This window comes from Nonomuraea sp. NPDC050451, assembly GCF_044458585.1.
In genome coordinates, this window is the sequence record NZ_JBITHZ010000043.1 from 1 (window position 1) to 56,547 (window position 56,547).

Annotated in this window: 49 protein-coding genes and 2 pseudogenes (1 of these 51 only partly in view); 27 read left to right on the plus strand and 24 right to left on the minus strand. The window is 70.4% G+C overall.

What is annotated here, in order from left to right; all coding sequences use genetic code 11:
• Nucleotides 1–113: 113 nt before the first annotated feature.
• Complete coding sequence (locus tag ACIBI9_RS57835; RefSeq protein WP_397235997.1) at nucleotides 114–428, plus strand: hypothetical protein; 315 nt, start codon at nucleotides 114–116, stop codon at nucleotides 426–428.
• 38 nt (nucleotides 429–466) lie between these two features.
• On the opposite strand, the pseudogene ACIBI9_RS57840 reads toward ACIBI9_RS57835, so the two are convergent.
• Nucleotides 467–723: pseudogene (locus ACIBI9_RS57840) on the minus strand (IS630 family transposase); the annotation flags it as partial.
• Between the two features lie 542 nt (nucleotides 724–1,265).
• Here ACIBI9_RS57840 and ACIBI9_RS57845 point away from each other — a divergent pair.
• The gene (locus ACIBI9_RS57845) at nucleotides 1,266–1,757 is read left to right on the plus strand and encodes a carboxymuconolactone decarboxylase family protein (RefSeq protein ID WP_397235999.1); all 492 of its coding nucleotides are present in this window, start codon (nucleotides 1,266–1,268) and stop codon (nucleotides 1,755–1,757) included.
• Nucleotides 1,758–1,961: 204 nt separating this feature from the next.
• Here the strand turns inward: ACIBI9_RS57845 and ACIBI9_RS57850 are convergent, their stop codons facing one another.
• On the minus strand, nucleotides 1,962–2,126 hold the full coding sequence (locus tag ACIBI9_RS57850) for a hypothetical protein (RefSeq protein ID WP_397236001.1): 165 nt from the start codon (nucleotides 2,124–2,126) through the stop codon (nucleotides 1,962–1,964).
• A 579-nt stretch (nucleotides 2,127–2,705) separates the two neighbouring features.
• Here ACIBI9_RS57850 and ACIBI9_RS57855 point away from each other — a divergent pair.
• The 3 genes from ACIBI9_RS57855 to ACIBI9_RS57865 all read left to right on the plus strand — a co-directional run bounded on the left by ACIBI9_RS57855 (nucleotide 2,706) and on the right by ACIBI9_RS57865 (nucleotide 5,729).
• Complete coding sequence (locus ACIBI9_RS57855) at nucleotides 2,706–3,185, plus strand: LysR family transcriptional regulator (RefSeq protein ID WP_397236151.1); 480 nt, start codon at nucleotides 2,706–2,708, stop codon at nucleotides 3,183–3,185.
• 152 nt (nucleotides 3,186–3,337) lie between these two features.
• Nucleotides 3,338–3,583 carry a hypothetical protein gene (locus tag ACIBI9_RS57860; protein ID WP_397236003.1) on the plus strand — a complete coding sequence of 82 codons (246 nt, stop codon included), beginning with the start codon at nucleotides 3,338–3,340 and terminating at the stop codon, nucleotides 3,581–3,583.
• Between the two features lie 178 nt (nucleotides 3,584–3,761).
• The gene (locus ACIBI9_RS57865; protein ID WP_397236005.1) at nucleotides 3,762–5,729 is read left to right on the plus strand and encodes a hypothetical protein; all 1,968 of its coding nucleotides are present in this window, start codon (nucleotides 3,762–3,764) and stop codon (nucleotides 5,727–5,729) included.
• A 50-nt stretch (nucleotides 5,730–5,779) separates the two neighbouring features.
• Here the strand turns inward: ACIBI9_RS57865 and ACIBI9_RS57870 are convergent, their stop codons facing one another.
• On the minus strand, nucleotides 5,780–8,635 hold the full coding sequence (locus ACIBI9_RS57870) for an ATP-binding protein (RefSeq protein ID WP_397236007.1): 2,856 nt from the start codon (nucleotides 8,633–8,635) through the stop codon (nucleotides 5,780–5,782).
• A gap of 155 nt (nucleotides 8,636–8,790) precedes the next feature.
• The gene (locus tag ACIBI9_RS57875; protein WP_397236008.1) at nucleotides 8,791–9,264 is read right to left on the minus strand and encodes a hypothetical protein; all 474 of its coding nucleotides are present in this window, start codon (nucleotides 9,262–9,264) and stop codon (nucleotides 8,791–8,793) included.
• 365 nt (nucleotides 9,265–9,629) lie between these two features.
• Here ACIBI9_RS57875 and ACIBI9_RS57880 point away from each other — a divergent pair, with 365 nt between their 5' ends.
• Nucleotides 9,630–12,110 (plus strand): SCO7613 C-terminal domain-containing membrane protein, encoded by a 2,481-nt coding sequence (locus ACIBI9_RS57880; RefSeq protein WP_397236011.1) that lies wholly within the window; start codon nucleotides 9,630–9,632, stop codon nucleotides 12,108–12,110.
• A gap of 170 nt (nucleotides 12,111–12,280) precedes the next feature.
• Here the strand turns inward: ACIBI9_RS57880 and ACIBI9_RS57885 are convergent.
• The 3 genes and pseudogenes from ACIBI9_RS57885 to ACIBI9_RS57895 form a co-directional block, all read right to left on the minus strand.
• Nucleotides 12,281–12,886 (minus strand): annotated as a pseudogene (locus tag ACIBI9_RS57885) (sigma-70 family RNA polymerase sigma factor); the annotation flags it as partial.
• 286 nt (nucleotides 12,887–13,172) lie between these two features.
• A complete protein-coding gene (locus ACIBI9_RS57890) occupies nucleotides 13,173–15,890 on the minus strand; it encodes a helix-turn-helix transcriptional regulator (protein ID WP_397236013.1) in 2,718 nt (905 codons plus the stop codon).
• Between the two features lie 317 nt (nucleotides 15,891–16,207).
• Nucleotides 16,208–16,456, minus strand: a complete 249-nt coding sequence (locus tag ACIBI9_RS57895; protein WP_397236015.1) for a helix-turn-helix domain-containing protein — start codon at nucleotides 16,454–16,456, stop codon at nucleotides 16,208–16,210.
• Nucleotides 16,457–16,688: 232 nt separating this feature from the next.
• Here ACIBI9_RS57895 and ACIBI9_RS57900 point away from each other — a divergent pair, with 232 nt between their 5' ends.
• A complete protein-coding gene (locus tag ACIBI9_RS57900) occupies nucleotides 16,689–17,408 on the plus strand; it encodes an alpha/beta fold hydrolase (RefSeq protein WP_397236017.1) in 720 nt (239 codons plus the stop codon).
• A 330-nt stretch (nucleotides 17,409–17,738) separates the two neighbouring features.
• Here the strand turns inward: ACIBI9_RS57900 and ACIBI9_RS57905 are convergent, their stop codons facing one another.
• On the minus strand, nucleotides 17,739–18,635 hold the full coding sequence (locus ACIBI9_RS57905; RefSeq protein WP_397236019.1) for an ADP-ribosylglycohydrolase family protein: 897 nt from the start codon (nucleotides 18,633–18,635) through the stop codon (nucleotides 17,739–17,741).
• A gap of 391 nt (nucleotides 18,636–19,026) precedes the next feature.
• Here ACIBI9_RS57905 and ACIBI9_RS57910 point away from each other — a divergent pair, with 391 nt between their 5' ends.
• The gene (locus ACIBI9_RS57910; protein ID WP_397236021.1) at nucleotides 19,027–19,575 is read left to right on the plus strand and encodes a hypothetical protein; all 549 of its coding nucleotides are present in this window, start codon (nucleotides 19,027–19,029) and stop codon (nucleotides 19,573–19,575) included.
• Here the strand turns inward: ACIBI9_RS57910 and ACIBI9_RS57915 are convergent.
• On the minus strand, nucleotides 19,559–20,947 hold the full coding sequence (locus tag ACIBI9_RS57915; protein WP_397236023.1) for a hypothetical protein: 1,389 nt from the start codon (nucleotides 20,945–20,947) through the stop codon (nucleotides 19,559–19,561). The two genes, ACIBI9_RS57910 and ACIBI9_RS57915, sit on opposite strands and share 17 nt — an antisense overlap.
• Before the next feature lie 837 nt (nucleotides 20,948–21,784).
• On the opposite strand from ACIBI9_RS57915, the gene ACIBI9_RS57920 reads away from it, so the two are divergent.
• From ACIBI9_RS57920 to ACIBI9_RS57970, 11 genes are all read left to right on the plus strand, one after another.
• Nucleotides 21,785–22,612, plus strand: a complete 828-nt coding sequence (locus ACIBI9_RS57920) for an SGNH/GDSL hydrolase family protein (RefSeq protein ID WP_397236025.1) — start codon at nucleotides 21,785–21,787, stop codon at nucleotides 22,610–22,612.
• Between the two features lie 69 nt (nucleotides 22,613–22,681).
• Nucleotides 22,682–23,794: a cellulose-binding domain-containing protein gene (locus ACIBI9_RS57925; protein WP_397236027.1), complete on the plus strand. Its 1,113-nt coding sequence runs from the start codon at nucleotides 22,682–22,684 to the stop codon at nucleotides 23,792–23,794.
• A 29-nt stretch (nucleotides 23,795–23,823) separates the two neighbouring features.
• Nucleotides 23,824–24,807: a LacI family DNA-binding transcriptional regulator gene (locus tag ACIBI9_RS57930; protein WP_397236029.1), complete on the plus strand. Its 984-nt coding sequence runs from the start codon at nucleotides 23,824–23,826 to the stop codon at nucleotides 24,805–24,807.
• Nucleotides 24,804–25,823, plus strand: a complete 1,020-nt coding sequence (locus ACIBI9_RS57935) for a LacI family DNA-binding transcriptional regulator (protein WP_397236031.1) — start codon at nucleotides 24,804–24,806, stop codon at nucleotides 25,821–25,823. Before ACIBI9_RS57930 ends, ACIBI9_RS57935 begins: the two co-directional genes overlap by 4 nt.
• A 139-nt stretch (nucleotides 25,824–25,962) precedes the next feature.
• Nucleotides 25,963–27,561, plus strand: a complete 1,599-nt coding sequence (locus ACIBI9_RS57940; protein WP_397236033.1) for a hypothetical protein — start codon at nucleotides 25,963–25,965, stop codon at nucleotides 27,559–27,561.
• Nucleotides 27,561–28,526 (plus strand): ABC transporter permease, encoded by a 966-nt coding sequence (locus ACIBI9_RS57945; RefSeq protein ID WP_397236035.1) that lies wholly within the window; start codon nucleotides 27,561–27,563, stop codon nucleotides 28,524–28,526. Before ACIBI9_RS57940 ends, ACIBI9_RS57945 begins: the two co-directional genes overlap by 1 nt.
• Nucleotides 28,523–29,446: a carbohydrate ABC transporter permease gene (locus ACIBI9_RS57950; protein WP_397236037.1), complete on the plus strand. Its 924-nt coding sequence runs from the start codon at nucleotides 28,523–28,525 to the stop codon at nucleotides 29,444–29,446. Before ACIBI9_RS57945 ends, ACIBI9_RS57950 begins: the two co-directional genes overlap by 4 nt.
• Nucleotides 29,446–30,054, plus strand: coding sequence for a YesL family protein (locus tag ACIBI9_RS57955; protein ID WP_397236039.1), 609 nt, complete (start codon nucleotides 29,446–29,448; stop codon nucleotides 30,052–30,054). Before ACIBI9_RS57950 ends, ACIBI9_RS57955 begins: the two co-directional genes overlap by 1 nt.
• A 31-nt stretch (nucleotides 30,055–30,085) precedes the next feature.
• The gene (locus tag ACIBI9_RS57960) at nucleotides 30,086–32,008 is read left to right on the plus strand and encodes a glycoside hydrolase family 127 protein (protein ID WP_397236041.1); all 1,923 of its coding nucleotides are present in this window, start codon (nucleotides 30,086–30,088) and stop codon (nucleotides 32,006–32,008) included.
• A 41-nt stretch (nucleotides 32,009–32,049) separates the two neighbouring features.
• Nucleotides 32,050–32,271 carry a hypothetical protein gene (locus ACIBI9_RS57965; RefSeq protein ID WP_397236043.1) on the plus strand — a complete coding sequence of 74 codons (222 nt, stop codon included), beginning with the start codon at nucleotides 32,050–32,052 and terminating at the stop codon, nucleotides 32,269–32,271.
• A gap of 77 nt (nucleotides 32,272–32,348) precedes the next feature.
• Nucleotides 32,349–35,447: an AfsR/SARP family transcriptional regulator gene (locus ACIBI9_RS57970; protein ID WP_397236045.1), complete on the plus strand. Its 3,099-nt coding sequence runs from the start codon at nucleotides 32,349–32,351 to the stop codon at nucleotides 35,445–35,447.
• Nucleotides 35,448–35,534: 87 nt separating this feature from the next.
• Here ACIBI9_RS57970 and ACIBI9_RS57975 read toward each other — a convergent pair whose 3' ends face one another.
• From ACIBI9_RS57975 to ACIBI9_RS57985, 3 genes are all read right to left on the minus strand, one after another.
• Complete coding sequence (locus ACIBI9_RS57975) at nucleotides 35,535–36,440, minus strand: alpha/beta fold hydrolase (protein ID WP_397236047.1); 906 nt, start codon at nucleotides 36,438–36,440, stop codon at nucleotides 35,535–35,537.
• Nucleotides 36,441–36,527: 87 nt separating this feature from the next.
• Nucleotides 36,528–37,499 carry an RNA polymerase sigma factor gene (locus ACIBI9_RS57980; protein ID WP_397236049.1) on the minus strand — a complete coding sequence of 324 codons (972 nt, stop codon included), beginning with the start codon at nucleotides 37,497–37,499 and terminating at the stop codon, nucleotides 36,528–36,530.
• Nucleotides 37,500–37,630: 131 nt separating this feature from the next.
• Nucleotides 37,631–38,305, minus strand: a complete 675-nt coding sequence (locus ACIBI9_RS57985; protein WP_397236051.1) for a cytochrome P450 — start codon at nucleotides 38,303–38,305, stop codon at nucleotides 37,631–37,633.
• Between ACIBI9_RS57985 and ACIBI9_RS57990 the strand changes: the two genes are divergently transcribed.
• Complete coding sequence (locus ACIBI9_RS57990; RefSeq protein WP_397236053.1) at nucleotides 38,288–38,500, plus strand: hypothetical protein; 213 nt, start codon at nucleotides 38,288–38,290, stop codon at nucleotides 38,498–38,500. The two genes, ACIBI9_RS57985 and ACIBI9_RS57990, sit on opposite strands and share 18 nt — an antisense overlap.
• Before the next feature lie 70 nt (nucleotides 38,501–38,570).
• Here ACIBI9_RS57990 and ACIBI9_RS57995 read toward each other — a convergent pair whose 3' ends face one another.
• Entirely contained in the window at nucleotides 38,571–38,975 is a 405-nt protein-coding gene (locus ACIBI9_RS57995) for a hypothetical protein (RefSeq protein WP_397236055.1), read from the minus strand.
• A 33-nt stretch (nucleotides 38,976–39,008) separates the two neighbouring features.
• Complete coding sequence (locus tag ACIBI9_RS58000) at nucleotides 39,009–40,238, minus strand: DUF6745 domain-containing protein (protein WP_397236057.1); 1,230 nt, start codon at nucleotides 40,236–40,238, stop codon at nucleotides 39,009–39,011.
• 197 nt (nucleotides 40,239–40,435) lie between these two features.
• On the opposite strand from ACIBI9_RS58000, the gene ACIBI9_RS58005 reads away from it, so the two are divergent.
• Complete coding sequence (locus ACIBI9_RS58005; RefSeq protein WP_397236059.1) at nucleotides 40,436–41,362, plus strand: TIGR02996 domain-containing protein; 927 nt, start codon at nucleotides 40,436–40,438, stop codon at nucleotides 41,360–41,362.
• Nucleotides 41,359–43,242 carry a hypothetical protein gene (locus ACIBI9_RS58010; protein ID WP_397236061.1) on the plus strand — a complete coding sequence of 628 codons (1,884 nt, stop codon included), beginning with the start codon at nucleotides 41,359–41,361 and terminating at the stop codon, nucleotides 43,240–43,242. The genes ACIBI9_RS58005 and ACIBI9_RS58010 overlap by 4 nt, the downstream gene beginning before the upstream one ends.
• 12 nt (nucleotides 43,243–43,254) lie before the next feature.
• Here ACIBI9_RS58010 and ACIBI9_RS58015 read toward each other — a convergent pair whose 3' ends face one another.
• Complete coding sequence (locus ACIBI9_RS58015; RefSeq protein ID WP_397236063.1) at nucleotides 43,255–44,319, minus strand: class I SAM-dependent methyltransferase; 1,065 nt, start codon at nucleotides 44,317–44,319, stop codon at nucleotides 43,255–43,257.
• A gap of 180 nt (nucleotides 44,320–44,499) precedes the next feature.
• Between ACIBI9_RS58015 and ACIBI9_RS58020 the strand changes: the two genes are divergently transcribed.
• Both ACIBI9_RS58020 and ACIBI9_RS58025 read left to right on the plus strand, forming a co-directional pair.
• Nucleotides 44,500–45,072 (plus strand): RNA polymerase sigma factor, encoded by a 573-nt coding sequence (locus ACIBI9_RS58020; protein WP_397236065.1) that lies wholly within the window; start codon nucleotides 44,500–44,502, stop codon nucleotides 45,070–45,072.
• Nucleotides 45,073–45,074: 2 nt separating this feature from the next.
• Complete coding sequence (locus ACIBI9_RS58025; RefSeq protein WP_397236067.1) at nucleotides 45,075–45,689, plus strand: hypothetical protein; 615 nt, start codon at nucleotides 45,075–45,077, stop codon at nucleotides 45,687–45,689.
• Between the two features lie 152 nt (nucleotides 45,690–45,841).
• On the opposite strand, the gene ACIBI9_RS58030 is transcribed toward ACIBI9_RS58025, so the two are convergent.
• The gene (locus ACIBI9_RS58030; protein WP_397236069.1) at nucleotides 45,842–46,282 is read right to left on the minus strand and encodes a cupin domain-containing protein; all 441 of its coding nucleotides are present in this window, start codon (nucleotides 46,280–46,282) and stop codon (nucleotides 45,842–45,844) included.
• A gap of 94 nt (nucleotides 46,283–46,376) precedes the next feature.
• Nucleotides 46,377–46,847, minus strand: coding sequence for a hypothetical protein (locus ACIBI9_RS58035; RefSeq protein WP_397236071.1), 471 nt, complete (start codon nucleotides 46,845–46,847; stop codon nucleotides 46,377–46,379).
• 3 nt (nucleotides 46,848–46,850) lie between these two features.
• Between ACIBI9_RS58035 and ACIBI9_RS58040 the strand changes: the two genes are divergently transcribed.
• Nucleotides 46,851–47,003 (plus strand): hypothetical protein, encoded by a 153-nt coding sequence (locus tag ACIBI9_RS58040; protein ID WP_397236073.1) that lies wholly within the window; start codon nucleotides 46,851–46,853, stop codon nucleotides 47,001–47,003.
• A gap of 125 nt (nucleotides 47,004–47,128) precedes the next feature.
• A complete protein-coding gene (locus tag ACIBI9_RS58045) occupies nucleotides 47,129–47,569 on the plus strand; it encodes an ester cyclase (RefSeq protein ID WP_397236075.1) in 441 nt (146 codons plus the stop codon).
• 85 nt (nucleotides 47,570–47,654) lie between these two features.
• On the opposite strand, the gene ACIBI9_RS58050 is transcribed toward ACIBI9_RS58045, so the two are convergent.
• The 5 genes from ACIBI9_RS58050 to ACIBI9_RS58070 all read right to left on the minus strand — a co-directional run bounded on the left by ACIBI9_RS58050 (nucleotide 47,655) and on the right by ACIBI9_RS58070 (nucleotide 51,632).
• Complete coding sequence (locus tag ACIBI9_RS58050) at nucleotides 47,655–48,632, minus strand: alpha/beta fold hydrolase (protein WP_397236078.1); 978 nt, start codon at nucleotides 48,630–48,632, stop codon at nucleotides 47,655–47,657.
• Nucleotides 48,633–48,911: 279 nt separating this feature from the next.
• Nucleotides 48,912–49,589: a carboxymuconolactone decarboxylase family protein gene (locus ACIBI9_RS58055; RefSeq protein ID WP_397236080.1), complete on the minus strand. Its 678-nt coding sequence runs from the start codon at nucleotides 49,587–49,589 to the stop codon at nucleotides 48,912–48,914.
• Between the two features lie 12 nt (nucleotides 49,590–49,601).
• Nucleotides 49,602–50,420, minus strand: coding sequence for an SDR family oxidoreductase (locus ACIBI9_RS58060; RefSeq protein ID WP_397236083.1), 819 nt, complete (start codon nucleotides 50,418–50,420; stop codon nucleotides 49,602–49,604).
• A 17-nt stretch (nucleotides 50,421–50,437) separates the two neighbouring features.
• Entirely contained in the window at nucleotides 50,438–50,902 is a 465-nt protein-coding gene (locus ACIBI9_RS58065) for an SAM-dependent methyltransferase (protein WP_397236085.1), read from the minus strand.
• Between the two features lie 133 nt (nucleotides 50,903–51,035).
• On the minus strand, nucleotides 51,036–51,632 hold the full coding sequence (locus tag ACIBI9_RS58070; RefSeq protein WP_397236088.1) for an HXXEE domain-containing protein: 597 nt from the start codon (nucleotides 51,630–51,632) through the stop codon (nucleotides 51,036–51,038).
• Between the two features lie 520 nt (nucleotides 51,633–52,152).
• On the opposite strand from ACIBI9_RS58070, the gene ACIBI9_RS58075 reads away from it, so the two are divergent.
• Nucleotides 52,153–52,869 (plus strand): hypothetical protein, encoded by a 717-nt coding sequence (locus tag ACIBI9_RS58075; RefSeq protein WP_397236090.1) that lies wholly within the window; start codon nucleotides 52,153–52,155, stop codon nucleotides 52,867–52,869.
• Here ACIBI9_RS58075 and ACIBI9_RS58080 read toward each other — a convergent pair.
• Nucleotides 52,850–55,561, minus strand: coding sequence for a LuxR C-terminal-related transcriptional regulator (locus tag ACIBI9_RS58080; RefSeq protein ID WP_397236092.1), 2,712 nt, complete (start codon nucleotides 55,559–55,561; stop codon nucleotides 52,850–52,852). The genes ACIBI9_RS58075 and ACIBI9_RS58080 overlap by 20 nt on opposite strands.
• 103 nt (nucleotides 55,562–55,664) lie before the next feature.
• Nucleotides 55,665–56,547, minus strand: the 3' portion of a protein-coding gene (locus tag ACIBI9_RS58085; protein ID WP_397236094.1) for an alpha/beta hydrolase. 17 nt of this gene lie beyond the right edge of the window; 883 of the gene's 900 nt are visible here — the last part of the coding sequence; its start codon lies off the right edge, out of view; the stop codon is at nucleotides 55,665–55,667.

The window sequence follows — 56,547 nt, forward strand, 5'->3', positions numbered from 1 at the left end:
GGGTACTTCCTGGGGGCTGGCATCGCGTGTGAATCTCCCTTCCGCCAGCACGATCATGCTGGCTTCAGGGCCTCCAACCAACCCGGACTGGTTCATGCTGGAACTCTGGCCAGGTGGTGCGGACCGGCACGCTCGTACGACATCACGGCCACTCCGCTGCCGGGCGGATCCATCTCTGGTGGTCTCCTCGATGCAAGACCAACTGGGTCGAGATCAAGACCGACTCCAAGGCGAGCGGCACTATCTACCTGTACACGGCGGATCGCAAGAGGGACGCATACGACTACAAGCCGGGCAACAACGGCCGTCACTGGGGCAACATGCTCCGAGCCAACAAAACCTGCGCCTGGGGTGAAGTCACGGTGCAGTGGAACGGCGGCCGCAACGGCCAGACCGGCTCCGGCGGTACCGCGAAGGCGTGCGGCTGAGCGGCATTCCAGAAGTTTCGCTTGTAACCGGCGGTGAGCTAGTGGCCGGCCCACGGAGCTGCGGTGACCAGCAGGTGGTCCGGTGAGCGGGGGCGGAAGGAGGCGCGGATCTGCCTGAGGCTGCCGGGCCAGGTGGCGGGGGCGTTGGCGCTGAACGCTGCAGTGCGGGCCAGGCGCGTTCGATCGGGTTGTCATGCGGGCTGTAGCGCGCCCCGTACAGCAGTTCCAGGCGAGGGGGCTTGGTCAGGTAGGCGGTGATGATTTTGGTGTGGCGGCCGTGGAATCGTTCGCGGTCCTGGCTGGGCTGGCAGCGCGGCGATGCGGTTCACCAGGCGTTGGCCGTTCAGGGTCTTAATCAGCCCTGCACGCCCTGATCGGGATGCGCCATCCACAAGGCGCTGGTCACGAGCGCGGCGGTGTGTCGAGTCAATGGACCAGCCGACCGCGCGCGGTACACCCCGCCCTCTCGGGCCGAATGTTCGGTGATTCACAGGCGGTCGGGGCGGTTCAATCTGTTCTTCGACGCCGGCCATTTCAAGATGCACGAGGCCGGGCCGAGCCGGTCCTGGCCGTCGGAGGCGTCGCCACCGTCGGCAAGCCGGTCTTCATCCGGGCTAGTGCCTGCTTCGTGCTTCCCGATCGAGCGCGCCCTCGGCGAGAGCTGTGGTGCGAACCGGGGCGGGCGATCTCGCGTATCCCATGCCGTACGGAGGGCGCGCAGGGCTCGATCCCGGCGGCGCGCTCTCGAGGGGAACGGAGAGGGGGACATATCGCCACGTCGTCGCTGCGCCCGTCCTTGTTTCAAAGAGCTTCAACGAGCGAGATGAGAGCCACGACATGTCTGTAGCCACGATTGCCCCGCGGATTGCGATCAAGAACGTGACCCCTGAAGTCTCCAGCGCGATGAGCGCCCTGCACGAGGCCGCTTTGGCTGCGGCGCAGGCGGCGGACATCGCGCCGGGATTGCTCCAGCTGATCAAGATCCGCGCGTCCCAGATCAACGGCTGTTCTCTCTCGCTCGACCGGTACACCCAGGAGGCGCGGGCCATGGGGGAAGGTGAGCAGCGCATCCGCGAGGTGCGGGCATGGCGGAACAGCAAGCTCTTCACCTGCGGGGAGCGGGCCGCGCTGTCGCTGACCGAGGCGATCACACTCGTTTTCGCCGGGCAGGTCCCGAACGAGGTGTACGCCGAGGCGGCGAGGCAGTTCGAGGAAACACAGCTTGCGGCGCTGATCTGGGCTGCGACAGTGATCAACGCGCACAATCGCATCGCGGTCACAACTCGCCTGGAAGGCAGTGGCGCGCCGCCCAACGCGGTCGCCCGCTGAGCGACGTCCGGAGTTCAGCGTCCCCACCTCGTACCGGCGGCTGGCCGTTCCTGTACTGCTTCCCGGTCACGCCTCCAGGCTCGTTACCTGCCCGGCGACGCACAGCCACACACCGCGCGGAACGCCCGTGATCGCTCGAAGTGACGATGCTTCGGACCCCATAAGGGTCCGAGGCCTCATCCAAGACAGACGTGCTCGATGAAATCACAGATCAATCAGCAGGGCGTCGGCTTGCGAGCCTCGGGCGGGCCGTGTGGTGGACGTCCGCTCGGGTGTCGGATCAAGACTTTCCTGCTTGAGGATCTCCCAGAGGGTGGAGGGCATGGCTGTGACGAAGTCCGGGAGCACCACGTGAGCGCGAGTGAGCACGGATCATCCTGTTGGCACGAGTACGGAGTGTGAGCCGCGTGATGGAGCCGTGCGGTGTGAGGTGATTTCGGGGCGCGGCGGCGCCGGCAAAGCCGTCCTGCCCAGACGCCTCAGTGAGGTGACCGGTGTGCCCCGTGGTCGAGCTGGATGGGCTGTTCTGGCAGCCTGGGCTGGTCGCAGCGGACCCGTCCCGGGGGGCGGAATGTCAACGGCAACTGGTCCAGCGTGACGCCTGGACTTCGATGGCGGTCCCGCCTTTGGGCCGCCAACACCGTCATCGTGATTGATTTCGCCTTCCCGCGGTGCGCGACGGCTGGCGCTGGGTCCGGGCTTGTTGACGGCGAAGCCTTCCGACGGTGATGCAAACGATCATCACGGCCGCTCCGTACGCCGAGCTCCATATGCTGCGCAGTCCCGCATGGTCCAGCACTTTGTCACAGCGCCGCGCAGAACAGCCCATACCGACGAGGCCAGTGGGCGGCTCCCCTGGAGGGTGTGCAGTACCAACTCTCCCTTGTAGTGAACAATGACGACTTCGGCAACAGATCGTTGAGCGCTAGATCAACGGCCGGAAGGGTGATGGAGCTTCGAGACATCGAGCTCTTCTTGACGCCGGCCGAAGAGCTTCATTTCGGTCAGACCGCTGAGCGGCTGCACGTGACACCGTCCCGGGTCACCCAGGCGATCAAGAAGCAGGAACGCCGGATCGGCGGCGCCCTGTTCGAACGCAGCAGCCGGAGCTCGCTACTTCGCCCGACCCGACGTCGCGTACGTGCCCATCCACGATGCCCCACCGGCACGATGGGCACTGATCTGGCGCACAGCCACCCAGCCCGACCTCATCCAGGACTTCGCGCGAACCGCTCGCGACCTCGGTCCTCTCGCCCACCGAGAGCCCGAAGACGCTGTCCCCGGCATTCATGGATGATCTGCCGAATCGCAAGACCAGGTCCAGTCCGGCACGTTGACGATCGCAGGGTTGGCCTGCCGGGGGCCTGTCCGGTTAACGGCTTTGTCGCTCTTCCGATTGTGACGTATCGTGCCGTAACGTCACGCTGAGTTGTGCTTGCGGATCCGACGCGAGGTCTGCCCGAACTCGGCTGTTGCCAGACCTTCCGTGAGCCTGGCGTGCTGGAACGCTGCCAATGCCACACCCCTCGCCTGACCACTCAGATCGGCGTGATGGTCCGCGAACTCCCCGCGTCCTGGGGGTGGACGGCTTCGGCCTGTGCCGGCGTCACTGCTACGCCACCGTGCTGATCGACGCCGAGACCCGCGAGCGCATTGACGTCCTGCCCGGTCGCAGCGCCGACGCACTGGAGACCTGCTGCGGTTCATCCCGGCGTGCGGGGCTCGAGTGTCCAGGCGGCAAGGGCGTAGGCCTGCTGGAGTGCGCCCAGCGGCTGTACCTGGCCCTCAAACACGGTCAAACGCTACGCGCGCGTGCCCGAACCTGAACGCCTGCAAGGTGCTCCGCTGTTCCGGCCCGCCCTCGTTGTCGGCTCGGTGGGGGTGGGCGCGAGATGTCGGGGTGGTCGCGCGTACATCACCTGATGTTAGCGCTCGCGCGACAGCGGATGATGCGTGGAGCAATGCCCGTCCCTTTTCGATCCCACGAAACAGGAAGGCATGTCCATGCGACCTCCGCGCCGGTTACGGCGATGGCTCACGCCGTACCTGCTGGGCCTGATCGCGCTCGTCACCGCGCTCGCCGCGGCCGTGTTCACCAGCACCCCGGCGAACGCCGGGATGCCGACCGTGACCACGCCCCCGACCAAGCCGACGTTCAAACCCGTCCCGACGCTCCCTCCCATCACCATCGCCCCCACCCCGCCGCCGACGACGACGCCCACGCCGCTCGTCATAGCGGGGCTCGGTGACAGCTACACGAGTGGTGAAGGCGCGAGCAAGAGCAGCGTCTACAAGGGGAAGTCGAACGGCACCGAGGACTTTCGGCATCAGTCCGGGCTCGCGCCGATACATGTGGCGTGGAGTCTCCTGGAAGCGGGCCGCCATCCGGGCAGCCCGTACACGGTGCTGCCGTGGGAGATCCGCTCCACCTGGGCCCAGGACCGGTTCATCTTCAACGCCTCGTCGGGAGCCGAGACCAAGCACCTCAGGAACCCACAGCGGGAAGATGACGACGACCCCAACAGCGAGATCAGGAACCCGCGCCAGCTCGACGGAGTCTCGGACGCCGACATCGTCTACTTCGGCTTCGGCGGCAACGACGCCGGCTTCGGCCCGCTGGTGGCCACCGCGCTGGAGATGTTCGTCCGTGGGAGGAACATCTTTCCTTTCGAGTGGAAGGAGTCGCAGGAGTGGGCCGTCAAGCTTGAGCTGAAGCGGTTGGAGAAGCGCCTGGGGCAGGTCTCGGCGAACGTCGAACAGGCCCTGGTGAACACCCACGCGGAGGCGGGCAAGGCGGCGATCGTCGTGGCGCTCTACCCGCTGGGCGTCAAGCCGTCAGGCAACACCGACGCGGGGCAGATCGCCGGCAAGACCATGGACAGGATGTATCCGTTCGCCGCCAGGGTGAACCAGTCGATCAAGGACGCGGTCGCGCGGTTCCGTACCAGGTTCCCCGCCGTCAAGGTCGTCGTGTTCGACCCGAACACGGCGGGGCCGAACGGCACCAGCGTGGTGGCCGGTCACGAACTCGGCACGGCGGAGCCGTACTTCAACGGCGCGAAGTTCCGGGGGAAGCGCTTCACGGCGGCGAACGGCGCGTTCAGGGCGCTCCAGGAGAGTTTCCACCCGAACGAGCCGGGCTCCGTGGCCATCGGCAGGGCGCTGGCGACGTTCATGGCCGGCCAGTTCCCCGAGTGGTTCCCGAACGGGCCCAACCTCTCCGAGGTCACGATCGACGCGCAGGCCTCCGCCGCGGATCCGGACGCCGACCGGGAGCTTGAGGAATGGGCGAACGAGCACCCCGGCCAACTGTGCGAGGGCACCCACATCGACAGCATCTGTCACTTCATCGGGCCGGACGGCGCGATCAAGTTCCCGGTCGACGTGGTGACGGATCCGCTCCCGCTGCCACCGATCGATGAGGCCCCGGTGGTCGGCGGCGGCGGAGTCAACGGCAGCCCTCCGTCACCGGGGACCTGGATTCCGGCCTCGTACCCGTATCCGTCGGGTGGCTCGGTCGGCGGTGGCACCGGTGGCGGCACCGGCGGCGGTGGCGGTACCGGCGGCTCCGGTGGTACGGGCGGCTCAGGTGGCGGTGGTGGCGGTGGCGGCACCGGCGGGTCCGGCGGCTCCGGTGATGGCGGCGGCTCAGGCGACGGCGGCTCCGGCGGCACCGGCGGGACCGGTGGCTCAGGTGGTACCGGCGGCACCGGCGGCACCGGGGGCGGTGGCGGGGTGACGAACACCCCCACCGGCGATCCCTGCCAGCCCACCGCCGTGGACCCGGGCATCTCGGGCGGCTGGGCCATGCAGGTCCAGACCTCCGTCATGCGCGGCGGCGGCCTGCAACTACCCGTCAACCTCGTCTGGGTGCAGTTCTCCGTGCCGTCTCAACCGGCCAACCCATGCAAAGACCCCAGCATCGATGACAACGACGACATCACCGAGATAACCGACGAGGAGTGGGCGTAACGATCAGAGGCCGCCGGGCGGGCTCGTACCGCCCGGCGCGCCAGGTCAGCTCACCCGGCCACCGGGTTGTCGCCCAGGCCGGTGAGCCGTCTGGCCAGCGCCACCCGCGAACGTACGCCGAACTTGCTGAAGATACGCGCGACATGCGTCTCCACGGTCTTCTGGCTGACCTGGAGACGCTCGGCCACCTCCCGGTTGGTCAGCCCTTGCCCGACGAGCTCGGCCACCTGACGTTCCCGCGAGGTCAGCTCCGGCGGCCCGCCGCCCCTCCGCCCCGCGCGCCGGGGCCCCCGCGCCGCGAGTTGCCGCTCCACCCGGGCGAGCTGACCGGCGAGCCAGTCGGCTCCCGACTCCTTGTAGGCGGCCTTGGCCAGGCCGATCTCGGCGCGGCACGGCGCCACCTCTCCCATGCGCCCGAGGACGGTGGCGAGCAGTTGATGGGCCAGGCCCCGTTCGACGACGGCGCCACTCTCGCCGAACCGCTCGGCGGCGACCCGGGCGGCCGCCACGGCCCCGGCCAGGTCGTCGTGGACGTACAACGCGCGGGCGCGGGCGTCGTAGGCCGTACCGAGCTGGTAGGCGAGGCCGTCCGCGGCGGCGACCGCCGCCGCCGACCGGGCGAGCGCGGTGCCGACGTCGCCGTCGGCTGCCGCGCGGATCGACTGCGTCGCCAGCCGTTCCACCTCGGTGTCGCGGGAGAGGACCGAGGGGAACGGCGGCGCGTGACCCGCCTCGGCGCGGCCCGCGGCGAGGCGGACCCTGGCCACGGACACGTGCGCCATCGCCAGCCACCACGGCGAACCCGGACCGGCTTGCGCGATCTGCCCGGCGAGCGTCATGGCGGGACGTACGCCGTGCCGCCACAACACCGGCAGCAACATGACGCTCCGGGCCATCGCCAGGGTCTCGCTGCTGCGGATGTACTCGGACGCCGCGACGGCGTGCTCGGCGATGTCGATGGCCTCCCGCAGGCGTCCGGTCCTGGCCCTGTGGTGGGCCTGGCTGATCAGCAGGTACGGCATCGCGTAGCTGCTGCCGGACATGGTCGCCAGATCGATGCCCCGGCTCAGGTGGCGCGCGGCGTCCGCCGGACGCCCGAGACACGTCTCGCCCCAGGAGAGCGGGGCGACGAGTTCCACGTGGCGCAGCAGGGCGGTGTCCGGCGTGCTGTCCATCAGCCATCCGGCTCGCCCGCTGTGCGATCGCGCGGCGGCGACGTCGCCGTCCTCCAGGCAGGCCAGCGCCAGCAGGGCGTACGCCGCGGCGCCGAGCGCGGGATCGTTCGTCTCCGAGATGTACCCGATGGCTTCGAGCGCGTGCCGGCGCGCGCCCTCGGCGTCCGCGCGCAGCGTTGCCACGGCGGCCAGCTCCACCAGGAACTGGACCAGTACCCGCGGATCCTGTCCGGCCGGCGGGAACTGCGCGCTCAGCAGGGCCCGCGCCTCGTCCAGCCGGCCGAGCAACCGCGAGATCGTCGAGGAGAAGGCCACCGCTCTCGTAGCCACCTCGTGCGGCAGGCCGATGACCTCGTGCAGGATCCGCCGGCTCTCGGTCAGCGAGCCCATCACCCCGGTGGCCTTCGCCAGCCCGGTGAGCAGGTGGCCGCGGTACGGCACGAGGTCGTCGCGTTCCGGAAGCACCCGCAGGGCGTCGCGGAGCAGCCGCACCGCGGTCGCGGGCGCCGAGTCGATGTAGGCGTGGCCCGCGTCGCCCAATGTCCTGGCGGCCTCCTCGTCACCCTGCTCGGCGCACCGCTCGGTGTGCTGGGCGAGCAGCGCCAGGGACCCGCCGTTGCGGCGCACGTACCCGGCGACCCGGGCGTGGGCCGCGACGCGCCAGCTGGGGCCGCAGGTGTCGTACGCGGCTGCGCGTACCAGGGGGTGGCGGAAGGCGAACCGCGGGCCCGCCAGCGTTCCGAGGCCCTGCCCGCAGAGCTCGTCGACGGCGGCCGCCGCGGTGGCGGCGTCGAGCTCCGCGACCTGGGCGATCACGACGGGCGAGGCCAGCTCGCCGGCGACCGCCGCCGCGTACGCCGCCAGGCGGCCCGCCGGGGTGAGCCGGTCGAGTTCCGTACGCAGCATCGTCAGCAGCGTCTCCTCCAGGGCGAGCGCCGCGCCCGGCCGGCCGTCGGCCAGCTTCGCCAGGGCGTTGTCGTCGGCGTCGTGCAACGCCCGCAGGAACAGCGGGTTGCCGCCGCTGATCCGATACATCAACCGCCGTCGCCGGGGGTCGGCGTCGGACGGCATGAGCGCGGCCGCCGTCTCCTCATCCAGCGGGGACAGGCTCAGCCTGGTGATGTACGCATCCTGGCGGGCGACCGCGTCGGCCACCGCCGGCGGGATCATGGTGGAGCGACAGGCGATGGCCAGCAGGAATCCGGTGGCAGGCGGGTGGCGAAGCAGGAACTCGGTCAGTTCGAGCGACGGGGCGTCCGCCCAGTGCAGGTCGTCGAGCGCCAGTACGGCGCCGCGGCCGGTCGCCAGATGGGTCAGGAGTGCACGAATGCCCCGATAGGCATGGAAGCGATCCAGCCTGCCCCGTACGGTGTCGCTCGTCTCGCCCGCCGACAACAGCGTGTGCAGGGCGGACTCCGCGAGGTCACTGCCGTCGGCGTGCCGCGAGGCCGGAGCGCCCTGCTCGTCAGCCAGCCGGGTGAAGGCGTCCACGTACATGCCGAACGGGACCAGCCGCTCGAACTCGGTGGCGCTGCCGGCGAGCACGGTCCGCCCGGCCTCGTGCGCCCGCTCGACCAGGTGCTCGAGCAGGCGGGTCTTGCCCACCCCCGGCTCGCCGTCGATGAGGACCAGCCCGCGTCCGTCGACGACGGCCTCCTGGATCCTGGCCAGTTCGCCGGCCCGCCCGACCAGCTCGGGGCGAAGCGTCCGAGCCCACCTGTCATCGGTCATGGCATCCTCCGGATCATCCAGGCGATCAGGTCAGGATCAGGCACACGGTCGACTCCGCGTTGATCATAGATCCGGGTCGGCGTCGTCCGGGAGCGTGCGTGACGGTCTGCCCTGGCTTCAGATTTCGCCGGAATCGACGGTGCCTGGTTCGGACCTCAATGCCGACGGAGACGGCCGGCAGGGGGTTCGAGGAGGGCCGCCGCGAGTATCGAGGCGAGCCACTCCTCGTACTCGGCCTCACTCCATCCGCACACCTCGGTCAGCTTCTCGAAGTTCTCCGTCGAGGCGAGGACATAGATCTGCTCGGCGGCCTTGGCCGGAGGGAGGTCCGGGCGCAACGCTCCGAGAGCGTGCAGATGTTCGGCGGGCTTGATGCGCCGGAGGATCGCGGCGATGATCGTTGTTTCGGCCCTGTCGTGGCGGCGCGGAGGGCTCGTCTTCGGCGTCAGCTCGGCTGGTCGGGTCTGGAACCTCTCAACCGGATCGCGGACGCCTGGGATCCCGATCAGCTGCCCGCCGGCTGGCACGAGAGCCGCCGGCGGTGGCCCAACCTGCACCTCATCCGAACGGCGCTCGCCCTTGCGGCGTTCGCGTGCCTGATCACCGCCCAAGCCCTCGATCAGCGGCACGTCCGGCCGCTGGTCAGCCGGCGTCCCGGTCCGCGCCTGCTCAGAGCCTGATGAACTGCACACCGGAGCTCACCCTGGACGTGGGCGCCACGATGGCGCTCTTGACCGCAGCGCACGAGCGGGGGAGGTGCGCTCGCCGTCTACTGCACGCATCTGACGCATGGCCTGCTCCAGGAGCGCCGCCTGGTGGCATCCTGTTCGGTGGCCGCGCCCCGACGTTGCTCCCTTACATTGGCCGGCTGTCACTCTTGGTTCCCGGTGACAGTGGTTCGCAAGGACGTCGCGGTGAAATATGGGTCATCTCGACAGGCTCAAACGGAGTATCGGTGCGTGGAAGTATGAAATGTCCGGACTGCGGTGCGGTGTTGTCCGGAACCGGGTCCCTGGAGCCGGTGACCAGGTGCCCCAGGTGTGCGCTGCCTCTGCACGGGCCCGCCGCGCACGAGCTCTGGCAGGTGGACCAGGCTCTCGCCGGGCTGAGGGATCAGCAGGCCAGGCTGCAGGCCCGCCGTTCGGAACTGCTCGGCATCCTGCGCGCCGGCGCAGGGGGTCAGGGGGCCGCGGGAGCGGTGCCTCCCTATGCAGGGGCGTTGCCGCCGTACCCGGGGCCCGCGGCCGGGCCCGGTGTTCCGGTGCGGGAGGTCTCCCAGGGGGCCGCGAAGAATGTCCTGCTCATCCTCGGCGGGCTGCTGCTGACGGTGGCGGCGGTGGTGTTCACCGTGGTGAGCTGGGGGCAGATGAGCATGGGCGGGCGCGCGGCCGTGCTGGCCGGGTTCACCGCGCTGGTCATGCTGGCGCCGGTCGTGCTGATCCGGCGCGGGCTCACCGCGACGGCCGAGACCGTGGCCGGGCTCGCGGTCGTGTTGCTGCTGCTCGACGGGTACGCCGCCAGGCGGGTGGGACTCCTCGGGGTCGATGCACTCGACGCGCTGCACTACACGGCGGGGGTGTTCGGGCTCACCGCGCTCATCCTGGTGGCTTATGCCCGGGTCACCCGGCTTCGCGGGCCCGCTCCGGTCGCCGTGGTCCTGGCGCAGCCGGTCCTGCCGCTGCTGACCGGCGAGCTGTCGGAGACCTGGCTGGTGGCCATGCTGGTGGCCATGGCGGCGCTGGACGTCGTGTTGGTCCGCTACGGGCGCGGAGCGGTGCGGGTGACGGCCGCCCTGGTCGGCAGCGGGGTCGCGACCCTCGCCCTGCTGGTCGGAGCGCCGTACGCGCTGGGGTCCCTTTCCGTCGGCCAGGCCCTGGGCAGGTCGGTGCCGCTGGTGGCGCTGGCTCTGCTCGGCGGGTTCGTGACCTGGCTGCTGGCCAGGCCGGGCAAGCCTCAGGGGGAGATCTGGGCTGCCGTGGTCACCGTCGGAACCGCGCTCACGGTGATCGTCGTGCCGGCCGCGCCGGCGCAACCGGTGCTGGCCGCGCTGGCGCAGCCGGTGCTGTACGGCCCGGTCACGGACTGGCGTCCCCTGGCCTACGTCGTTCCCGCACTCGTGGTGGCGCTCGCCGCCGCCTGGCTGCCCTGGCGGAGGGTACGGGTGGCGGGCATGGCCACCGGCGGGCTGGTGGCGCTGCTGACCACGCTGGTGGTGCTGCCTCGGCTCGTCGTCACGCTGGTGGCGCCGCTCGCCTGGCTGGACGTGCTCTGGACCGGCACATGGAACGGCCGGCAGTGGCAGCCGTTCGAGACGGCGACGCCGGCGGACGTGGCGGTGCTGGGCGTGCTGGCGGCCGGCCTCCTGGCCGCGGCCACGTCCGGCACCCGCGGGCGGCTGATGAAGGCGACCGCGGCCGGCACCGACGAGCAGCCGATGAAGGCGGCGGTGTCCGGCACCGACGGGCCGCCGATGAAGGCGGCTGTGCACGGCATCGGTGGGTGGCCGATGAAGGCGGCGGTGTCCGGCGCGTTGGTGGCCGGGGCGCTCATGGTCGCGGTCGTTCCCCAGGCCTTCGCGATGCCCTACCCGGCCGCGGTGGCGGTGCAGGCGGTGCTGGCCGTCGCCCTGGCGGTCGCCGCCGCACTGGGCCGGGCGCCCTGGTGGGCGGTGGCATGCGCGCTCGTCGCCGGTCCCGCCTCGGTACGGGCGGCGGCGTACGCGTTCGGCAGCGAGCCGGCGACGCTGATCGTGCTGCCGATCCTGGCCGTGGCGGCCGCCGCCATGGCGTCGGCGGCCAGGGTGAAGGAGCTCCGGGTCTGGGGACTGGGCTTCGCCGCGCTGTTCCTCGGGCTGGAGGCGGTGGCGGTGGGGTTCTCGCTCGGCCTGCGCGTCCTGGTCGCGGCGAGCGTGGGATTCGCCGTGGCCGGGGTGCTGGTGCTGCTCATGTCGCTGCGGGCAGGCGGTGTGAAGGGCCTCCGGTACGCCGGCACCGTCCTGCTGTTGGTGGCCTCGTGGCTGCGGCTGGGGGCGGACGAGGTCACCGTCGTCGAGGCGTACACGGTGCCGTGCTCGCTGGTCCTGCTGGGATCCGGCTGGTGGCGGCGGCGCGGCGCACCGGGTTCGTCGTGGGCGGCCTATGGCGCCGGCCTCTCCTTCACGATGCTGCCCAGCCTGGTGGCGGTCTACTCGGACACGGAATGGCGGCGGTCGCTGGCGCTCGGCGTGCTGGCGCTGGCCATCCTGTTCGCCGGAGCCCGGTTCCGGCTCCAGGCGCCCACGGTGATCGGCGGCGTCGTGCTCGCCGGGGTCGTGGTGCGGGAACTGGCGCCGTACGTGTCGGAGATGTTCCTCGCGGTGCCGCGCTGGGTGCCGATCGCCGTGGGCGGGGTGCTGCTCGTGGTGGTCGGGGCGACGTACGAGGCCCGCATGCGGGACCTGCGCCGGGTGCGTGACGTCCTGAAGGCGATGGGGTGAACGGAGAACTCCGCCGTCCCTCTTGCGCCGGGGGAGCTGACGACGTCCGCGGCGAAGAGGTCTTCCAGGGCGGTCAGGTTCCCCTCCTGGGCGGCGTCGAGGAAGGCTGACAGGAGGCGCCGGTGCTCGTCGGCGTCGATCGAGCCGCGCCGGGTGGCGTTCAGGTGCTTGCGGGCGCGGCTCACCAACTGGCGGACGTTGGCCGGGCTGAGCTGGATGATCTCGGCGATCTCCTCGTACGGATAGACGAAGGCCTCACGGAGGATGTACGCGGCCCGCTGGGCCGAGGTGAGCTTCTCGAGCATCAGCAGCAGAGCGAGTTCGAGCGCCTCGCCCCGCTCGGCTCCGGCGGCGGGGTCGGCGCTGGTGTCGACGGGCTCGGGCAGCCAGGGGCCGATATAGGTCTCGCGGCGGGCCCGGGCGGACTGCACGGCGTTGATGGACAGCCGCGTCGTGATCAGGGTCAGGAACGCCGCCGGGTTGGCGACGGCCGAGCGTTCGGTGTTCTGCCAGCGCAGCCAGGTCTCCTGGACGATGTCCTCGGCCTCCGCCGAGCCGGCGAGCATCCGGTAGGCGATGCCGAAGAGGCGCGGACGTACCTCGACGAAGGTGGCGGCGGCCTGGTCGAGGGAGCTCGTGTGGTCTTGTTCTGCAAGATGCATGCTCACGCGCGCCTCCGTGGTGGTGCTCATGAGTTGTCCTTTCCGAAGAACCGCGATCGCCTGGGCGACGGCGGCCCGCGCGGCGTGGGGGCCGACGGCGGGTTCGAGCAGCATGAAGTCGTGCAGCGTGCCGTCAGAGCGGACGCTGGTGGTGGGGGAGGCACGCCTCGTTAGGGGCGGCGGTGAGCTCGGCGCGCCGGGTTTCTTGCGACCCGCCGGCGGGCGCCTGTCGCCGACACCACACACTGTGGCCGGGCAGGTGCCCCGGTCGCATCAGGGAGATGCCTGGCCAGGGTCCCCGGTGAGGAGCCGATCCGCGCGGGAGTCACCGGGCGGCCGGGGCGCTCGGGAAGCGGTTATACCCCGTCGAGCGACGAATCTCCGTGTTCGGAGGGGCAGGTCAGAAGATGTCGTCGAGCTGGTGACGCGAGGTGACGCCGAGTTTCGTGAAGACCTTGCGCAGGTGGTACTCGACGGTGCGGGGGCTGACGTACAGGCGCTCCGCGATCTCCTTGTTGGTCAGGCCGGCGCGGGCCAGCCTGGCGATCTGCGCCTCCTGCGGGGTGAGCTGCTCCGTGGTCTCGACGTTCCGCTTGCGGGCGGTCTCCCCGGTGGCCTGGAGCTCGCGTGCGGCCCGGTCGGCGAAGGCCTTCATGCCGATCTCGGTGAACAGGTCGAAGGCGGTGCGGAGGTTCTCGCGGGCCTCGACGCGGCGGCGTTCGCGGCGGAGCCATTCGCCGTACAGCAGGTGGGCGCGGGCGAGGTCGACGCGCATCCGGGTACGGCCGAGCCGGTCGATCGCCTCGCGGTAGAGGCGGTCGGCCTCCTCTCCTTCGCAGAGCAGCGCCCGGCAGCGGGCCTCGAGGCCGAGGCCCCACTCGGTGCCGCCCGCCCGGGTGGAGCGGGAGAGCCGTTCCAGCGTACGGGAGGCCAGGTCGTGCCGGCCGGTGCGCGCGGCGGCCTCGACGAGTTCGAGGGGCGCCCATTGGACCCCGCAACCGCCCGGCGCCCGATGGTCCACGCCGGCCTGCAGTACCGCTTCCAGAGCCTTCTCGTACTGGCCGAGCCCGTTGTAGAGGACGGACCGGACCCAATGGCTGATCTCCAGCGTCCGCCCCTCCCCGCGGATCGCTCCTTCCTTCGCGATGATCTCCGCGAGCTGCTCGGTCTCCTCCTCATCCCCCCGCCACGCCGCGAGGCCGAGGTCGCCGCCCGTCTGCACCATCGCTCCCGAGGTGGTCCAGACGTCGGCGGCGACCGCGTTCGCCTTCGCCTCCTCGTTCTGGGTCTCGGCCTCCGCCAGGTCGCCCTCGAAAAGGAAGAGCATCGTGGACAGGCTGAGCGCCAGGGGCAGCAGCGCGAGCGCGCCGGAGCCGCGGATCAGGCGGAGGTAGTGCCGGGTGAGGTCGCGCGCGGCCTCGTCGTCCCACACGCTCATGACGGAGAAGTTGACGAACCAGACCCAGCGGAGCTGTTCTGCGGGCGCGGTCTCCTCGCTCATGATGGCGTCCACGGCACGCCGCAGGGCCGGTTCGGCCGTCGGGATGTCCTGCGTGTAGGACAGGGAGAGGGCCTCGAGGACGAGATCAGCGGTGCGGGGCGTGCCGGGCGCGGAGGGCGCCTCACGGGTGGCCGCCGCGACCTCGATGATGCCGTCCCAGCCGGGCAGGACGCCGATCGCCACGAGCAGCGCCTGCAGATAGGTGTCGCGGGACAGGCCGATGTCGAGTGGTTCGAGCTGCCTGGCGGCCTTGAGCAGGATCGCCGGGGCGGAGGTGCCGCGGTTGGAGGTCAGGGCGATCTCGGCGCGCAGGGATTCGGCCTTGGCCCGGCGCAGTTCGTCCGGGGGTCCAGCCTCGGCCGCCGCCAGCAGCGCCAGCGCGGACTCGAGCGCGCCGGCCAGGTGCTTGGCCCGGGCGGCGTCGAGCGCGCGTTCGGCCCGGCGCCGGGGATCGGGGGTGAGCCCGACCGCCCGCTCCAGGAAGGCCGCGGCGGCGGCCAGACCACCGCGGGCCTGGGCGCGTCCGGCCGAGCGTTCGAGCTCGGCGGCGATGTCCTCGTCGGGGTGGGCGGCGCTCTGCGCGCGGTGCCAGGCCCGCCGGTCCGGGTCGGTGGCGGCGTCGGTCGCCTCCGCCAGCGCTCGGTGGGCCTGCCGGCGCTCCCTCGGAACGGCCGCGTTGTAGACCGCGGAACGTACGAGCGGGTGCCGGAAACGTACCCGGTCGCTGAAGTCGATCAGTTCGTCGGCCTCGTCGACCGCCGTGGTGTCGACGCCGAGCACGCCGGCGGCGCGCCACAGCAGAGCCGGATCGCCGAGGGGTTCGGCGGCGGCCAGCAGCAGCATCATCCGGCTGTCGGCCGGCAGGCCGTTCAGCCGACGCTGGAAGCCGTCCTCGAGGCGGCCCGACAGCGACTGCCCGGTCGCCGCCGCCACGAATCCGCCCGCGGACGCGGCGCGGGGCAGTTCGAGCAGGGCGAGCGGGTTCCCGCGCGACTCGAACAGGATCCGGTCGCGCACCTCCTCGTCCAGCGGTCCGGGGACCACCCGGCTGATGAGTGTCCGCGCGTCGGAGTCCCGCAGCCCGCCGACCTCCATCACGGGCAGGCCCGGCAACACGCCGGTCTCGCCGGAATCGCGGACGGCGAAGACGCAGGCCACGCTCTCGGCCATGAGGCGGCGGGCCACGAAGGTGAGGACCTGCGCCGAAGCGCGGTCGAGCCACTGGGCGTCGTCGATCACGCACACGAGCGGACGCTCGTCGGCGGCCTGGGCCAGGAGATTGAGTACGGCGAGGCTGATGAGGAACTGGTCGGGCGGGGGACCGGCGCGCATCCCGAAGGCTGTCCCGAGCGCGTCACGCTGGGGTCCGGGCAGGGTGCCGAGGAGGTCCAGCATCGGCACGCAGAGCTGGTGGACGGCCGCGAAGGGCAGCTCCATCTCCGACTGGACCCCTGTCGCGGCCACGACCCGGCATCCGGAGGACTTCGCGATCAGGTGGTCCAGCAGTGCCGACTTGCCGACTCCGGCCTCGCCGCGCAGCACCAGCACCCGGCTCTGGCCGCCGCGGACGTCCGCGAGCAGCCGATCGAGAGTCCGGCACTCCGCCTCTCTGCCCACCAGCGGCCCTGCCTCGGCCGCGGACCACCCACCCCCAAGCTCCGGCTTATCCGACATCCCCGCCATATCTCCGCACCAGACATCACCGGCGATACCGGGACCCAACTGTCATCTAATGCAATATCTCATCCAGACGGCCAGATCAACGAACAGGCTGGACAGCGCCGGGCGGCGGGCGCTCGCGGGGTCAGAGGCGATGATCAGCAGGGGATGGTGAGATCGAGCATCTCGTGGACGCGGCGGAACGAGTCTGTCAGGCGCTGCGGATCAACGCGGGGGCGGCGCCTGTTCGGATCTCAAGCGGCGTTTGCGGCCGGTCACTTCCCGGTACGACGGGCGGGCAGCGGTTGGATCAGGTCGTCCATCGTGCAGTCGAGGATGTCCAGCAACGCCATCAGCGTGCGGAGGCTCAGCCGCTCCGGCTTGCCGACCACGAGCCGGTACACCTGGCTCGGCGACAGGTCGACACCGCGAGCGGCCAGCAGGGGACGCAGCTCCACGGTGGAGGACATGCCACGCTCCGCCATGACCTCGCGAAGACGCCAGCCATAGTCCAGATCGGCCATTGCCCGTCAGCCCCTTTCTCTTCTGCCGGGACAGGGTCCACCTGTCCGCGCCGCCTTCGCATCCGTGACGTCCCTAGCGTGTTCGGCGGCGCCATGAGGAGATGACCGGTTGACCCCCGGCATTCATGAGGAACTTCCCGGGGGCTGTCACAAGCCCGAAGGCTGTCGGGTCTTAGTCGGCGAGCCTGGTAGGGCTCGCCACCGAGGCACTGAATCCTGGGAAGGCACACTCATGAGCGAGCAGCCCGTCGTCGTCCTGGTCCACGGCGCCTTCGCCGAATCGGCCGGCTGGAACCGCGTCATCCGGCGCCTGCACAGCAACCAGCTGACCGCCGTCGCCGCGGCCAACCCGCTGCGCAGCGTGGAGGGCGACGCCGCGTACGTGCGCGACGTGATCAACGGGATCGGCCGCCCGGTCGTCCTGGTCGGCCACTCCTACGGCGGCATGGTCATCACCGAGGCGGCGGCCGGCAACCCGGCCGTGCAGGCCCTGGTCTACGTCGCCGCCTTCGCCCCCGAACCCGGCGAGAGCGCCTTCCTGCTGTCGGGCAAGTTCGAGGGCAGCACCCTCGGCGGGGCGCTGGAGGCCTACCCGGTCGCCTCCGGCGGCAACGAGTTCCGCATCGCCGCGGACAAGTTCCACCACCAGTTCTGCGCCGACGTCGACGCCGAGGAGGCCGCGCTGATGGCCGCCACCCAGCGGCCGGTGACCGAACGGGCGCTGACCGGCGGGCTGGCGGCGAGCGAGGCGGGCTGGCGTACCACGCCGTCCTGGTTCGTCCACGGCGAGCACGACCTCAACATCCCGGCCGCGGCGCTGCGCTTCATGGCCGAACGGGCCGGTTCCCGGGGCACCCGCGAGATCGCGGGCGCCTCGCACGCGATCGCGGCGTCCCAACCCGACGCCGTGACCGCCGCCATCCTCGACGCCGCCGACCACGCGCAGGGGTGACGGCGCGCCATCTGCACCTGGTACGGGTGAGCGGCGGATCGAGGGAGCTGCCGTCGTCTCCCGCGTTACCCGAAAGGACGGGTACGCGACCCGGTCGCAAGGGTTATCCCCAGGCCGATCCCGGGGGCGGCTCCAGCACTCCAGGCGCATGCTTCAAGGGTGCGATCGACGCAGGAGAACGGAGTCTGGCCGTGGGGCACGAGGGCCGCCGCCTCCGCAGGAGCAGGCGCAGGAGCAGGTCGTCCTGCCTCCTCAGCTCGGAATGCAGCAGCCAGGGCACAGCACCTCCGATCGCGAGCACTTCAGCAGCGAGTCCTGGCCCGGGTGGATTCACGGTCGAGTGGCGGGGGCACCTGCCCAGTCCGGTAGTGGCTCGCATCTTCTTCTCCACTGCGGCGGGAGGTGACCGTTCTCGGCGGCTGCGACGATGCCGCCGACGATGGCGCACGTGGTGTCGACGTCCCCGCCGGCCGCCGCCGTGGTCCACATGGCCGCTTCGAAGTCATGGCGTTCACGAGCTGTCACCCAGAGGGTGAAAGGGACCGTGTCGTGAGCGGTGACCTGGCGCCCGTTTCCGAGCATTCGGGCGGCCAGTACGGGATCGCTGATGGTAAGGAGCTGCCGGGCCTCGGCAATGCCGTCATGGACCATGCTCGCGGGTACGTGTTCTCTGATGCGATCGAGGAAATGCCCGGGGGACAGGTTGGGCTCCTTGGCGGTCAGGGCTGTGGCCACGGCCACGGCTATGGCGCCGGCCATCGCTTCAGGGTGAGTGTGGGTGACCTGTACCGACAGGGCGGCTTGTCGGACGACGTGTGTCAGGTCGTCGGCGAACCAGGCGCCGAGTGGTGCCACGCGCATCGCGGCACCGTTGCCCCACGAGCCCTGGCCGTCGAAAAGCTCTGCCGAAAGCCTCCGCCAGTCGTCTCCTTCACGTACCAGCCGGAGTATTCGGTTCGTCGCCGGGCCGTATCCGCGGTCGAAGTCGTGACGGGTGGCGAAACTCGCAGCGAGCTCGTCTTGGTCGATGGTGCCGTGGTCCGCCAGGACGCGATAGATGGAGCACGCCATCTCGGTGTCGTCGGTCCACTGCCAGGGGGCGGGTGGAAGAAGGCGAGCAGAGAGGGCGCGACGATTTGCTGGGACGAAGAATTGGGAACCGAAGGCGTCGCCGAGAGCCAAACCAAGGAGAGAGGCTGTGGCGCGTGCGAGGAGATGAGCTGACATCACTCTTATTGTGAAGTATGTCGGCAGGAAGCTGCTCTGGCTCGGCGAGCCGCCGGTGACCACGCCTGGCAGTTGCCGGATCTCGGCCCACGTCAGCGCGCAACGCGGCGGCGTGCTCGATGACGGTTAGGGTGTATGTAGTGGTGGCGGGCTGTCTGCGGGTCAAGGGGCGAATGAATCCGGAACCCTAATGTGGAGATTTCCAGGTGATCCAGGGCGGGCTGCGATTGCCGTCGTCGTTGCGCTGTTCGTCGGTCTGGCCGCTGGATTGACTCTCGGCCTTGTTCTCGGAGGCTCGAAGGAACGAGCTCCGTCAATTCAAGACAGCAGCCGCGGTACGCCGGTTGCCGAGTCGCCGTCAGGCAGGCCGACGCCGAGTGCTTCGGGCGACATGCAGGAGACGTCTGGCGTCAAACGAATCGATGTTCTCGATCTGGCTCCCAAGGCCGCCTGGCACAGCGGGCAGGACATCCCCGTGATGTGGGGGCAGGAAAATCGTGGTCCGAATTCGCCGGGCGTCGCCGACTATCTGACGGACCAGCGGATGGAAGACGGCAAGGTCGTGGCTCGTGTTCTGCGGACGCATCCGAAGTTCAACGGCGAGACCACCATTGTCGGCGACTTCAGGCTGCCGCGCGCGATTCGACCGCACGATCGGCTCACCGCCTCGTTCGGGTTCTATGTCGCCAAGGGCGTACCCGACTGCCATACCGCGGGGGACGCGTACTTCAGCGCCTACCTTTTGGACGCCGAGCGGACGGGAGCGGTGCAACTGTTTTCCGAACGGGACACCGGCGGAGATGCCAAGCTGCGTACCAAGGTGATCGACCTCGCTGCCTACCAGGGGGCGAGAAGGTTGCGCCTCATGGTCGACGCCGGCGCCACCTCGCATTGCGACTGGGCCGGGTGGACCAAAGTCGTCATCAGGCCTTCGCTCTGATGCCGAGCACGCATCCGCTCACGGCAGATCCGTCCTCTCGGTGATCCGCGCGGTCCAACTGCCCGACCACCACGGGGCCGTTGTCGGGGTCGCGGACGAGGTCGGTCGGTGAGACCTTCTTGAGGTAGACGCTCACCGGGGCGTTGGAGAGGTTGGTCACCCGGAAATAGTAGGTTTCGCTGGAATCCACCGCGATCGGCTTGGTGAACGAGAACTGGGTCTGGATGTTGTTCTCGACCTTTTCCACGTTCCGTTGGTCGATCACTTCACGGTTGCGGGACAGGAGCGTCACGCGGGCCGCGTGCGGGACTGCGGGGTCGGTCAATGCGGGATCCATGCCCATGATGACGAAAATCGATGATATCGTCCGGGCGTTGATGACGAATTCCTGTTCGACCGAACCGCTTGGTTTGAGTGGGACCGGGAACGCGCCATTCTTGTTGTCGTTCGAGACCTGGTACAAGCACACCGGAGTCTGGTATCCGGCGCTGCCCTCCAGCACGATCGACCCCCAATACGCGCCTCCTGCGGCCAGGCCCGCGCTCAGGAAGGCGGCGAGCGCCCAGCGGTGCCGTTGTCTTGGGCCGAGGCGCCGGCTCTCCTGCACGGACGTGATGAAGAACCACGCGAGCAGGCTGACCGCCACGCCCGCGGCCAGCAGCGCGGTCGTCTGCAGGGGGCCGTTGAAGAGGTTCAAGAAGAACGCGACGGCTGCCAGCCCCACACCCAGCACGACCGAAAAGGCAGTCGCGGGTGTCGCGGTCGGGATCGGTCTGAGCCGCGGCACGGACACGAGATGCCGCTTCAGCAGGCTGCGGAAAGACGTATCCGCCAACAGTCCTTCGACCGGTCTCGCCACCGGGATCGAGTCCACGAGGCAGAACAACCCGCAGAACAGGTCCATCCCCGCCATGACCGGGCCGCCGATGGCGTCCGGGCCGTTGAAGTCGGCGTCGGTCGGCTCGACCTCGTAGAAGCGGTCACCGCCGGCGGTGACGGGCTCCACGTAGGCTTGGATCTGCCGCTCCGGCCCATGGTCCCCGGCCAGATAGCGGATCTCGCAGCCGATGCGGCCGGTCAGGCTCGACAGAGATCCCCAGCGCAGGGCGGGCATGGTTTCCGTGACCGGCTCGTCCAGCAGTACGGCCGCCATGTCGTGCCGGGCGCTGGCCTCGATCACGCGGCCCGCACGGAGTCGCTCAGGATCGCATCCGACCGTGACGTGGACGACCTCGCCGCTGTCCAGCGCAGTGGTGGCTCCTGTTCGCAGGACAAGGACGAGCCGGACGTCCACCAGGTAGCCGGCACTGTGGAAATGCTCCCCGGGAGCACCTCTGAACATGCGAACCAACCGCATATCGGTTTTGGCCATGCGTCGAACTCCTTGGCGCGGGCGTTTCCGGTCAGGTGACGCCTGGATCGTGATCCACGTTGACACCTTCGCCAATCCGATATCGAGGCCCTGTGATCGCTATGGAGTAGATCTACTCGGCGATATCGTGAAATATGGCCATTTACCGCGCGGCGGCGCGGGCCTGCGCTCCGGCATATCTTGGTGAAAATGGGTGACGCGTTAGCTACGCGGAGTCGGAGAAAGGTCACGCCTTCCTCTGGCACGAAGGAATGGTGCAGGACCTGGGCACCTTCGGGGGTACGCCGCGTTTCCCGGGGACGTCGACCAGGGCGTCATCGTCGGCGACCACCGCACCCTGCCGCCCGACCCCTACAGCAGGCTCACCTCGTCGCCGGCAGCGAGGCTGCGGGCATCAACCCGGCCGGCCAGATCGCCGTACCGAAGGAGTGGGCCTGCCGGCGGACCAGCAGACCCAGCGCGCCTTCCTGCGGGAGGACGGCGCCGTCACCGAACGGGGCCGAGGCGACCGGCCTCAACAACCGGGGCCAGGTCGTCGGCCAGTCGGCGCTCGGCGCGGACGGCATGCTCTGGGGGCCCGTGGCAGGCGACTGATCGCACTCCGGAGGCCACCCGCTCCTTCCCGCTGAAGGGCGACTCTTGTCGGCATGTCCGGTGGGCCCAGGGTGAAGTGGGGGATTTGCGTGAAGTGTCCGGCGTAAGCTGGTGCATCTCGCAGGCGCTGCCACAGACGGACACGAAGCCGAGAGGGCGTGGCGGCGGAGGCAGGAGGGCGATTGCGTGCGGTGGGAAGGCGGCATGCGCGGGCGTCACGGAGCAAGCCGCCGCGATACCGGCATGACCCGGCGGCTCAAGGTGGTCGCGACGGTCGCGATCCTCGCCGCGGCCTGGAGCGTCGCGCTTGAGGCCGTCCCGGTCACGAGAGTGACGAGAGACGCGCGAGCCGGTGACACGGTCGCCGTCGCCACCCCTCACACCGGATCGGCGGCGGCGGTGTCCTCCATCGTGGGGCTGGGCGATTCGGTGCCGGCGGGCGCCGCGTGCGACTGTGACACCTTCGTCTCGCTGATCAGGAAGACCCTGGCGACGAAGCAGGGCACCGCCGTCGCCCTCGACAACCTGGCCACTGGTGGACTCACCTCGCAGGGCTTGCTCGACCACGTGGGCAGCGGGTCGGCGATGGACGCCATCGCGCACGCCGACCTGGTGATCATCACCATCGGCGCCAACGATTTCGACAGCGCCTCGCTCGAGGACGACGACTGCGGTCCCCGCGCGGGGCTGGCCTGCTACAAGAACGACCTCGCGCAGCTGCGCGCCAACGTGGACGGCATCCTCGGCAAGGTCCGCGCGCTGCAGAAGCGCCCGAGCAGCCGGATCGTCGTGACCGGCTACTGGAACGTGTTCCTGGACGGCGACAGCGCCCGGGCCAAGGGGAGGACGTACGTGTCGAACAGCGACGCCCTCACGCGTGCGGTGAACCGGACCCTCGCCGGTGCGGCCGCGGCGAAAGGCGCGCGTTACGTCGACCTCTACGGCCCGTTCAAGGGGGACGGCTCCCGGGACGACACCCCGCTGCTGGCCGCCGACGGTGACCACCCCAACGCCGCCGGACATCGAGTCATCGCCGACAGCATCCTGTCCGCCCTCGCCGCGACCAGATGAAAGATTCAGCGGTGAGCTCCCTGGTCAGGCGCATAGGGAGGGCTCTGGGCAGTCGTCGCCTGCGTCGCCGTGGCGATCGGCGCCATCGCCGCCGTGACCGTCCCCGCTTCCGCGGACACCGGGTGCAAAGTGGACTACGCCGTCAACTCCTGGCAGGGCGGCTTCACCGCGCAGGTGAAGGTGACGAACCTGGGGACGGCGCTCAGCGGGTGGCGGCTGCGGTGGACGTACGCAGGGGACCAGCGGGTGACGAGCGCGTGGAACGCGCAGGTGGAGCAGAACGGCAAGGTCGTGACGGCGGCCAACGTGGCGTGGAACGGCGCGCTGGCCACGGGCGGCAGTGCCGAGTTCGGCCTGCAGGCCACCTGGTCGGCGGCCAACCCGGCGCCCACCGACTTCACGCTCAACGACGTGGCCTGCAACGGCACCACCACACCGAGCCAGACCCCCACCGTCACGCCCACCGTCACCCCGACGGTCACGCCCACAGTGCCGCCTGGCTGCTCGGGCGCGGCGGTCTGCTCCGGGTTCGAGGACCAGGCGGGCAGCCCGTCCGGCGACTGGCAGGTCGTCACCCCCAACTGCGCCGGCACCGGCACGGCCGTGATCGACACCGCGATCGCGCACAGCGGCGGCAAGTCCCTGCGGGTCGACGGGGGCGGCGGCTACTGCAACCACCTCTTCGTCGGCACCACCCGCGACGTCTCCCGCGTCGGCCCGGTGGTCTACGGCAGGATGTGGGTCCGGCACACGACCGCCCTGCCCGCGACGCACGTCAGCATGATCACCATGGCCGACGCCAACGACGGCAACCGTGACCTGCGCATCGGCGGCCAGAACGGCGCCCTGCAGTGGAACCGCGAGTCCGACGACGCCACCCTGCCCGAGCAGAGCCCGGCGGGCGTCGCGCTCAGCGCCGCGCTTCCCGTCAACCGCTGGGTCTGCCTCCGCTACGAGATCGACACCACCAAGCAGTCGATGCGTACGTACCTGGACGACCAGGAGGTCGCCGGCCTGCGCGTGGACGGCACCCCGACGCAGGACGTCGACTCCCAGTGGCTGCGCCGCACCACCGCGCCGCGCCCGGCCACGCTGCGGCTGGGCTGGGAGAGCTACGGCAGCGACCAGGGCACCCTCTGGTACGACGACGTGGCGCTCGGCTCGGCACCGCTGTCCTGCTGATCACAATCCGAATGCTGAGAAGTCCTACCGTGACCTACGCTGTACGCATGCGCGTGACGATGCGGGAGGTGGCCGATCGGGCCGGCGTCTCGATCAAGACCGTGTCACGTGTGGTGAACGGCGAGCCGCACATCCGTCCGGAGAAGGTGCGACGGGTGCACGCGGCGATCGACGAGCTCGGCTGGGTCCCCAACCGGGCCGCCAGGGCGCTCAGGACCGGGCAGGTCGGGGTGGTCGGCATCGCCGTCACCGAGTTGCGCCGCCCGTATCTCGCCGGTCTCGTCGAAGCTCTGGTCACCGAGGCGGATCGCTGGGGGATGCTGGCCGCGGTCGAGCCGACGCACGGCGATCCGGCCCGGCTGGCGGCGGTCCTCGCCGCCAGGGGGAAGACGTTCGACGGCGTGGTGCTGATCGGGCCGGCGGCGCCGGTCGGCGACGGGCTGGACGACCGCCCGGTGGTCGTCGTGCAAGGAGGCGCGGCCGAGGTGGACCATGTCGAGGAGGACGTCGCGGAGGCGGCGGCCCTGGTGGCCCGCCACCTCGCCGTCATGGGCCGGTCCCGCCCGGCGCTGCTCGGCGCGCATCAGAATGAGCTGCGCGTTTCTCTCGACGGATCCGGCCCGGTGCCCGTGCCGTGTGCGGATCTCGGTGAGGTGGCCGATCGGCGCGCGGGCGCGCGAGCCGCCGTACAGCTGCTGGAGCGGCACCCGGACGTCGACGCGTTGCTGTGCGTCAACGACGAGGTGGCGCTCGGGGCTCTCGCGGCGCTGGTCAAGCACGGGGTGGACGTCCCGGGACGGGTGGCGGTGGCCGGGTACGGCAACCTGGAGGACGGACGGTTCTCGACGCCGTCGCTCACCACGATCGACCCCGGGCCGGCCCGGCTGGCGCGCAGCGCGCTGGAGCTGCTCGCCGACCGCCTCGCCGGCACGGCGCCGCGACAGCCGCGCGCGGTCGTCTCGCCGGTCGAGCTGATCCGGCGTGAGTCCACGCTCGGCCGGGACGCGCGATGAAGCGCCCGACGCTGGCGGATGTCGCCGTGCGGGCCGGGGTCTCGGCGAAGACCGTGTCCAACGTCCTTCTCGGCCGCCCGCATGTCTCGGCCGCCACCCGGGCCAAGGTCCAGGCCGCGGTCGAGGAGGTCGGCTACGAGGCGGGACATGCCACGAGCCAGGCCGGACGCGGGCTCGCCTCCGGCCGGACCGGCCGGATCGCCGTCGTCGTGCCGAACCTCTACCAGCCCTACTTCGCGGAGAACGCCGAGCGCCTCATCCTCGCCCTGGCCGAGTGCGGGTTCACCAGCACGCTGCGGATCGCCCACGGCGGGGCCCGCGAGCGCGACGCGGTGCTCGGCGTGACGACCGCCGACGTCGACGGCGTCATCATCTGCCCGCACCACCTGTCGGACGAACTGCTCGCCGGCGCGGCGGCGCGGCGCCCGGCGGTGGCCCTCGGCGGCGCGCCGATCAAGGCGCTCGACTGTGTGCTGATGGGGGAGCACGCCGGTTTCCTGGCGATCACCCGGCATCTGCTGGCCACCGGCCGGCGGCGGCTCGCGTTCGTCTGGAACGGTCCGGCCGGCGCCGTCCCGACCGGGGACCGCTACTCCGGGTTCGTCGCCGCCCTGGAAGAGTATGGCATCGAGCACGACCCCTCGCTCGTCGCCTACAGCTCCGACTGGGACCGCAGGGCCTCGGGCTACGAGGCGATGGTGGGACTGCTGCGGCGCTCCGGCCCCAGGTTCGACGCCGCGGTCTGCGTCAACGACACGATCGCCGTGGGTGTGCTGAAAGCCCTGCGCGCGCACGCCATCCGGGTCCCCGAGGACGTCGCCGTCACCGGCTTCGACGACACGGACGAAGGGGAGTTCACCATCCCGTCGCTGTCGTCGGTGAGCCCCGATCAGGGCGAGATGGTGGCCGCCGCCGTCCACCTGCTCATCGAGCGCCTCGACGGGTACGACGGCGCGGCCCGGCAGGTGCACACCGGTGTGCACCTGCTGATTCGCGACTCGTCCGCGCAGGCCTGACCCACTCCGCACCCCTTGAGGCGGTCAGTTGTTCCGCTGTTTGTCTCGTCATTGACAACGCTGAATGACGGCCCCTAACATCGCTGAAACATTCACCGAGATCTCGGTCACACCCTCCGTCCCCCCTCAGGAGGACCGCATGACCACTTCACCGGCTCTGTCCCGCCGGGCCTTCGTCGTCGCGGCCGGCCTCACCGCACTCGCGGGTTGCTCCGGCAAGAACTCCGCAGGCGATCCGAACACACTGCGGATCTTGGTCAGCAAGCATCCGCTGACCAAGCCGATGAGCACGATGGAGTGGCCCAAACAGCTGGAGAAGATCGCGGGCGTGAAGATCCAGTGGCAGGAGATCTCCGCCGACTGGGACCAGAAGAAGTCCACCATGCTGGCGGCCGGCGACGTGCCGGACCTGATCGTCGGCACGAACGCGATCACGAATGCCGACCTGGGCACGTACCGGACGCTCTTCGAGAACCTGGCCGACGACCTGGACGCGCTGCCGAACGTGAAGGCGCTGTTCGTGGCGAAGCCGCAGCTCAAATCGATGGCCACGCTGACCACCGGCGAGGTCTACGCGGTCCCGGGCTACAAGCGGTTCTGGCCGACGACCGTCACCCACCAGTACATCAACAAGCAGTGGCTCGACCGGCTCGGCCTGAAGGTCCCGACCACCTGGGACGAGCTGTACACCGTGCTCGTCGCGTTCAAGGAGGAGGACGCGAACGGCAACGGCGACAAGAACGACGAGATCCCGATGGACTGGTCACCGGTGGGCACGGGCGGCTTCGGCTACTTCCAGCCCAGCGTGCTGCTCGGCAGCGTCGGCCTGCCGATCGCGGGCGGCGGCGGCCAGGGCTACTTCCTCGAGGACGGCAAGGTCGGCAACTTCCTGGTCGACGAGCGCTACAAGCGGGTGATCCAGTTCCTCCACCGCTGCTACGCCGCGGGCCTGATCAGCAAGAACGTCATGACGCAGGACTACTCGGCCTACCAGGCGGTCGGCCGCGGCTCCGGCAAGGTGGCCAAGGTCGGCTTCAGCTGGGGCTGGACGGCCAGCGACCGGTTCGGCGCCGAGCTGGCCGACCAGTACGTCGCGATGGCGCCGCTGCTCGCCGAAGCCGGCCAGACCACACCGGTGACCTGGACCTACGACTCCAACGGCGAGAACTTCCCGTCGAACCAGATCCTCATGTCCGCCAAGACGAGCAACAAGCAGGCGGCGCTCAAGGTCGTCAACGCCTTCTACGACAAGGAGATGTCGCTGCAGGTGCTGTGGGGCGACCTCGGCCGGTACGTCAAGAAGATCAGCGACACGGAGTACGAGGTGCTCCCGCCGGCCGACGCCAAGGTCGACCCGTCGACCTGGAAGTGGACGGTCACCATCGCGGACGCGGGCCCGGTCTGGATCCGGGACGACATCGAGGTGAAGCTGCCGGCCGACCTGGACGAGGCCGTCGAGCAGACCAAGCCGCTGCAGAAGGCCCTGGCGAACATGGACGTCGACAAGGACGTCTACCCGTTCCAGTTCATCCAGATGAAGCCTGACGACACCAACCAGCTCGGGCTGAACAACACCACGATGCTCAACAGCGCGATGACGAAGTTCGCCGAGTGGATCACCAAGGGCGGCGTCGAGGACCAGTGGGGCCAGTACGTCCAGCAGGTCCAGAACGCCGGCCTGCAGAAGAACATCGACATCTACCAGCGCTACTACGACGAGTACGTGAAGACGCGCTGATGGCGGAATCTCTCGTCGCGGCTCGCAAGCCGGTGGCGGCCGGCGCCCGGGACCGATCCGGGCTGGGTGTCGGCCGGCACGTCAGGCGGTACTGGCAACTGTGGCTCATGGTCCTGCCGGCCGTGGGGTTCGTCGCCCTGTTCATGTACGTCCCGATGTACGGGATCCAGCTGGCCTTCCGGGAGTTCGACTTCACCGCCGGTCTCACCGGTGGCGAATGGGTCGGCCTGAAGTACTTCCGGCAGTTCTTCGACAGCCCGCTGTTCTGGCCGTTGCTGAAGAACACGTTCGTCATCGCCTTCACCACGCTCGTGGTGGGGTTCGTCGCGCCGATCCTGCTGGCCCTGATGATCAACCAGATCGCCGGCGGCCGGCGCAAAAGGGTCATGCAGACGGCGACGTACCTGCCGCACTTCATCTCGATCGTGGTCATCGTCGGCATGCTGCAGGCGTTCCTCAACCCGTCCACCGGACTGCTCACCCGGGTCCTCGCCCCCTTCGGCCTGGACGGGGTGAACTTCCTCGGTGACACGGCGGCGTTCGTGCCGGTGTACGTGATCTCCGACGTGTGGCAGCACTGCGGGTGGAACAGCATCATCTACCTCGCCGCGCTGTCGCGGGTCGACCCTCAGCTGTACGAGGCGGCCAAGGTGGACGGCGCGAACCGGCTGCAGCTCATCCGGCACGTCGACGTCCCGAGCATCGTGCCGACCATGGTGATCCTGCTCATCCTCACCATGGGCGGCGTGCTGAACACCGGCTTCGAGAAGGTCTGGTTGATGCAGAACAACCTGAACCTCCCGGTGTCCGAGGTCATCGCGACGTACGTCTACAAGATCGGCATCTTCAGCACGCAGTTCAGCTACGCCACCGCGATCGGCCTCTTCAACACGGTCATCAACTTCGTGTTCCTGATCGCCGCCAACGCGATCGCCCGCCGCGTGTCGAACTGGAGCCTGTGGTGAGCGCGACCCCCCTGCAGAGCAAGGGACTCTTCCGCAAGAAGACACCGGGCGACGTCGTCTTCATGCTGGCGCTGGGCGCGATCTGCGTGGCGGTGCTGTTCGCGGTGGTCTATCCGGTCTACTTCGTGGTGATCGCGTCCGTGAGCAACCCGTCGCTGATCTCCACCGGGGAGGTGTGGCTGTACCCGAAGGGCCTGAACCTCTTCGGGTACCGGGAGATCTTCAACGACGAACGGATCTGGACGGGCTACCGCAACACGCTGCTCTACAGCGTGGTCGGCACCGCGCTGAACCTCGTCGTGACCATCCCCGCGGCGTACGCGCTGTCGCGGCCGGAGTTCCGCCCGCGGCGGATCCTCATGCTGTTCTTCGTGTTCACGATGTTCTTCAACGGCGGCCTGATCCCGACGTACCTGCTCTATCGCGATCTCGGCCTGCTGGACAACTGGCTCGTGTTCGTCCTGCCGTCGGCGGTGAACGTCTACAACCTCATCATCGCCCGCGCGTTCTTCGAGCACTCGCTGCCGAAGGAGCTGTTCGAGGCGGCGATGATCGACGGTGTGTCCTACCTGCAGTATTTCGCCAGGGTCGCGCTGCCGCTGTCCAAGGCGATCGTCTCGGTCATCGGCCTGTACTACCTGGTCCAGCACTGGAACGACTTCTTCACCGGCATGGTGTTCGTCCGGGACAACGCGCTGCAACCGCTGCAGATCGTGCTGCGTGACATCCTCCTGTCCAACCAGGCGTTCGCCGGTGGCGTCGGGGCCTCCGGAGGCAGCGGCACCTCCTACGACCAGCAGTACGCCGACCAGATCAAGTACGGCGTGATCGTCGTCTCCAGCCTCCCGGTCCTGGTGCTCTACCCGTTCCTCCAGCGCTACTTCGAGAAGGGCGTCCTCATCGGGTCGGTGAAAGGCTGATGAGACGCGTCCTCACCTGGCACACGAGGGCGGGCGAGGTGGGCCTGCTGCTGCTCAAGCTGCACCTGCTGTGGGTCGTGTGGAGCCTGGCCGGCGGCATCGTGCTCGGCGTCTTCCCCGCGACCGCCGCGGTGTACGGCGTCATCCGCGGCGAGTTCCTGCACTCCGGGGCGCCTCGCGAGTTCCGCCGGCTCTGGCGGCAGGAGTTCCGCACCGCCAACGTGGTGGGCTACGTCTTCGCGGCGGCCTGGGCGGTGCTGCTGCTGGACCGGCGGCTGCTGGAGAGCGCAGACCTCGGCGTCGTCGAGCCGCTGCTGGGCGCGCTGCTCTGGCTGGTCACGCTGTTCGTGTCGTGCATGACCGTGAACGTCTGGATCCTCGCCGCCCACTTCGACGAAGGGCCGGGCGCGCTCGTCCGCCGCAGCGCGATCCTCGTCCTCGCCCGCCCGGTCCAGGCGCTCGTCACGCTGCTCGTCGTCGGCGTGGTCCTCTGCGCCTACTACGTCGTCCCGGGGCTGGTCCCGGTCTTCGGCGTCGCCGTACCGGCCTTCGCCTCCTTCGCCTACGTCTGGGGCACCGCGGTCCTGCCCAGGGCTCCGGGCTCGTGACGATCATTCACGAAACCTCGTTGGGAACACCATGACCATGACCTCTGCCGCCGCCTTGCGCCGCGAGCCGCTGCCGCTGACCGCGGTCACCATCGACGACGAGTTCTGGGCGCCGCGCCGCGAGCTGATCCGTACCCGTACGCTGCGGCACCAGGAGGGCCAGCTGCGCCGGCCCGGTCAGCAGTTCGACGCCCTGAGCCTGTCCTGGCGGCCGGGGGACCCGGACGAACCGCACATCTTCTGGGAGAGCGACGTCGCCAAGTGGATCGAGGCGGCCAGCTACTGCCTGGCCACCACCGACGACCCCGAGCTCGACCGGGCCGTCGACGAGGCGATCGAACTGCTGGCCGGCGCGCAGCAGGACGACGGCTACCTCAACGTGTACTTCACCGTCGTCAAGCCGGGGGAGCGGTTCACCGACCTCCGCGACGCCCACGAGCTGTACTGCGCCGGCCATCTCATCGAAGCCGGCGTCGCCCACTTCGAGGCGACCGGCAAGACCCGGCTGCTCGACATCGTGCGCCGCTACGCCGACCTGATCGACACCGTCTTCAGCGCCGACGGCCCCCGCGCGGGCGGCTACTGCGGGCACCAGGAGATCGAGCTCGCGCTGGTCAAGCTCTACCGCGCGACCGGCGAGCGCCGCTACCTCGACCTCGGCAGGCGGTTCATCGACTGGCGCGGGGAGCAGCCCTTCTACTTCGAGACCGAGCTGCGGCGCCGCGGCACCCCCGGCTACTTCGGCACCAGGCTCCCCCGGCGGCCCCGCGACCTGCGGCGGTTCCGCGAGTACAACCAGAGCCACCTGCCCGTGGCCGACCAGGCCGAGGCCGTCGGCCACTCGGTCCGCGCCATGTACATGTACAGCGCGATGACCGACCTGGCCGGCGAGTACGGCGACGACCGGCTGCTCGAGGCCGTGCGGCGGCTGTGGAGCAACGTCACGGACAAGAAGCTGTACATCACCGGCGGGATGGGCTCCGACCCCAGTATCGAAGGCTTCGGACCCGAGTACGACCTGCCCGACGCCCACGGCTACGCCGAGACCTGCGCCGCGATCGGCCTCGTCCAGTGGGCCCGGCGGATGAGCAACCTCACCGGCCACGGCCACTACGTCGACGCCCTCGAACGCGCCCTGTACAACGGCGTCCTCAGCGGCGCCTCCGCCGACGGCACCCGCTACTTCTACGGCAACCCCCTCGCCAGCCACGGCACCGTCACCCGGCAGGAATGGTTCGACTGCGCCTGCTGCCCGCCCAACCTCGCCCGGCTGCTCAGCGAGCTCGGCCGCTACGTCTACGCCCAGGGACCCGGCGAAGCCGTTGTCAACCTGTACGTGGCCGGCACCGCTCGCTTCACCTTCGCCGGCGGCGAGGTCACCCTCCGCCAGGACACCGCCTACCCCCAGGAAGGCCGCCTGGCCATCACGGTCACCCACGCCGACGACGAGGCGGAGTTCACGCTGGCCGTGCGCATCCCCGGCTGGAGCCGGCAGCCCACCGTCACCGTCAACGGCGAACCCGTTCACCGGCTCGTCCTCCGCGACGGCTACTGCACCCTCTCCCGCCGCTGGCGGGCCGGCGACGTGGTCGAGATCGATCTCGGCATGGAGGTCCGCCGGACCTGGGCGCATCCCGCCGTCGCCTCCGCCGCCGGCAAGGTCGCTCTCGAGCGCGGGCCGATCGTGTTCTGCCTGGAGGGCGTCGACCACGACTGCGCCGTGCACAGCCTCACCCTCGCCCGTGACACCCCCGTCCACGCGGTCCCGGACGAGCGGACCGGCGTCGTCACCCTGAACGCCGACGCCACCACGGACGCCGGCACCGACGGCTCGCTGTACGGCGACCGTCCTCCTGCCCGGCGGAACGTCACGCTGACCGCCGTGCCGTACTTCTTCTGGGCCAACCGCGGCCTCTCCGACATGACCGTCTGGATCCGCGACGGGCGGGAGTGAAGGAGAAGAGTTACGGAAGCCTGAGCTGCGACGCTTTCTCCATGCGAAACAAGATCATGAGAGTGCTGGTCCCGGCGGCCGCCCTGGCGGTGGCCGCGGCAGTTGGCGCCAGTACGTCCGCGAGCGCGCAGGCCGGTTACATCAAGAGCGTCCACAGGACCTTGGCGCAGTGCGAGGCGGCGGGCTGGAAGTACTCCGGGGACCACGAATACTGGGACTGCGACTGGGACAGCCCGTTCTGGGCGCTCTGGGTCCTGAAGTAACCATCCCGTATCCCCCCTTCTTCACGATCATCCCTCGCTAGCATCACAGCGGGGGAATCGGGACGTGAAGGGGACACATGGAAGTGGAGGCGCGGTTCGCGCTTCTCGGGCCGGTAGCGGTCGACGGGCATGACGGGCCGATCGCGCTGGGCTCGCCGAAACAGCGGACCGTGCTGGCCGCCCTGCTGCTCCATGTGAACCGTACGGTGCCGGACGACCGGCTCGTCGACCTGATCTGGGGCGAGCGGCCGCCGCGTACGGCTGTCGCGCGCTTACAGGTCTACATCCACGAGCTACGGGCTCTGGTCGGCAAGGAGCGCATCAGCCGCGTCGGCGCCGGCTACCGCATCCACGCCGGCGTGGACGAGCTCGACCTGCAGTTGTTCGAGCGGTACAGAACCGATGCGCGCGCCGACGCGGAGGAGGGACGCCACAGCGACGCCGCGGCACGGCTGCGTGCCGCCGCAGCGCTGTGGCGCGGGCCCGCGCTGGCAGGGGCCGGCGCCGCGCTGATCCACCAGGAACGTCCGGGCCTCGAGGACAGGCGGGTCTGCGCCCTGGAGGAGCTGTACGAGGCGGAACTGGCGGCCGGGCGGCACGCCGAGATCGTCGGCGAGCTGCACACGGCGGTGACCGAGCACCCGCTGCGCGAGCGGCTGCTGGGACAGCTCATGCTGGCCCTGCACCGGTGCGAGCGCCGCGCCGAAGCGCTGGCCGTGTACCGGGAGGCGAGACGGCGGCTGGTCGACGAGCTGGGCATCGAGCCCGGCCGCCCCCTGCGCCAGTTGCACCAGCGGCTCCTGAGGGACGACGAACCGGACTCGCCGGTGCCTCTTCCGCCGCGGCGAGAACCCTTCGTCGCGCGGCCGGCCGAGCTGCCCAGGGACGTGCCCGAGTTCGCCGCCCGCGACGCGGAACTGGCGTGGCTGAACGAGTGCCTGGACGGCGGCGACGGCGTCTGCGTGGTGAGCGGCACGGCCGGCATGGGCAAGACGGCCCTCGCGTTGCACTGGGCGCACCAGGCCAAGGACCGCTTCCCCGACGGGCAGCTCTACATCGACCTTCGCGGCTACGATCCGGACCACGAGCCGCTGACCACGACGGCGGCGCTGACCCGGCTGCTGGTCTCGCTCGGCGTCGATCCCGAACGGGTGCGGGGCGGGTTCGAGACGCAGCTCGGCCTCTATCGCTCGCTGCTGGCGGGACACTCGTTCCTGCTGGTCCTGGACAACGCCCGCGCGGCGGCCCAGATCGAGCAGCTCCTGCCCCCGAACGGCGTGGCACTCGTGACCAGCAGGCACCGCCTGGGCGAACTGGTGGCGTTCGCGGGTGCCAGGCAGCACTCGCTCGGCCCGTTGTCCGAGGAGGACGGCCGGGCGCTGCTGGACGGCGTGCTCGGACCGGCGGGCGGCCCGGCCGAGTCGCACGCGCGCGCCGAGCTGGTGCGCGCGTGCGGCGGGCTGCCGCTCGCGCTGCGCATCGCCGCCGCGAACGCCGCCGCCCGGCCCGAGGACGGCACCGCGGCGGTCGCGGCGGAGCTGGCCGCCGGCAACCCGCTGGCCGGGCTCACCGTGGACGGCGCCAGGGACAACCCCGTCACCGTCGCCTTCTCCGCCTCCTACCGCGTGCTCGCCCCCGCCGAGCAGCGGGTCTTCCGCCTGCTCGGGCTCGTGCCCGGCCCCGATGTCACCGTGGCGGCCGCGGCGGCGGTCACCGGCCTCCCGCAGGACGCGGCACGCGCCTCGCTCAAGACCTTGGCCGCGGCCCACCTGCTCGAACACCACATCACCGATCGGTACCGCTTCCACGACCTGGTCCGCCTGTACGCGGTGGCGGAAGCCGGGCGCGACCCCGAGCGTGAGCCGGCCTGGCATCGCCTGTTCGGCCACTACCTGCAACTGGGCGCCGCCATCGCCGCCCGCTGCGCGCCCGGAGAGTCCCTGCTCCCCGGCGAGCAACCGAGCACGGACGCCCGCGAGCGGCCGTCCCCCGAGACGGCCGACGTCATCAATCTGATGGCCGCGCTGATGCGCGCGATCGAGCGGGATCCCGGCCCGGCCGTCTGGCGCCTGGCCGACATGGTCCGCGCCATCTGCGCCCGTACCGGACGCATCGGCGAGTGGATGGAGATCGCGCCGACCCTGCTGGAGGCCGCCTCCGCGCACGACGTGCCGGCCGTGACCGCCATGCTGCACACCGGCATGGGCGATGGCCTCTTCCGTGTCGGCCGCCGCGAGGAGGCCGTCGGGCACCTGGAACAGGCCGTCCGCATCGCCCACGAGAGCGGCGAGCGCGAGGTCGAGGCGGCGGCCAGGATGGGGTTGAGCTTCGCGCGCGCGTGGACGGGCCACCTCGTCGAGGCGATGGCCGACAACGTACGGGCGGCGCAGCTCTTCGGCGAGCTCGGATCGGTGCCCGGCCACGTCCGGGCACTCCACGCGCTCGGCAACCAGTACCACCACCTGGGCCGGCTGGACCTGGCCGAGGAGTACTGCAGGCAGGCACTCGCGCTGAGCCGGCGCCACAATCTGCCCTACGCCGAGGGGGCCGACCTGCGGCAGTTGGGCGCCGTGCTCCTCGACCAGGGCCGGTACGGCGAAGCGGAGACCTGCCTTCGGCAGTCGGTCGCCCTGATCACCTCGATAGGCGGCCACGGCGCGGCCACGACGCAGATCTGGATCAGCCGGCTGCACTGGGAGAACTGCCGGTGGGCGCAGTCGCGGGACGAGGCGCTGGCCGCGCTCGACGTGTGCCGCAGCCAGGGTGACCGGCTGGTGGAAGGGGCGGCGCTGATCGCCCTGGCCGACGCCGGGATCCGTCTCGGCCTGACGACCGAGGCCGCCGACAGCCTGGACCTGGCCGACGACCTCATCGGCGCCGGCGGCCTGAGCTGGCATCTGGCCTACGCGCTGCTCGCCCGCGCCCGGCTGCTCGACGCCCTGGGCGACCAGGAGGGAGCCGTCCGCCACGCGCTGCGGGGACACACCGTGGCGGCCGAGAACACGTACCGGCTGCCGGAGCTGGCCGCGCTGACGGAGCTGGCCGGGCTGGAACGGCGACGCGGCGACCACGACGCGGCGGCACGCAGGGCCGATCAGGTTCTGCGGCTGTGCGGGCAGATCGGACACGCGCCGTGCGAGAAGAAGCTCACGCCGCTGCTGACGGACGCGCTGTAACGACCCGGCGCTGCCGGTCAGACGGGCGCCCGTCCGGGGGACACCCGTCTGTTACGGGCGCCCCGACCGAGGGACGCCCGCAACCGATCAGTGGCGGGGCGCGGGTTGTGCGCTCACGAAGGCGGCGACCTCGGCCGCGAACCGCTCCGGCTCCTCCAGGTGGCCCAGGTGCCCGCTGCGCTCCAGGATCACCAGGCGCGAGGCCGGAATCAGCCGGTGCAGCTCTTCGGCCCAGCGCACCCCGCAGATGACGTCATAGCGCCCGACCACGATCAAGGTCGGTGCGGTCAGCGCTCCGAGCGTCCCGCGGTCGTCGATGAGGTCAGGGGCGCCGTGCTCGTCCAGCCCCGAGATGTGGCTCGCCCGCAGGGCCGCTTGCAGCCGCGCCCAGTGCGGAGCGTCGGCCCAGTAGTCGGCGACGTAGGCCGGCAGGATCCCCCTGACGGTGCGCTCCATGCTCTCGTCGTCGGCGATCGCCGATATCCCCGCGAACGCCTGGAGGACCGCCGGCAGGCCCGGGTGATCGGCGTGGCGGGCGGCGAACTCTCCCACCAATCGCTGCGCCTCGGCCATGTGCTCGGGCCCGGTGAGCGGGGCGCTTTCGTACAGGATGAGACCGGCGACCTGGTCAGGGTGGTGCAGCGCGTGGTACTGGGCGACGAAACCGCCGTGCGAGTGCCCCAGCACATGGACCGGGCCCACGGCGAGGTGATCGATCAGCGCGGCCAGATGCCCGCTGTAGAGCCGCCGGGTGTAGCCGTGCGGATGGGTGGCGAGCCGGTCGGAGCCGCCGGTCCCGGCCGGCTCCAGGTAGACCATGGTCAGGTGCTTCTCCAGCTCGGGCGCGCGCAGATATTCCCAGGCGATTCCGGGGCCGCCCGGGTGCGCCACGCAGACCGGCCCGGAGCCGTGGACGTGGTAGCGCACGACGACGCCCTCTGCCTCGAAGGTGTGTACGCCCGCGGCCGGCTGCCCGGTGACAGGTGAGACCATCAGAACTCCCGATCTTGAAGGTGTGTGGATGACACCGACAAGATGCGGGCGCGGAGCCGAAGTTCGATCCCGGATGTATGACCTGCGTCACATCGAGGGCCAGGTGTCCTGAAGCTCCGGCGGCAGCACGGCGGTCCTCAACGGGACCGGATGGAACAGGCGCAGCTGCGCCACCCTGCCGCCGCTGAGACTCATGATCCACGCGACCGACGGCGGGCAGTGGCCGGGGTCGTCCGCCGGGTTGAGGATGTCCATCTCCCAGACGGTCAGTGACCGCCCCGCGGCCACGTTGACCGGCCGCTGCCGCACCCCGGCGGTGAGATCGCCGTCCATGGCCCGTTCGAGCAGCGCGGCGTCACCCATCCACGTGTCGCCGCTCATCAGGGCGACCTCGGGAGACCAGCTCTCCTTGAGAAGCTTGCCGAACTCTCCGGCCTCGGCGGCCGACAACGTGTCGCGGGCCTCGTCCCAGCTCGCCGCGGTCCGGAGCCGGGCGTCACTGTGCGCTCCGGCCGCCGTCGCGTCCAGGGCCGCGGCGAGTTTCGCCCGCGCCTGGTTCAGCCGGCTGCGTACGGTCCCCACCGGCACACCGCAAACCTGGGCGATGCGCTCGTACCCGGTCACTCCCTCGGTGAAATGGCGCAGCACCAGCGGCAACCGCAGCGTGGGCGAAAGCTCCTCGACGGCCTCCCACACCCAGTCCCGCAGCGCGTGCCGTTCCAGCAGCTCGCCGAGGTCGGCGTCGGCGTCTCGCACCGCGAGCTCGGCGACCGGCTCGACCTGGCTCGACGCGCGCAGGAGACCGCGGCACCCGTTGCGTACGATCATCCGCAGCCACGGGCCGGCCGCCCGCGGGTCCCGCACGTCCCCGATGCGGCGCAGGGCGACGAGCGCCGCCTCCTGCATGACGTCGTCCACGTCGGGACCGGGACCCAGGATGCTCAACGCCACGGCCCGCATGCCCGCCCGATGCTGTTCCAGCAGCAACCCCAGGGCGGCGATGTCACCGCCCTGGGCGGCCCGCGTCAACGCCACATCGTCGGCCGCGTGTCCCGTCATGCCCCGCATCGTCGCGTTTCCGCCCCCGTTCGCGGCCCTCCCCGGAACATCGGCCACCCGTGGGCCGCCCCAGGTGACGCACCAACCACCATAGGACCGGCAAAGTCATCTCCCGTACGTCAGATGACGTATCAGGGCGCGATGGCATCGAACTCGATCATGAGGTGGCGGGGGCCGCGCAGTGTCGGGTTGGGCCGGTACGGCGGCGGGTCCGTGGCCAGCCGGGGATTGACCAGCCGGCGGGCCGGCGCGGAGAGCGCCACCTGCGCCTCGCTCCGGGCCGGCGGCGCGCCGAAGCAGTAGTGGATGCCGTTGCCGAAGCCGAGGTGCACATTGTCGGCGCGGTCGGGGTCGAAGCGGTCCGGGTCGGGGAAGCGGTGGGGGTCGCGGCTGCCGGCGGCGAGGACGAGCGCGAGGGGGGAGCCCTGCGGGATGGTGGTGCCGGCGAGGTCGATGTCGGCCAGGGCGCTGCGTCCGGTCAGCATGTGCACCGTTGGTTCGTAGCGCAGGAGTTCCTCGACCAGCGGGATGCTCAGGTCGGGCTCGTGGCGCAGCCGCTCGAGCACGTCGGGGTGGCGCAGCAGGGTGAGCAGGCCGTTGGCGATGAGGTTGACGGTGGTCTCGTGGCCGGCGACCAGCAGCAGCGCGCCGGTGTTGAGCAGGTCGCCACGGGCCATCGGCCCTCGCTGGCGCTCCTCGAACGTTCCGGTGGTCGGGTCGAATGCCTCGACGGTGGCGTCGGCCCAGTGGCGGAAGCGCGGCTCGTCCTCGCGGGGCACGCCGAGCAGGTGGCAGATCGCGGCCACGGGCAGCGGGTAGGCGAACTCCTCGACGGCGTCGATGCCGTTCTTTCCGGCGAAGCCGTCGATCAGCCCGTCGGTGACCTCGGCGAGCCAGGGGCGGAGCTGACCCGTGGATCGTGCAGCAACGCGACGATCTCCGCATACGTCAACGCCGCGACGGCCATCGAGTACGGGCTGATGGCCGCTCTGGTGCCCTGAGAGACGACAGAAAGGCGGATGTCCGGCATCCGCCTTTCTCTTCCGGCCTGAGCGCGACGGCGGACGGCCCTCAGTCGGCGACGAGCCGGGTCTGGTCGGCCTGCTCGCGCTGGCGGCGCAGCTCGTAGGTGCCCGGCGCGATGCCGGTGAAGGCGTGTTCGGGGTGCGCGAGGTAGGCGGTCGCGTCCTCCGCGACGGTCAGCACGCCGAGCACCATCCCGCCGCCGAAGCGCTCCGGGGTGAAGAACGCCTTGCCGGTGGCGAGCAGGAGGTGGGTGTTGGCCCCGCCCTGGCCGCGGACGATCGGCACGCCGGTCTCGGGGACGGGGGTGCGGGCCGGCTCCCGGTTGGCCGGTACGACGGCGACGTCGCCCTGGAACTGCAGGCCGGACAGGATGGGGATCTCGGCCTGACGGTCGAGGTGCTCGTCGACGGTGACGCCGAAGGTGGCGATGGCCTGCTCGATGGTGGGCATCTTCTCTCGGGCTCCTTTGCCGGTGGGCGGGGGTCAGGATCGTCGTTGCGCCGTGGCGTACTGCGCCGGGGTGAGGCCGTAGGTCCAGGCGGCGGCGTGGATGGGGTCGCTGCAGTCGGCGGGGACGGTGAGGCCGAAGCGGCGGCGGGTGCCGTCCCGTTCGACGGTGCCGTTGGTGCACAGCAGGACCCGCACGTGCGTGGTGTAGATGTCCTCGGGAACGTCGTGCAGGCTGAGGGTCTGGCCGGGGTTGCCGGGGTCGGGCACGGCGGGCCCGATCTGGGCGAGGCCGGCCTCGTCGATGAAGCGGTCCCAGCCGCGGCGTTCGATGGCGCAGCGGCGGATCTCGGCGTTGGTCTCGCGGAGGATCTCGTCGGTGGTGAGGGTGTCGTCGATGACGGCCCGGGTGACGTGGGTGCCGTGCCAGAAGTGGACCCCGAACCCGTCGGCCCACCCGGCCGCGGGGCCGTCGGCGCGGTGCGGTCGGTGCACGGCCCTGGCGCCCTCGCCGACCTGCTCGAGGTGCAGCTCGGTCGGGCGCGGACAGAGCATGACGAAGTCGAGGAAGGGCCACCACCACCAGCCGGCGGGCGCGGATCGCGCCGCGTCCTGCTCCGGGGTGCTCTGCCACGGCCGGTCCTCGTCGTGCGGCGTGGCAGCGTCCTGGCTGAAGCGGTCGACCAGGGTGAGCCAGGTGCCGGGCCGCTGGAACGCCAGGTGGGCCCGCCACAGCCGGCGTACCTCTCCGCGGATCGTGTCCTGGCGCGGGCCGCCCACCGCCGCGTCCACCGCCGCCCGTACGGCCGCGTCCGACGCACCGGCGACCAGGTTCAGCACGCCGGCGGGCACGTTCCGGCTCTCCTCGCGGGCGGGCAGGTCCCGCACCGCCGAGGCCAGCGCGGAGCCCATCGTGGCGGCGATCTCGGCGTGCAGGGCGGTGGCCGCCGCGCCGTGCACCGGATCGCTCGCCGCCCCGTCGGACGCGGCCCGGACCGCGGCGCGTACGGCGTGCCCGACGGTCTCGCCGGCGGTGTCGTCCACCGAGCGGTAGACGGACTCCAGGACGCGGCTGTTGCGGTGGCCGGTGCTCAGGCAGGCGGCGATCGGCGCGGCGAACGCGCCGACGAGCGGTGAGGACACCCACACGACCCGTTCCGGGAACGGGACCCCGATCTCCCGGTAGCAGGCACGGGCGGCGGACTCCCACGCCCGCCTCTCGGCGGCGTCGTCGTCCCGGCCCGGCTCAGGACCCGGTGAATTCACGGTGGAGACCTCCAACTGGGGCGGGCCCCCTGGCTCCGCCCGAGGGCGCCGCAAAGACACCGTGCCGCGTGGGCTGTCCACGTCGGCGATCATGTACTCGGCGCAGCACGATACCTGCCCGCGCGGTCATTCGGGGTCCGTTTACAGATGATGTGCGGCGCCTTGACACATCTGTCGATCTCCGTACATTCGTACGAATGCAAGTGACTGCCGTCGAAGACGCGTTACGGGCTCATCCCGAAGACCTCGCCTCGTGGGGTGCCTACAGTGACTGGCTGCTGGAGCAGGGCGACGCCAGAGGCACGCTGATCCGCCTGGAGCAGCGCCTGGCGCGCACCCGTCCCGCCGACCGCCCGGCCGTGGAGAGCGAGATCGCCGGCCTCCTCGCGGAGCACGAGGACGGATGGGACGACGGGCTGCCGGCGACGGCGCGTGTGCTGGCACGCAGGTACGGCTTCGCCACGGAGGTGGCCGTCCCGTGGTCGGACGACGTCCGCGAGGTCGTGGAGCAGGTGCTGAGCGGCCGGTTCGTGACCACGCTGAGGATCACGGCGGGCGCGGCGACCGACGAGGACGACGAGGACTGGGACGACGACGAGGACTGGGACGAGGACGAGGACGAGGAGGGCGGCTCGGGAGGCGAGGTTCGCCCCGGGCGCCTGGACATGCGGGCACTCGACGGGCTGGATCTCGGGCGGCTCGCCGGGCTCGACCTCTCCTATCTGGACCTGGGTCCCGACGGCGCCGAGCTCCTCGCCGCCTCGCTCCGCACGGACCGGCTGCGGGCGCTGGAGCTGCGGTACTGCCGGATCGGCGACGCAGGTGTGGCGGCCCTCGCGGCGTCCCCGTACCTGGGCGGACTGCGCCGCCTGCACCTGCAGCGCAACAGGGTGAGCGCCGAGGGCGTGCGCTCCCTGCATCGGTTCCCGGAGCTGACCGAGCTCGACCTGCGGTACAACCGCATCGGCGAGGCGGGCGCGGAGGCTCTGGTCGCGGCCCCGTTCGCCGGGTCCCTCGCGCGGCTGTGGCTCTACGACGCCGATGTGGGCCAGGACGGCGTGCGCAAGCTGGCGCACGCCGCGAACCTTCCGTCCGGGCTGCGCAGCTTGTGGAGGTGCATGTGAGCATCGAACTTCGGGATCGGTTCTTCGTCCTGTCGAGCGGGGACGCGCCCGCCGAGGAGGCCGCCCGGTATCGGGCAGAGGTGGACGCGACCGACGCCGATCCGGCCGCGACGGTGGACGGACTGGACATTTCCTGGCATCCATCGGCGCGGTTCAAGGCGGTGCGGTTCATCGACGCCGAGCGGATCGACGAGCGGGTGCGCGATCTGTTCGCCCGGCCGAGCGCGGACGCGCCGTACCTGGCGGCGGTGTTCGTGGATCCGCACGAGTTGTCGTTCCGCACGTTCGAGAACATCGTCCCGCTGGACCGCCTGTTCGAGGACGTGCCGTTGGAGGCGGAGCTCGCCGGGCGGGTGGAGCACGCGGAGGGGGTGTTCTCGTTCTCGCTGCGGTTGCCGGCCGAGGCGCAGGCCCGGCTGGCGCGGCTGGACGAGCTCAAGCTGTACGTGCCGCCGCTGAACGCCGGATCCCGGGGCGGTGAACGGTTCATCTTCCACTCGGCGCTGCTGGCCGAGGCGTTGACCGCGGCGGTGGCCGACGCGTTGCCGCCGGCGACGGCGGAGGGGTTCTCGCACGTGAACCCGGTGTTCAGGTGCAACCGGTTCGAGCCGGGTGACGCCAACTTCCACCGCCATCGGGACACGCCGTACTTCGACGCGACGCGGCGGCACATCTCCCGGTACACGGTGCTGCTGTACCTGACCGGCGGCACGGGGTCGCCGGCGCTGGACCTGGTCGGCGGCGCCGCGCTCAGCGAGATCGGCGACTTCACGTGCGTGATCTTCGACCAGCGGTACGAGCACGAGGGCGCCCCCTACCACGACGGCCGCAAGGTGTTCCTGCGTACCGAGCTCATCTTCGCCGCCGACGAGGTCACCGAGGCGCCGGAGATCGGCGAGCTGTTCAGCAAGGCGTGCTACCTGACCGGTGAGAGCGTGTTCGCGCCGGAGCTGGCCCGGCAGGCCGACGCGTACTACAACCAGGTGGCGGCCGCCCACTGGAACGGCCTGGGGGAGGGCCCCACGCGCGAGACCTTCGTGCACAAGGAGTTCCGCGGAGTGCACTTCGTGGCCAACGGCTACGACTTCTGGTTCGCCAAGTCCGAGGAGCTGCCGCTGGCGGAGTGCGCCGCGCTCACCCTTCTGGACTACTTCAACTGCAAGCTCGGCGACACCGCGTTCCGGGCGCTGTGCGAGACAGAGGTCATCGAGTCCGACGACGCCGGCTGGATCCCCGAGTTCCTGGCGGCCAGGCGCGGCGGGTCCGTCATGACGCGGGTGGACAAGTCCGCGTTCTTCCCCGAGCCGGAGCGGGCCGACAACGAGATCTGCTGCCCGTTCCACTCCTCCGGACGCTACGACCCCACGCGCCACGACGAGATCATCGATCTCTACACCGACGCGCAGTCCTTCGCCAAGGCGCACATCCTCCCCGCGCCGATCCTCATGCTCGGCGAGGACGTGGCTCTCGACCCGGACCGGTTCGTCGTCCAGGACAACCTCATCCACGTGCTCGGCAAGGGCGCGCTCCAGCCGGTGAACTTCGCCGCCTGCTGGAACGACGAGTCCATCCCCGAGGACTACGTGGTCGTCGCGGCCAAGGTCGGCGTGGCGCAGTTCCTCGTCCCGCCCATCATCTACACCGAGTCCGCCGGCTGCTACCACCTCAAGTTCGACTTCTTCCGCAACTCGTGGATGGTCGACCACCAGCGGGCCACCATCCCCATCCCGAGGATCACCGAGGAGGACTGGGCCGACCCGGACGAGAGCCGCGCCTGGCGGCGCTACGTGGACGACTCGCTCGTCGACGACGAGCACCCGCTGCCGCCCAGCGACCTGTGGGACGACGAAGAGGACGACTGGGACGACGAGGACGACTGACGCGGCGGGGAATCAGCGGCGGGCCTCGTAAACGCGGTTGGCGGGGCCCTCCGCGGCCAGCTTCCAGGTGCGCAGGCCGGCCTCGTACGCGATGCGCCGCAGGGCGTCCTCGCCTGCGTGGTTGCCCAGCGCGTACGGCCCCTTCTGGGCCAGCGCCCCGGGCAGGCACAACGTCGCGGACGTCGCGGTGAACGCCCGGCCGAGCGGATTGACGTTGTCCTGGGGCGCCGCGGCGGCGTTCGGCTCGACGACCAGGCAGGCGCCGCCGGCGGCCAGCGTCTGCGCGGCCCGCCGGAACGCGGCGCCGGGGTCACCGAGGTCGTGCAGGCAGTCGAAGAAGGTGATCAGGCCGTAGTCGCCGCCGGGGAAGTCGCCCGCGCCCGCGAGCTCGAAGGTCACCCGATCGGCCAGCCCCTGCTCCTCCGCCGCCCGCCGCGCTCTCTCGAGGGACGGGCCGTGGAAGTCGAAGCCGTGGAAGCGCGAGCCGGGGAACGCGTGCGCCATGAGCAGCGTGCTGTGGCCGAAGCCGCAACCGACGTCGGCGACGGACATGCCCCGCTCCAGCCCCTCCACGACGCCGTCCATGGCCGGCAACCACTCCTGCACCAGGGACGCCGCGTAGCCGGGGAGGAAGAACGTGGCCACCCCCTCGTACAGAGTGGGCTCGTGCTCCTCCCAGCCCACGCCGTCGCCCGTCCGGTAGGCGTCCACCAGCGCGTCCTCGGTGGCGTAGAGCGACTGGAGCATGGTGAACGCCCCCGCCGAGTACGTGGGAGAGGCCGGGTCCGCGAGCACGGCGGCGTGTTCGTCGGGGAACACGTAGGTGCCGGTGCCGGGCTCGTAGTGCACGTACTGGCCGGCGACCTGGGAGGCCAGCCACTCCCGTACGTATCGCTCGTTGAGCCCGGTACGGGCGGCGAGTTCCTCGGAGGTCAGCGGCCCGGCCCCGGCCATCGCCCCGTAGAGCCCGAGCCGGGTACCGATCGACGTGCACAGGCCCGCGAGGGCGGCACCGCTGTCGGTCATCACGCGTTCCAGGAACTCCTGCACCCGATCCTGGTCGAGCGTCTTCTCCATAGTTCGCAAATCTATATAAACGATGACAATTAGCGTTATATAAACAGTGACGGCTGGCCCAAGCGCGCGCCCGCAGAGTGTCAAAAGCTCCGTCGTGGGAGTGAGATGCGTGTGCCGTGAAGCTTTTCGGCCTGGCGCGGTAAGTACAGGTGACCGCATACGCCAGAAAGGCCGACATGCATGACAATCCACCGCGAAGGCGTCGAGTTCGATGACGCGACCCTCATCGAGAGGTCCCTGAACGAGCCGGAGACCTTCGCCGTACTCTTCGACCGGCACGCGCCGCTCCTGCACCGCTACGTGACCAGACGCCTGGGACCCGACGAGGCGGAGGACGTCGTGGCCGACACCTTCCTGGCCGCGTTCCAGCGCCGGGGCGATTATGACCGGGGCCGCCCCGACGCCCGCCCGTGGCTGTACGGCATCGCCACCAACGTGATCGGCAAGCGGCGGCGCACCGAGACGAACCTCTACCGGGCGTACATCCGCAGCGGCGTGCACCCGGCCGAGATCGTGGGCCGCCAGGTCGAGGACGGGGTCAACACCCTGGCCGTCAACCGGCCGCTGGCACGGGCCCTGCTGAAGCTCAGCCGGGCCGACCGCGACGTGCTGCTGCTCGTCGCCTGGGCCGAACTGAGCTACCAGGAGGTCGCCGACGCGCTCGCCATCCCGCCGGGCACCGTCGCGTCGCGCCTCAACCGGGCCCGCCTCCAGATCCGTCGCGCCCTCGACCGAGAAGACCAAGGAGAATGACATTGGACGCACTGAAGGCCATGTGGGAGACCGTCCCACCGGCCACCCCCGATGATCTCGCGGGAGCACGACGACGGTTGATCGACGGGATGCACACCCGGCGGCGCGTCGTCACCGTGCCCCGGGCGCTGGTCGCGGTCGCAGCCACGGCGGCGGTCGCCCTCACGCCGCAGGTGATCGGCACCGGGACCTCGGCGTACGCGGTGACCAAGGACCCGGACGGCACGCTCACGGTGACGCTCAAGGAACTGCGCGACCCCGACGGGCTGGAGGCCGAGCTGGCCGGGGCCGGCGTCAAGGCCGACGTGACGTTCCTGGCTCCCGGCATGCGATGCGAGGTCCCCAGGTTCGTCGGCGCGGACGAGTCCTACGGCGGGCCGCCCGTCGACGGCGCGGACGAGCTGCGTGAGCGCGTGGGCAAGCTGCGTTCGTTCAAGGCCATCCGGGGGAGCTCGGGCAAGTTCCAGATCTTCCCCGAGTACATCAGGCCGGGCGAGACGCTCGTGCTCGAGTTCAGCGACGAGCGCAGCGCGCAGGTGCTCTGGCGAATGGGCTCATGGCTGGCCAAGGCGGGCTCACCTGTGAAGCCGTGCACACCCGTTCCCCACACCGGCTGAGGCCCGGGTTTGAAGAGGCGGGAACCGGCACGCCGGCTCCCGCTTTCTTCGCTCTCAGCGCGCCGTGGTGAACCTCAGCGTGCCGCGCCCGCTGTGCGCCTCACGGGCACGCGTGAGCAGCTCGCGGGCGAGCTCGGTCAGTGAAACCTTGGTCATGACCGCGGCGCGCGACGGTCCCGCCGGGCTTCCAGCTCCTCCGGGCTGACCGGGACCAACATCGGCTGCCCGGGCGCGCAGAACATCGTCACCACGAACGCCGACTCCTCGTCGGCGAGGTGGTTGCCGTCCTGGTAGTGGATCACGTCCCCACCGGGCTCCCAGAACGCCTCACCGGCCCGGACGACCCGCACGGGCTCGCCTTCGAGCTCGAAGTTGATGGCGCCCTTGACCACGTACCCGTACGCGGGCCCGGAGTGCCGGTGCGGCGGCGCACCCGGGCTGTTCGGCGGCAACGTGACCAGGATCGTCATCGCCTCGGCGCCCTCCGGCGCGGGCGGGGCCCCCGGCACGGTGGCGACCATGTCGAGCTTCGGCGGCGGCCCGCTCTTGTCGGGGTTGTCGAGGTGGTGGGCGTGAGCGTGGTCGGTGCTCATCAGGGTTCCTTTCAAGGGGCGGTGGCTGGCTCGGTCCGGCCGTGCACCAGCTCAGACAAGGCAGCGCCCCGATGTGTGACAACACTCTGACCCGTCAGAGGGCCAAAGCGGCCATGAAGGCCATGCTGGCCGCCATCCCGGCCGAGCACACATCCTGGGGGAGCATCGTTCGATCCGTGCTCCGCCCTGGCAGGAGGCGGATGAGCCGGGCGCAGGTCCAGGCCAGCCCGATGGCCAGGGCCACCGTGGCCGGCGAACCGCCTCCGTGCGGGTGCCCGTACGTAGCGCCGGCGAGCGGGGGCGGGCCGAACGCCGTCAGCACCAGGAGGATGGACATGACCACGAAGTCCTGGATGTGGTGACCGGTCTCGGCGCGGCGGGAGGGGGAGCCGCAGAGCCAGCCGGCGGTCAGCAGCGCGAGCACCGCGGCGGACAGGAACCAGCCGCCCAGGTGCCCGGCCGCCATGCCGAGCGCCATGACGACGTGCGGCCACCTCCTGGTGGGCCGCGCGGAGGGCAGCAGGGCCGGGGCCAGGGCCAGGGCGCAGCCGGCCGATATCCCCACCGCGTGGAGGAAGGCCTGCATCAGGCGGTCTCGACTTTCACCGGGCAGGTACTCCTCGTTTCCGAACTGGCCGAGATCGTAGTCGTCGGCGGGTTGCCGGGCGAGGCCGGCACCAGGGTGGTCACAGCTCTGACAGGACAGCTCGGCAAGCTGTGACACTGCCCGATATTCCGGACAACCAACTTCTGGCGGATTTCAGCATTTTGCTGCTGTGGCTGAAATGCGGCTTCTGTACTGAGGGTTGGCCCAATAATTGCCCATTTGGCTATTAACATGAGTCGATGTCTGATCCCCGACGCCCGCTGGACCGGCTGCGCAAGGCCTTCAACCGCCACGATCTGAACAGCCTCGCGGACACCTTCAGCCGCGGTGCGGTCCTCGTCGCGCCGGACGGCGTGGGCCAGGACAGGGACGAGATCGCCTCCTACTACGGCGCGTTCATCGAGGCGTTCCCGGACTCGAGATGCACTGTCCAGTCGCTCACGATCCTGGGCGACACCCTGGTGGCGGAGTACACCCTGAGCGGCACGCACAAGGGCGCCTACCTGATGCCCGGAGGGGGCGTGGCCGAGCCGACCGGCCGCCCCATCCTCGTGCGCGCGTGCAGCGTCTCGACCGTGGAGGACGATCTCATCGTCAGCCACCGCATCTACTACGACCAACTGGAGCTGGGCGCCCAGATCGGCGGCGCGCTCTGCTTCGGGGAGGACGAGAGCCCGTGACGCCGGTATGGTTCCCCCGCCGGTGAAGGCGTTGGCGGAGCAGCCGGACGCCTGATCGCCACCCCCGCTCGATCGCCGGCGTGACTCAGCCGCTGAGGAACGCGGCGAGGAGGGGGATCACCCGTGCCGGATCGTCTTCGTGCACATTGTGCCCGGCATCCGGAATCACCTTCACCTCCGCGCCAGGGATGCGTTCCGCGTACTCGCGGGCGTAGGAGGCGGGCAGCCACTGGTCATCCCCTCCCCAGACGATGAGCGTCCTGGCGGTGATCCGGCTCAAGCCCGCGTCGATGGGGGCGTAATCCTGGCTGCGGACGAGCTCGACGAAGGCTTCTCGCTGTTCGGACCTGGACATCCATGCCCAGTTCTCGTCGACCACCTCCGCGGTGACCCGTTCCTGGTGAGTGAACGCCGAGCGCAGGCTGGTCTCGAAATCCGCGCGGCGCATCAGCTTCACCACGGCCTCACCCACTACCGGCACGCCGAACACGGCCGTCTGCGAAGCCGGCTCCTTGTCCAGGCCGGGCGAGTCCAGGAGCACGAGCCTGTCGACCCGGTCGGGGTGGCGCTCGGCGAAGGAGAGGGTCCACGCACCACCCCACGAGTGTCCGACCAGCGACGCCTTCGTCAAGCCCACCTCATCCAGGAAGGCCCTGATCGCGTCCGCCATGGCGGGGATGGTGTAGGTGAAGTTCTCCGCCGCCCGGGTATAGCCCTGGCTCGGCAGGTCGACAGCGTAGACCGTGTGGTTCTCGGCCAGGGCGGGGATGGTGTCCCGGTAGGAGTACTGCCACTGGGCGCCTCCCGCGATCAGTACCACCGGCGCGCCTTGTCCGGTTTTGGTGTAGTGGAAGCGAGCCACGGGAGTGTCGGCGTACAGGGAGTGAATGCGGCTCAGGTACGGCGAGCGGTAACCCTGTACGGCAGGCGGCTGCCACATATACGCGATGAACAGGGCCGCGGCCACCAGCAGCGCGACCAGGCCCGCCAGCCATCGCGGCCAGCGCCGCCGGCGGGCGGGCTGCTCGGCCGAAGCCGGCGGTGTCTCATCGAGTCTGGACATGATCTTCCTCATTGTCTGCGAGGTCTTCACACAGACCGGACGGATGAGTTTCGCCCGGCGTGACAAGTGCGACCCGTGACATGGCTCACGTACGATCGGCGGGTAGCCACGGCCAGGGCGACCACGACAGCGCGCAAGTCGACGGTCTGATCCGCGACAGACTCGACCACGACGCGTTCGTGCGAGCCGGGCGCGTAGGCCGGAAACGGCCGTCGTCGCAGCCCGGGGCAGCATGATGCGGATCTGACCCTCGGTGTCGGGGTCCTCGAGGAGCCGTGTTCATGTTGCGTTCTCCGTGCCAGAGTCTGGCTGAGGGAGCAGGGTCTCCGCGGCTGCCCATGCTCGGGCGAGCCCGAACTCCGCCAGGCCGCGGATCAGATCACGAAAGGTCTCCTCGGTGGCCCCGTCCGCCTGCGCCAAGGCGGCGTGCAGCCGCATCGACCGGCCCAGCGTCTGGTAGAAGACGTCCACGGTCAGGCAGGCGATCGCCCGTTCGCGGAGGCTGAGGTGCGGACGGGCCCAGCGCTGGGCGAGCTGGTCCTCGGTGAAGGCGGCCAGCCCCGGGTCCAAGTCCTCGAGATCATGTACGGCGCGGGCCAGCGCTCCGGTCAGCGGCACAGGCTTGACCGGGTCGGTGTCCTGTGCCGGGGGCAGTCCGAGTTCGGTCAGGCGCTGGAAGGCCGGGACGAGGATGGGGTAGCCCACGTACGGGGCCAGGTGGCGGTAGAGCTCCCGGATGGATTCGGGGTCGACCCCGTTGGTCAGGGCCATCTGGACGTGCATGGCCAGAGGCAGGTCCAGGTGGGGGTGGCACAGGTCGGCGGTCAGGCAGACGAAGGCCTTCTCGCGCATCGTCAGGTGGGTCAGGCCCCACAGGTTGTGACCCGCGCCGACGGCTAGCTGGGCGAAGACGGGGTCGAGCGCGATGAGGGCGTCGGCTCCGGCGAGCTGGGTCATGGGGTGCTCCGTTCAGGACAGGCCCAGCGCGCGCAGCCGCAGGGCATCGAGGGTGTATTGGGGGACGATCCGGCCGAGCGTGCTCATCAGCCGGGATTTCTTGCCGACCGGGTAGCGGGAGCGGGGCTTGCGTGCGGTCAGGGCGTGCAGGACGGCGCGGGCGACCACATCCGGGCTGGAGCCAGAGCGTTCCTCCTTCAGCCCGGCGGTGGTCATGGTCCGGTAGGCGGTGCCGTACAGCCGCCTGCCTTCGGCGCCGAGGGAGGCCAGCCGGGGTTCGACCTCGTCTTGGAGCTTGTCGACGGCGTCGGTGTGGATGGAGCCGGGTTCGATGAGGACCGCGGCCACGCCGTACGGCTTGACCTCCATGCGCAGCGCGTCGTTCAGCGAGCGGATGGCGTGCTTGGAGGAGCAGAGCGGGCCACCGAAGGGCAGGGTGATCCAGCTGCCCACCGAGCCGACGGTGACGACCCGGCCCTTCGACGCGCGCAGCTTCGGCAGCATGGCCTGGATGACGGCCACCTGGCCGAACACGTTGACCTCGTACTGCCGGCGCAGCGCGTCCAGCGGGACGAACTCCAGGGGGCCGGTGACGCCGATGCCGGCGTTGTTGACCAGGGCGTCGAGGTGACCGATGCGCTCGGCGGCCTCGGCGATCTGGCCGGCGTTCGTGACGTCGAGATGGATGGGGATGACGGCCGGGCCCAGTGCTTCGCCGTCGGCCTCCTTGCGAACGCCGGCATAGACGGTGAAGCCCTCGCGGGCCAGCAGCAGTGCGCTGGCGCGCCCAATTCCGGTGGAAGCGCCGGTCACCAGGACGCTTTTCGACATGTGTGTGTCCTTCCGGGTCAGTAGTAGGTGCGCATCAGCTCGGTCGCCCACTCCGGTTGCACCGTCGGGCCTTGCGGGCCGAATTCGGCCATATAGGGCTTGATGTCCAGGATCGGGGTGCCGTCGATGGCGTCCAGGCCGCGCACGTGGAGGTCGAGACCGTCGACGGCGAGCAGGCGGCAGCGGGAGACGCCCAGCAGGTTCGGGCGATTCTTGCCGCGCTGGGCGAAGATCCCGACTTTGGGCCAGTCCGGGTTGCCCCGGGGGTGACGGGCAGAGGTGCTGACCGAGGACGGATCCACAAGGTGGAACTGGAACACCACCTCCAGGTGCGAGAAGGCGTCCAGCCCGGCGAGGGATTCCGGTCCGAAACGAGTCCCGTCGAGGCGGATCAGCGCCTGTTCGGTGTCCCAGTCGTCGTCGAACGCCTCGGCGCGCCCGCCGACGACCGTTCCGACAGGCTCCACCACAATGGTCCGCACAGCATTCCTCCCATGGTCAGATGGCTGATCACGACCGTACGGCCCGCCAGGTTCCGGCCGAATCAGTCATGGTGGCTGAAGTCTTGCGAGGCCCCCACCGGCTGGTTAGGTAAGGGGCTGACCGAGGGGCCCGCTACCTGACCAGCGACCGAGCCTGCTGCTCCTCGGTCTTGAGCTGGCGGTTCTCCTTGACGAGGAAGTAGATCAGCAGTCCGCTCATGATGAAGTGGCCGCCGGCGGTGTACAGGCCGGGGAAGTAGCCACCCTTGAGGATCGGGAAGACGAAGTGGGCGATGCCGTTGAGCAGGCCCGCACCCAGGGCGTACCACCACAGGAAGAAGTTGGCCACGCGGATCCGGTAGAGCGCGCCCGCGCCGGCGAAGAAGTAGAGCGCGCCGAAACCGAAGACGAAGACGAGCAGGAACTCCTTCTCCGGCCAGTCCCGTGGCGAGTCGAACAGCTCGACGATCTCGTGCGGGAAGCCGCCGGTGTACTCCTCGGCCATGTGGATGAGCTGGAAGCCCACAGCGCACAGGTAGACGGCGATCACCCTCCTGGACTTCACCGGGCGGGTGTAGCTGAAGGCGATCCACCCGCTCCAGCCCAGCACGCTGGCCACCACGAGGATGACGGCACCCTGTATGGGGAGGGTCAGCAGTGCCCAGGCGCAGAAGCCGGCGGCCAGGATCGCCATCACGGTTGCCGAGTAGGGTTCGGGTCGTTTGGTCATGGCCGGAACCCTAGGAAGATGGCGCTTTCGGTCGCCTCTGTCAGGTGACTGATCGGGGCACGGTGCGCATCAGTCACCTGATAGAGGCGATACACAAGAGCCGCTGCCCAGCGTCTCCGTCATGAAGTCGATCATTGGCGGTGGGGTGGCCAGAGGCATGATCCGCGTCTTCGCCGTCGCGTCCTGCTGGCCGGTGTGCTGGTGGTGGGCGCCGTGCTCACCGGCCGCCTGTCCAGGCCCGTCGTGGGCGCCGCGAGATATGCGGCTGTCTGCCTGCTTGTGGCGGGCGTGCTGCTCGCCGTCACTTCGCGCTGGTTCGGCGGCCGCGTGGAGGCGGCGGGCACGCGGTACGCGGTCAGCGTGCTCCCGGTTCGTCATGGACGGCGTAGGGGAACTGTCGATCAGCCTGTCCGGGGATCAGGGCGATGAGGTGATCACCGTCAGCATGCTGGTGTGATGGGCAGGAGCACCAGTCAGTTGACGGAAGCGGCGAACAGGTGCCCTGGCTAGCGTCAGCTGCATGAAGCTGATCAATGACCACATGGCCGTCAAGGCCCGCCTGTTACCGACGACCGGCGATGGTTTCCTCATGCTGGCCGGCGAGGTCGGCGCCTGGCGGGGCCACTTCGCGTCCCCTCCCAGACAACTGCCCGCCCATCTCAAGGCCCTGGCCGCGAGCATCGAGGCGCGCGAGACGAACGTGTTCCGCGCTGTCCTGCGAACGCCCGGCGAGGGCGACGAGCTGTTGGCCGCCCGGGGAATCCGGCCGGCGCGTTACGACGTCGTCGTGCTGATCCGCACCGAGTCCGTGGAAGCCGCGCTGGCGTTGCGGGAGAATGTCGCCTACAAGGAGCTCGCCGACACGATGGGCGCCGCGGCCCGCCGTACCCACGAGATCGTCGCGAGCAACGCCGGGCAGCTCGGCGAGGTGGACCACGGCCAGGACCACTGTTTCCTGTTCAACTACTTCTATGCCGACGACCGCGAGACCCTGCTGCAGGTGTGGGAGTACACCGCCGGGTGGTTCCAGGCCAGGACCGCGCTGCCCAACTCCGCGCTGATGCAGCCACTGGCGGGCGAACCCGCCGACTACGGGCTCATCAACCACGCGAGCTGGCCGAACTGGCGGACCTTCCTGCCCAGCCTGATCTTCCGGCCGACCTTCCGCAGCTTCGTGCTGGCCAACTTCAAGGCCAACGGCGTCGCCGCCCAGCCGATCATCTATCGCCGAGTCTGAGCCGCGCCAGCTCGGCGCGCGAGGAGACACCCAGCTTCGGGAAGGCCTTGTACAGATGGGAGGCGACCGTGCGCGGGCTCAGGAAGAGTTGCGCGCCGATCTCGCGGTTGGAGGCGCCGGTGACGGCCAGCCGTACCACCTGGAGCTCCTGAGGCGTCAGCACGTCCAGCGGATCTCCGGCACGAGAGCGATCCGGCTGGGAGAGCCCGGTGGCGCGCAGTTCGGCAGCGGCGCGGGCAGACCATGGGGCAGCGCCGAGCCGGTCGAAGGCCTCCATGGCGGCCTGGAGGTGAGTACGTGCCTCGGCACGGCGCTTGTTGCGACGCAGCCACTCCCCGTAGACCAGGCGAGTGCGTGCCTCGTCGAAGGGCTGCTCACCTTCGGCGTGCAGGGCCAGCGCCCGCTCATACAGTCCCACGGCCTGGCTGTCCGGGGCCAGCAACGCACGGACCCGATGCAGTACGGCAAGCGGCCTGGCCCGACCTGTGGCCTCAGTCCATTCCGTGTAGAGTCTCAGCGGCTCCTGAGCGCGCTGCGGATCCCCCACCCGGACGGCGGCCTCGATGTAGTCCGGCCAGGAATACCGCCAGAGGAAGGCATGGCTGGTGGGACCCGACATGGCCCGGTCCACCCGGTCGAGCATCGCCTCGTAGCGGCCCAGCCCGAAGTCCAGCGCCACGAGAGCGTACTCGGCCCAGCAGGATCCCGGCATCCACCTGCGGTGGTCGGCGTCCCGGACAGCCTGCGCGGCCATCGCCACACATTCCTCCTCCGCGCCGGCGACCGCGGACAACCAGGCGTGCACGCCCGCCAGGTAGCTGCCCCACTGCGGCTGGCCGACGTCGGCGGCCAGGGCCAGGCCCGCGACCGCCGCGGACCGCGCGGGCCGGTGGTGTCCGAGGAGGAGCTGCGCGATGGTGAAGACCGTCATGACGTGGGGCATGCGTCCCAGGCGTCCCTCCGCCCGGCACTCCTCGACGAGCCGGGCCGAGCCATCCAGCATGCCGTCGAGGTCGGCCCGGACCATGCTCTGGTAGGCGATGATGAAGCGCACCTCGAACGGTATACGCTCGGCCTGGTCCGGCATCCGATAGGTGAGCGTGGTCACGGCGTCACCCTCCAGGATCAGGCGGAAGGCGTGGTTGAACGTGCGCACCACAGCGGCCAGCCCCTCACCCTCCGGGCACAGTTCCTCGGAACGGCGGGCCAGCGCGAGCTGGTCGGGGTGGGCGGCACTGGCCCAGGTGTAGAAGCCGGCCAGGCTGAGCAGCGACAGCCTGACGGTCAGGTCGCCGGCCGCCTGGGCTCCCTCGTGCAGCAGGCGGACGCCCTGCAGCGGCCGGCCCGCCTCGATCTCCAGCTTCGCGCGTACGTAGGCGAGCTCTGCCAGGACGGTGCCTGCCGGCGTCGTCGTCCCGATCTGGTGGCGCGCCCTGTCCACCAGTTCACCCGCGCGCTGCCACAGGCCTGCCTCGGCCGCTGCCCCGGCTGCGGCCGTCCACCGGCGTACGGCATGGCCGGGGTCGGCAGACAGCTCGGCCGCCCGCGCGTAGGCCGCCGACACCGCGGTCTGTCCGCCGCGCTGCCGCGCACGCAGCGCCAGGCTCTCCAGCTTCCCGGCCACCTCCTCGTCGGGCTGCAGGGTGACGGCGGCCAGGTGCCAGGCTCGCCGGTCGTCGTCAACGGTCTCGGCCAGCGCCCGGTGCGCGGCCATCCTGGCGGCGATGTCGCAGGCCAGCAGCACCGCGGTACGCACCAGCGGGTGGTGGAAGGCCACGCCCCCTAAGCCCACCCGCACCAGGCCGGCTCGCTCGGCTGCGGCGAAGTCGGCCAGTGAGGCTCCGAGCAGGCCGACGGCGCGTTCGAGCACGTGCAGCTCGTCGTGGTGATCGAGGGCCGCCACCAGCAAGCAGGAGCGGGTGGCGTCGGGCAGCGCCGCGATCCGATCGCGGAATCCGGTCAGCACCCTGTCCGTGACCGGCTGCGCCGTACCGAGGGAGAAGGACAGCGGGACGAGGGCGCCCCTGCGCTGCTCGGCGGTGAGCATGCGGGGCAGCTCGACCAGCGCCAGCGGGTTACCGCCGGCCTCGGCGACAAGCTGGTCGCGCACGGCGGGCGGCAGGTCCGCCGCCTGCGCGGCGAGAAGTTTCCGGGCGGGCTCGGTGTCCAGCCCGCCCAGTCGCAGCTCGGGCAGCCCCCTCGCGGGGAACTCGCTCTCCCGCGCCGCGAACAGGACGGCGACGGGCTCGGCATGCAGGCGGCGTGCGGCGAACAGCAGCGCGTCGGCCGACTCGCCGTCCAGCCACTGTGCGTCGTCGACCAGGCACACCACCGGGCCCGCCGCCGACAGCTCCACCAGCAGGCTGAGCGTCGCGAGACCGACCAGGAAGCGGTCTCCCCGGGTGTCGCCGCCGAGACCGAGCGCGCCGCGCAACGCCTCCGCCTGCTGCGGCGGCAGCGCCTCGATGTGATCGACGACCGGGCGCAGCAGCAGGTGCAAGGCGGCGAACGGCAGATCCGCCTCGGACTCGACGCCGGTCACCCGCAGCTCCCGCGCCTGCGCGCTCGCCGCGCAGGACTCCAGGAGAGCCGACTTGCCGATGCCCGCCTCACCACGAACCACCAGAGCGCCACACCGGCCCTCCAGCAACCCGCCGATGACGGCCTGCTCTGCCTGACGCCCGTACAACATGGCACTCCAAGAAACGGTTGTCCGTATTGTGACGCATGGGAACGTATCGTCCGCCGTGGACACGCGCAGCGAGGCGGGCGTGCGCCCTCGCGGACGGCTGATGTCAACTCGCGGGAAGGTGGCGTCGAAGGAAGGCGATCTGGTCTGTGAGCACGTGTTCCCTGGTCTCGGGGTCGTTGTAGAAGCTGAAATGAGTGCCAGGGTAGATCCGCAGCTCACCGCGCGGCGCGCGATCGGCGAGTGCTCGTGTCGTTTCTCGCGGCGTCTCTCGGTCATCGTCGGCGATGCAGACGAGTAGCGGCATGCTCAGCCGCTCGGCCGCATCGCCTGGCCGGTAGCGCGCCATGTCGAGGAAAGCCCTGGGAGCCACGCTGTTGCGCCAGAGGGTGGTGCCGTGCTCGCCGGTGAGGGTCCTGATGTGCTGGTCCGCTTCCGCGGTGGCGGTGACGGCGAGCTCGCCCGGCTTTCCCACCATGGGGATGTAGTAGGGCGCCAGGCCGAGCTTGCCGCGTACGGCGTCCCAGAGGATGGCGGCCTCGAGGCGGAGGGTCTGCCCCGCGGAGCGGCCCTCGACCCTTTTGGGGAATCCGTTGAACGGAATCTGCGCAACCACGGCGACGATCGCGGGATCGTCGGCTGCCACGGACACGGCGTGGCCTCCACCGAGTGAATTGCCCCAGATCATCACCTGACCGGGGTCGACGTGCTCGTGGCCGCGGGCGAAGGCGACAGCGGCGCGTAAGTCGTCCTGCTGGCCCTCGATGTCGACCAGCTGCCGCGGCTCCCCGTCGCTCTCGCCGAAATTGCGATAGTCGAACACCAAGGCCGCGATCCCCTCAGTGGCGAACCGCTCCGCGTACGGGAACAGGCGGTCCATCGTCCCGCTGAACCCGTGGCAGAGCACCACGCATGGCATTCGGCCTGGACGGCCGGCGGACAGGTAGAGATAGCCTGCGCAGCGGGCGCCTGCCGAAGTGAAGGACACC

Bases quoted from the DNA above. Each gene is read 5' to 3' on its own strand.
- ACIBI9_RS57900 (WP_397236017.1), top strand. From the start codon at position 16,689: ATGAGCGAGCAGCCCGTCGTCGTCCTGGTCCACGGCGCCTTCGCCGAA.
- ACIBI9_RS58045 (WP_397236075.1), top strand. From the start codon at position 47,129: ATGTCTGATCCCCGACGCCCGCTGGACCGGCTGCGCAAGGCCTTCAAC.
- ACIBI9_RS58005 (WP_397236059.1), top strand. From the start codon at position 40,436: ATGCAAGTGACTGCCGTCGAAGACGCGTTACGGGCTCATCCCGAAGAC.
- ACIBI9_RS57855 (WP_397236151.1), top strand. From the start codon at position 2,706: ATGGAGCTTCGAGACATCGAGCTCTTCTTGACGCCGGCCGAAGAGCTT.
- ACIBI9_RS58015 (WP_397236063.1), bottom strand. From the start codon at position 44,319: ATGGAGAAGACGCTCGACCAGGATCGGGTGCAGGAGTTCCTGGAACGC.
- ACIBI9_RS57970 (WP_397236045.1), top strand. From the start codon at position 32,349: ATGGAAGTGGAGGCGCGGTTCGCGCTTCTCGGGCCGGTAGCGGTCGAC.
- ACIBI9_RS58080 (WP_397236092.1), bottom strand. From the start codon at position 55,561: ATGTTGTACGGGCGTCAGGCAGAGCAGGCCGTCATCGGCGGGTTGCTG.
- ACIBI9_RS58060 (WP_397236083.1), bottom strand. From the start codon at position 50,420: ATGTCGAAAAGCGTCCTGGTGACCGGCGCTTCCACCGGAATTGGGCGC.
- ACIBI9_RS57975 (WP_397236047.1), bottom strand. From the start codon at position 36,440: ATGGTCTCACCTGTCACCGGGCAGCCGGCCGCGGGCGTACACACCTTC.
- ACIBI9_RS57910 (WP_397236021.1), top strand. From the start codon at position 19,027: ATGCAGGAGACGTCTGGCGTCAAACGAATCGATGTTCTCGATCTGGCT.
- ACIBI9_RS57870 (WP_397236007.1), bottom strand. From the start codon at position 8,635: ATGACCGATGACAGGTGGGCTCGGACGCTTCGCCCCGAGCTGGTCGGG.
- ACIBI9_RS57945 (WP_397236035.1), top strand. From the start codon at position 27,561: ATGGCGGAATCTCTCGTCGCGGCTCGCAAGCCGGTGGCGGCCGGCGCC.
- ACIBI9_RS57980 (WP_397236049.1), bottom strand. From the start codon at position 37,499: ATGACGGGACACGCGGCCGACGATGTGGCGTTGACGCGGGCCGCCCAG.
- ACIBI9_RS58020 (WP_397236065.1), top strand. From the start codon at position 44,500: ATGACAATCCACCGCGAAGGCGTCGAGTTCGATGACGCGACCCTCATC.
- ACIBI9_RS57865 (WP_397236005.1), top strand. From the start codon at position 3,762: ATGCGACCTCCGCGCCGGTTACGGCGATGGCTCACGCCGTACCTGCTG.
- ACIBI9_RS57955 (WP_397236039.1), top strand. From the start codon at position 29,446: ATGAGACGCGTCCTCACCTGGCACACGAGGGCGGGCGAGGTGGGCCTG.
- ACIBI9_RS58030 (WP_397236069.1), bottom strand. From the start codon at position 46,282: ATGAGCACCGACCACGCTCACGCCCACCACCTCGACAACCCCGACAAG.
- ACIBI9_RS57905 (WP_397236019.1), bottom strand. From the start codon at position 18,635: ATGTCAGCTCATCTCCTCGCACGCGCCACAGCCTCTCTCCTTGGTTTG.
- ACIBI9_RS57995 (WP_397236055.1), bottom strand. From the start codon at position 38,975: ATGCCCACCATCGAGCAGGCCATCGCCACCTTCGGCGTCACCGTCGAC.
- ACIBI9_RS57960 (WP_397236041.1), top strand. From the start codon at position 30,086: ATGACCATGACCTCTGCCGCCGCCTTGCGCCGCGAGCCGCTGCCGCTG.
- ACIBI9_RS58050 (WP_397236078.1), bottom strand. From the start codon at position 48,632: ATGTCCAGACTCGATGAGACACCGCCGGCTTCGGCCGAGCAGCCCGCC.
- ACIBI9_RS58075 (WP_397236090.1), top strand. From the start codon at position 52,153: ATGAAGCTGATCAATGACCACATGGCCGTCAAGGCCCGCCTGTTACCG.
- ACIBI9_RS57915 (WP_397236023.1), bottom strand. From the start codon at position 20,947: ATGGCCAAAACCGATATGCGGTTGGTTCGCATGTTCAGAGGTGCTCCC.
- ACIBI9_RS57895 (WP_397236015.1), bottom strand. From the start codon at position 16,456: ATGGCCGATCTGGACTATGGCTGGCGTCTTCGCGAGGTCATGGCGGAG.
- ACIBI9_RS57935 (WP_397236031.1), top strand. From the start codon at position 24,804: ATGAAGCGCCCGACGCTGGCGGATGTCGCCGTGCGGGCCGGGGTCTCG.
- ACIBI9_RS58055 (WP_397236080.1), bottom strand. From the start codon at position 49,589: ATGACCCAGCTCGCCGGAGCCGACGCCCTCATCGCGCTCGACCCCGTC.
- ACIBI9_RS57845 (WP_397235999.1), top strand. From the start codon at position 1,266: ATGTCTGTAGCCACGATTGCCCCGCGGATTGCGATCAAGAACGTGACC.
- ACIBI9_RS58070 (WP_397236088.1), bottom strand. From the start codon at position 51,632: ATGACCAAACGACCCGAACCCTACTCGGCAACCGTGATGGCGATCCTG.
- ACIBI9_RS57940 (WP_397236033.1), top strand. From the start codon at position 25,963: ATGACCACTTCACCGGCTCTGTCCCGCCGGGCCTTCGTCGTCGCGGCC.
- ACIBI9_RS57920 (WP_397236025.1), top strand. From the start codon at position 21,785: ATGACCCGGCGGCTCAAGGTGGTCGCGACGGTCGCGATCCTCGCCGCG.
- ACIBI9_RS57965 (WP_397236043.1), top strand. From the start codon at position 32,050: ATGCGAAACAAGATCATGAGAGTGCTGGTCCCGGCGGCCGCCCTGGCG.